The following is a 52569-nucleotide window of genomic DNA, read 5'->3' on the forward strand; positions in this document are numbered from 1 at the left end:
TAAAGTTGTCCCCTAAATAATTTGGCTTTCCCCCTAAATTATTTGGTTACCCTTTTTGTGGTCAGACTTTTTAATATATTTGACTATTATAGATTGATTTGTTTATACAAAATAATCTTCAGGTGGATTATCTGAATCGATCCATATAAATGAAATATGAATATCACTTGATTGAGAAGTTTTATATAGTCTTATACCATTAATACCAAGTTCATTTAATTTGGTAACTGTCAGTGGCTCATATTCTTCTAATTGGAATACATTTCTTAGGATCCATTCTCCTAAATATGTTTGTTTTTTAACTGATTCAATTGCTTTTCCTGCTTGTTGCGTAATATATGCTTTTATTGAGTCTCCAGATGGTTCAAATATTAAATTAAATTCTCTATTTGCTGGGTTTGTGATTATATTTTTCTTATTATCAAATTCAAGTGTATTGTCTCCAAAAAAATTAGGATAATTACTATGAAATTTAAAAGAATTAGGGATTGGAATGTATAATTCATTTTTTGGTCTAAATAATAATTTTAAAGTTTCGTTTGTTAATGTTTCATTTTTTTGTTGTAAAATGAAATCAATAAATTTTTTTCTTTCAGTTGCTTTACAAATCTTAGCATCTTTAGTTTTGGCTTCAGAAAAGAGATAGTGCTCAATATATGAAATAATTTTATTATATGTTATCGTATCGAGTTCTCTTATAAATTGTTTTTTAAATTTATCTAAGTTACGTTTTCTTTGTGAGATTGGCGATTTAGAACCAACACCATAAAATGAATTAAATCCACTGAATAATTCAACTTCGTTATTTTTGTTAGTAATTTTCCATGAATAGGATTCTATAATCTCATTTGTACCTATTTCCAAATTGAAGTTATCAGCATATTCAGCGATTTTTGCAAAAATGTCATAAGCATTTTGCGCATATTGTACGTTCCATGATTCTTTGACGATATTAGTATTATCAAAATCCATATATAATTGGCAATCTGCAGATGTATATTTATACTTATGTATCCCATCAGTGAATTCAAAGTTTGATGGATGACTTTTCCCTGTGCAGCCTATTATTTTTAAATTATTAATATCAATGAGAGTATAGGGAGTTTCACCAACATGAATTTGTGCAGTACCATTTGTATTGGAATTTAGATTTTTATTTGACGGCATTAGTACATGATAAATAGCTTCTACATTATCGTTTTCATGGATATTAAATCCTTTAATATTTGCTATTGATGATTGAATTCTTTGATTACGTAATTTAGCTATATTTTTAGCAAGAGTTAAATATATATTGTTGTTTATTTTATTTATTTGTTCTTTTGTTTTATTTAAAGAATTTTTATTAATAGTATTAATTAATGGTGACCATAAGTCATTTTGAGCTTTAAATTGGGCCACTTTTTGATAGTTTGAGCTAAATCCAAATGTTTTGATACCAATTAAGTATTTAGTCTCTTGATTTTTTTTGTTTTTTTCTTTTAGGGCAACATCGAAGGAAGTATTGGATATATCTTCTGCCGATGCCCCAAATACTTTTTGAAATATTGTTTCTTGAAATTTTGAATTAATTATTGGAGTTAAAAGAGTGTTATTGTTATTGTTTTTCTGAGAAAACATTTCAGTTAAGCTAGAAAAAGCCAAAATCATTCTTTTATACTCATCTTTTTTTTCTTTATTTAAATTTTTCCACATATTAAATACCTCTCATGATTAATTATACATTAATTATAAATAAAATAAACCATTATAATCCGATAATATTAAAATATATGAAAAATATTACAAATATATGAAAAATATATATACAATAATTTTATAATATGATATCTTTAAATTGTAAGATATATTCTAAATGAGGTGGAAATATGCATAATACTGAAACAAAAAGAGATAGATTTGTTAGATTGGCTGAAGCAAGAACAAATAAAATAATAGATATGATTCAATTGCTATCAAATTGTTCAAATACTAGTACGTATGAATATACATCAAAAGACGTAGATAAAATATTTAATGCAATTGAATTAGAATTAAAGGAAGCAAAAAAGAAGTTTAGTAAGGTTGATTGTAGAAAGAATACAAAATTCACTTTGGAGGACTAATAATATGAACGAACTTTCACAAATTCCACAAAACTACAAAAATAGTGTAAATTGGATAATAGGAGCCTATGAAGGTGCAGGAGTTTCTTTTCCAAATGGTTTTCAAAAAGATGCTATACAAAATGCGGTTGGAGCGCGTAAAACCAAAAAATGGAAAAATTGGAAGTGTGATATTTCGGTAGTTAAAAATGAAAAAGGTGTATATGTTATAGTAGAAGATTTTGGAACACAGGGGTTAACTGGGAAAAATATGTCTACTGATGATATAAATAAATATATGGAAAAAGATATTTCATTAGGAAGTAATGAGAGACTTGCTAGGTTTACATCTATGTTTAATTCAGGTGGTAATACAACTGGAGGAGGTCTTTTTGGTGCTGGGAAAAGTGTATATTCAGTAGCCTCTAATGATTATACGTATTATTTTGATTCCTTAAGAGAAGATGGTATTTATATAGCAAATCATAATAAAGCGGGTCAAGTTCATAAAAAGGCATTTGAAAATGAAGAAGCCAAAAGGTTTATTAAGTCAGAATTAGGACTAGAAAATAAAACCACTGTTGGGACAAGAGTGATTATTGTTAATCCAAAAAAAGAATTAATGGATTCAATTAATTCGGGTGAGATAATAAAATACATTCAAGAGTCTTGGTGGTTAATAATAGAAAGATTGCCTCAAGATTCATGTATTTCAGTTAATGGTGTACCTGTGGGTTTGCCTGATAATTATAAGAATGGTAACAAAGTGTTTGAATTAGAATCACCTGAGAAGTATTCTGATACTAGTTATCGTGTAAAACATTTTGGACTATATGTTTTTGAAGATGGTAAAAACATTTGGCAAGGTATATCTTATTATAGGAAAGGTATGAAAATTGGAGAGATTGATTTAAAAGATATTCCATCCAAAATTAATAAGAAATTTTGGGGTTATATTGAGGTTGATGAATCATGGGAAGAAGAGCTTGCAGAAATAGAAGATACTGTTCATTTTGGCGTTAATAAATATAAAAAAACAAGGAGACAATTTCAGAATTTAAGAAACTACACAAATAAAAAATTCAAAGACTTGCTTATAGGATGGGGATATATTAAAGATCGTGAGTCTGAGGATAGAAAATTAAAACAAGAATTACAAGAAATTGCAGAGGATATACAAGGATTATTTGATAGCTTAGGATTTGAGGATTTAGGAAAAGGTCCTCAAAAATCAAATTTTGATGTGAGATTAAAGAATATATCTTATCCTCAAGCTGGGACAGAGAAAGTAACATCTAATGACATGATTTCATTTTGTATAAGAATATCAAATTCTTATTTAACTAAAAAGAAATTTGATATTAGTATTAATATAATTGACGCAAAAACACACGAAAGTATTTCAAATATTTACAATAACGAAATATCTATAAATCCTTCCAATATTCATGACGAGGTAATAAGACACAAAGTAACATCAATAAACTCGAGACAATATTCAGAAAATAGAATAGTAATTAAAGTAAAAGTAATTGGAAGTAATAAGGAAAAAAATAAGGAATTACCATTCTTTTATGATGTTGATAAACCAGATAATTCAAGAGAAATAGTAAAAATGACAGTTCATTCATGTGAGTTTCCAAATGAACAGAGCAGGAGAGTTAATTATGGTGAATCCTTAAAAAATATTACATATAGGCTGGAAAATAAAAGAAATCAACCCCTTAGCTATAAATTAAGTATTAGAGTCCATAATGCAACTGATCCGATGAATCAAATGATTGAACATGTAGCATCATTTGAAGGTTTAATGATGCCGTTTGAAGAAGTAATAACAGAACCTATAAAGGAAATTAAATTCTCTAAAGAGGTATATGAAAAATATATACAAAAGGGTGTTTTGGAATTACGTGCAACTTTAATTGCTAATGACGATGATGATATGTATGAAAAAGGGGATAAAATTACTTTTTACTATTTGAAATTTTACTTAAATTCTGATGAAAAGAATGGAAAAAATGATGCATTTGATATAAAAAGTCAAGATTTACCAGATAATCCAAAAAGATCGTGGTGTGAAGCAGGTGATAATAGAGTAATAATTTTAAATGTTGGACATATAGCATATACAAGATTATCAGATTATCCAGAGCTACAGCATGAATATCTACGAGAACAAATGTTAAAACAATATGTTTTGCTATACTTAGATGAAGGTAAATTTGATATGTTTGATGTGGATAATAAAAAATTTACAGATATGGATCCACAAGATGCAGCGAATAATATAATTAACAAAATTGAAGATATATACTATAAAAGTATAAGTTAGGAGTGCTATGAGTAAATTAGTAACAATTGATAGTAAAGGAAGAATATTTTATGATGGTATGCTTTCTTCAAAAGAAAAGGCATCTGTTGATGATATACTTAACGCATTAAAAAAAGAAATTCCCGAAATTGAGACAGATATCGAGGAACGATTTGGAAAAGGAGTTATGTCTAAATATAACTTAGGATTAATTTTAGGAGAATTTTTAGAAAAATATGATATACCAGTTTATGAAAGAAGAAGGTTTTGGGATGAAATAAAAATTTTAGCTTCAAATATAGATAGAAAACGTGATGAAGGAAAAAATTCCTCAAGAAGAAGCTTTTATGAGCAATGTTTTGTGCTTTCAACAATTGATGTAGATGTAGTTGAAAAACTATCGTGGAGACAGTGGCAAAGTTTGCTAGACAGAACCATTATAGATAATGATCCTAGAATTCTTGATTGGATTGGTATTCAAAATGAGAAAATTAAAGAGGATGAATGGAGAGAATTTTTAAAAGCCCTTAATGAATATTTAAAAAATAAAGATACACAAGTATTTAATAATGAAGAACTGTTTGATATTTATTCCTCAATATTAAATATGAATAAATATTGGTTAAAAGAGTTCAAAAAATTTTGCGAAGAACATCCTAAATCTGCTAAAATTAAGAATAAAACAACTTGGTCAAAAAAATATATTAAAGCATGTTTTAAGTTAAAACGTAAGATGAAATCAAGAATTATAACAGATGAAATATGTTCAATTTCTTTTAAAGAATTAATGAGCTAGGGCAAATAAGGGTTCCCTTTTTAGTGATAAAATTAAGGTATATACAATGAAAAGATAGATATTTTATTTATCTTTTTATTATACTAGAAATTAGTACATTCATTGCATTTATTATGAAAAATATAACAAAATTAGCCATAGTCTCAACCTATACCAACATATATAAAAAACATATTACTCATCTATTTATTCCATTGATAAAATAATGATGAATACGAAAGGAATGAATATAATGAGTCAATTAAATAGATATGAATTTGTAGGTAGTTTTTTAAGACCAGATAGATTAAAACAAGCAAGAAAAGATTTTGAAGCAGGAAATATAACTAAAGAAGCACTCACTCAAGTAGAAGATGAATGTATTGTTGAATTAGTTAATAAATTAAAAGAATTAGGATATCATACAATTACTGATGGTGAATTTAGACGTTCAACTTGGCATTTAGACTTTATGTGGGGATTTAATGGGGTAGAACATAAAAAGACAATTGATGGTAATCAAACATTTGATGGTGAAGCAGCCATGATTGATGATACATATATGACAGGTAAAATTTCTGTTAAAAACCATCCATTTGTAGAACACTTTAAATTTGTTAAAACATTAGAAGATGAAAATACTGTTGCTAAACAAACTATTCCTTCACCAGGACAATTCTATGCTTTCTTTACAGGTGCTGATTTATTAGATAAAACATTAGAAATCTATGGTAGTGAAGAAGCTTTTGCTAGTGATGTAGTCAAAGGATATGTAGAATTTGTTAATGAAATCTACGCAGCAGGATGTCATCAATTACAATTTGATGATTGTGTATGGGGTGGTATGGTTAACCCTAAACTAGCAGTTGGCTTAACTGGTAGAACTGGAGAAGCATTAGAAAAATATAAAGAATTATTATTAGATTTAAATAATCAAGTTGTAGCTCAGGCACCAAAAGATTTAATGATTAATACACATGTATGTAGAGGTAATTATCATTCTACTTACTTTAGTTCAGGTGCTTATGATGGTGTTGCTGATCTATTATTTGGTAAAGAAAATGTAGATGCTTATTTCTTAGAATATGATGATGAACGTTCTGGTGGCTTTGCTCCACTTAGACAAGTAACAGGAGATAAAAAAGTGGTCTTAGGTTTAATTACAACAAAAAGACCAGATTTAGAAGATAAAGAATTAGTAATCAGAAGAATTCATGAAGCTTCTAAATATGTTCCTTTAGATAGATTATATTTAAGTCCACAATGTGGTTTTGCTTCTTGTGAAATTGGTAATAAATTAACAGAAGAACAACAATGGGCTAAATTAAAATTAGTTAAAGAAATAGCAGAAGAAGTGTGGGGATAACCCATACTTCTTTTATAATTTTTATTTTTTATACCAGTGATAATGACAATCTCTACATGCCCATTCACTAGATACTTTCTTTTTAATCCCTTTAGTAAAAGGAATAGACATACCACCAGTTAAAAGAGCAGCTGTGACTTTACTTTTAGAAGTCACTTTCTTTTTTCTTTTTATTTTAAAAGATTGAGCATTATACATTGGATCCATGAAATCATCTTTAAAATGCTGTACACTTGTAAAATATTTGACATCTTTATAATGATTAGGATTCATACATCCAGGTTCAATATAATCATATCCTCCTGGAGCATCATCATATAAATAAATGTTGGTACTGCCACACTTTGGACAATGATTAGCACCATACTTTTTCTTTTGATTTATATTTGATTGTTTACTAACTGTAGGTTGATAGGTTATCTTTCCTGTAAGCATATCCCAAAAGCCCCATAAAAAGATAGTAATGATAAAGAATAAAAAACCCATTGTGATACCTAATCCTATTATTCTAAATAGCGATTTATAATGATAGTTTTGTGTTACAAAATAGATACCAATGATGATTTCAATGACAAGTACTAATAAATAATGATGATGAGGTGTTAAAGAATTCTTAGTCATTTCATCAATTATTTGTTGATTTTGTTTTGTAAAATCATCAATGATAACAGTGGCTTCAATTATTGTAAGATGATTCTTTTTAGCGAAATCTTTAATACATCCACCCCTATAATAATTACCATTATGTATATATTTTTTAATAAATTCTTTTGTAACAACTGGTGTCTTTTCCATTTGCATCCCTTACTTTTTTATATTATAATTCAAAACCATCTTTAAAGGCTTTACCAACAACATCTCCTAATACACGATAAGTATTAGAAATCATATCAAAAGCAATAATTTCCATCTTATCTACATCTATTTTTCCTTGATCATCTAAATAATCTTCATCTACTGATACATTAACTACATTACCAATTAAAATACCATCATCAAATGATTCAACAGTACATTCTAATGTTAAAGGATATTCTTCAATAATAGGTGCATCTACTTTACTACCATGAATAACATGAACACCTGATTTAGCTATTTTATCTTCTTTATTACCTGAAACAACACCAAAGTAGTCAGAAATTTTTTCTGTTTTCTTTGTTGCGAAAGCAACAGTAAAAGCTTTCTTTAATTCTAGATTATCTGTTGTTTTATGTTTAGAAAGTGAAATCATAATTTGATTGTAATCATAAACACCACCCCAGGCAGCATTCATTACATTTGCTTTTCCATTTTCATCATAAGTACCAATCATTAATACTGGTAAAGGCATAAACTGCATTTTATCTCCTAAGTCTTTTCTCATTTTATATTTCCTCCTTACTATAAGTATAACATTCATACTTATTTATGAAAGTGAAATAATATGAAGGTAAGTAAGATATTGATTAAATGTAGAAAATAAAGTTGATATTTTCGACTGTCTACTAAGAATTGATTACTTATTTAATTTTCTTTATAATAATTGTAGACAGGAATGTTCCTTCGCCCATATTGGCGGGGGTGACATTCCTGTTTTTATGTTCAAATATTGTAATTAGGCATGATACTTGATAATTAAGAATAAAAGTTTGTATCAACTTTTTTGATAAAACTATACATCATTTTAGATATGATCCTTATCAAGGCTTGTTTTAATATGTAATTTGGTTTTATAATGACTATAATAAAAAGAGGTGATTAAGATTATGGAAAGAAAATTTAAGCGTTATAATCGAGAAGATATCTTATTATCAGATGAAGAAATGATTGAATTTGAAGAATGGTCTAAAGCCTTAGAAAGAGGTCTTGAAAGAAAAAATGCCAAAAAGGAAATGGTTTTGAAATATTTTCATAAATCTTATCCTGGATATAATGATGATTTTTTACAAGATCTTACATTAGATGAATATGATTTAGTATTTGATATGTTATTAGATTCTAAAGACATAGAAAGCATAAAAAAAGAAATTCTGTAAGGAATTTCTTTTTTTACTTCTTGAAATGACATATTCAATTAAAGTTAATTACGATATAATAAAGATAATAGACAACAAGGAGAAAACAAAAATGAGTAAGATAGTGTTTTTAGATGTAGATGGAACATTAATTGATTATGAAACAAAATTACCAGCATCGGCTAGGCAAGCAGTAGATATTGCTAGAGCCAATGGTCATCAGGTCTATATTTGTACAGGATGTTCTAAAGATGAAATTCTACAAAGAAATCTATGTGATTTAGATGGCATGATTTTAGGTAATGGAACATATGTAGAAGATCATGATCAAGTCATTATGCATCGTGCTATGCCTTTAGAAGAAGTAAAAAAAGTAGTGCAGTGGTGTCGAGATAGAAACCTCGCCTTTTATCTAGAAACAAACAGTGGAGTTTACTGTAATGATCAAATGATACAAGATGGACCTGATGTTATGGTTAAATATGGTCAAGGTAAAGGGGCTGATTTATCGCAAGCTAAAGAAAAAGCAAATGAATTTATTGGTTCATTTACTTTAATTCATGGTGATGAATTTTATCGAGAAGATGTAAATAAAATAGATTTTATTATTAGAGATTATCAAGATCATTTAGATGCGATAAAAGATTTCCCTCATTTAGCACATAATACTTGGGGCGGTAAAGGGGAATTGGCTTTATTTAGCGATTTAGGACCAACAGGTATCAATAAAAAATATGCTATCGAAGTCCTATTAGATTATTTACATGCAGATAAAAAAGATACGATTTCTTTTGGTGATGCAAAAGTGGATTTATCAATGTTTGAATGTTGCGCTTATAATGTAGCTATGGGTAATGGTGGACCAGAGATTAAAGCGGCAGCTGATTATGTAACCAGTGATGTTAATGATGATGGTTTATATCATGCTTTTAAATATTTAAAATTAATATAGGAGAAAGAAATATGGGTAAAATTGTATTTTTAGATGTAGATGGAACATTAATTGATTATGAAGCAAAAATGCCAGCATCAGCTGGAAAAGCAGTAGATATGGCTAGGGCGAATGGACATAAAGTCTATATTTGTACAGGTTGTTCTAAAGCTGAAATTCTACAAAGAGATTTATGTGATTTAGATGGGATGATTGGTGGTAATGGAGCGTATGTAGAAGATCAAGGACATGTGGTCATGCACCAAGGTTTATCAAAAGAGGATGTAAAGAATATTGTTGATTGGTGTAATGAAAGACATATTGGTTTTTATTTAGAAGCCAATAGTGGGATGTATTGTAATGACTATATGTTAGAACAAGGACCAGAAACAATGGTGAAATATGCTCGAGGTAAAGGGGCTAATCTAGAAGATGCCAAAACTTCGGCTCAACACTTTATTGATGGTTTTATTCACTTACAAGGTCAAGATTTATACCGTGATGATGTCAATAAAATAAGTTTTATTTTAAGAACATATCAAGATCATTTAGATTCTAAAAAAGACTTTCCTCATTTAGTAGCGAATACTTGGGGAGGTAAAGGAGAAGTGGCATTATTTGGTGACTTAGGACCTACAGGTATTACTAAAAGACACGCTATTGAAGTCTTATTAGATTACTTACACGCAGATAAAAAAGATACGATTTCTTTTGGTGACGCTAAAATTGACTTATCAATGTTTGAATGTTGTAACTATAATGTAGCAATGGGTAATGGTGGACCTGAAATTAAAGCAGCAGCTGATTACATTACTGATGATGTCAATGAAGATGGTTTATATCATGCTTTTAAATATTTAAAATTAATCTAATCAAAGGATTGTTTGAAATAATAGATTTTGATAGAATAAATTTATAAAAGGGAGTAGCTTGCCGATTAACCGGTTCACTTCTTCGTCAGTACAGTTATAAAATTTATAGCTCGGAAAGTGATTGAATAGCGAGACTTTTACTGCAACGCAGTAGGAGTCCGCTTTTTTCATACCTACTGCAAAATAAAAAGAAGGGGGTCATTGTTATGATTAAACAAATTATTATTTTATTAGTAGGTTTTATTTTTCTGGTAAAAGGAGCTGATTGGTTTGTAGAGGGAGCAGCCAACATAGCAAGAAAATTGGGTATTCCCCAATTAATTATAGGACTTACTATTGTTGCTATGGGAACAAGTATGCCTGAAGCAGCAGTTAGTATTACAGCGGCCTTACAACAAAATGCCGGTATTACTATTGGAAATGTTGTAGGAAGTAATATCTTAAATATTTTTATTATATTAGGTATTACCTCGCTTATAACGAATGTGAAAATACATAAATCAACCATTCATTATGAAATTCCTTTTATGATTTTTATTACAATCATGCTTATTATCTTTGGTATTACTGATATGAAAATTACCTTTATTGAAGGTATATTCTTGTGGATACTTTTCTTAGCTTATCTTGTTTACTTATTTATCATGGCAAAAAATGGTGAAAATCAAGATGAAGAAAAGAATGTTCCTATCTGGAAATGTCTTGGTTTTATTCTTATTGGAGGAATTTTTGTTATTAAGGGTAGTGACTTTGCGGTAAGTGGAGCAAGTGCAATTGCAAGATATTTTGGAATGAGTGAAAGATTTATAGGTCTTACTATTGTTGCTTTTGGGACATCGCTCCCTGAACTTGTGACTTCGGTAACTGCCGCAAAAAGAGGAAATGCTGGAATTGCAATTGGAAATATTGTAGGAAGTAATATTTTTAATATTCTTTTTGTTATTGGAACAACGGCTCTTATTTGTAGTGTTCCTTTTGAAAGTAAATTTATTATTGACGGAATGATTGCTGTTGGAGCTGGCTTAGTTTTATGGTTTGGTACAATGAAACATCAAGAATTAAGAAAGCCTTGTGGTATTATCATGCTTCTTTGTTATATGTTTTATTTTATTTATTTGTGTTTGATGTAAATGTTATTTACAAATTGATAATAAAATCATTTAAGAAATGAGAATGGTCATTCATTCTCATTTTTTTATATTTATGAAATTTTTAAAATCATTAAACTACAGGTGAGGTGAGAAAATGAATAGAGAAAAACAAGTGATGATGTTACATAAAAAAGGGTATAACTGTGCTCAAGCCTTTTTAAGTTGTTATCAAGATGTCTTAGATATAGATGAAAAGAAATTATTTAAAATGGTAGAAGGACTAGGCAGAGGAATTGCCGGATTAGAAGAAATATGTTGTATACCGGTATTAATGGCTATGTTGACCTCTTATTTAGAAACCAGTGACGGAAGTCTTGATCATCCTCAATCTAAACTTAAAAGTTATGCTTGTGGTAAATGTTTAGCCATGGATTTTAAAGAACAAATAGGGGCGATACATTGCCATCGTATATTAGAAATCAATCAAGAAAGAAAAAGAGATTGTAGTGAAGTATTAAGACAAGGGGTCGCTATTTTAGACGAATGTCTAAAATAAAAAGAAGAACTAGTCTTCTTTCAATTTTTCTTCAATAATTTTATTATCAATCTCACGGTTCAATTCTACTCGTTTAGCGACATTGATTTTATAGTCAATGTTAGCTTGATAGTTTAATGAAAATAAACATGAATAAAGAATATCTAAAATCAGATGAATAGATTGTAAAGAAGTAAATCCAGCAATCTTAGAAAATGATTTTTCACGAGTAGAGATATGAAGCGAAACATCAGCCAAATCAGATAAACTATTTTGTCCTAAACTGGTAATCGCAATTATAGGAACCTGATTTTCTTTTAAAAAGTGGGCTGTTTTTAATAAAGTAGGGGTTTCCCCAGAATAAGATAAACAAATAGCACATTCATCTTTGGTCGTCATAATAGCATCTTGAAACTGGTTATCCTGAACGGAGTGAATATATGCTGTTTTATGAATACGATTTAATTTGAAGACAAATTCTTCACCCGCATAGTTAAGATTTGCGATAGCAAAGACTTTAATAACTTTAGCTTTTCTTAAAATTTGAATGGCTTTTTGCAAAGAATCATGATGTAACAGGGATGCAGTATCTTTAGCACTTTCAATATGTAATTGAACAATCTTATGAGCTATATCCATCATTGTATCTTGATTTGTAAAAGGGTAGTTAGGATCAATATTTTGAAAGTGATTTTTAAGATAAATCACTTCATCTAAATAAGCTTCTTTCATCTCTAACCAACCATCAAAACCTAATTTATGGGCAATTCTTATTAAAGTAGAAGGGGCAGTATAAGTTTCATCACCAATCATTTTAGCCGAATAATCTTTAATATTTTCTTGTTGTTTTAAAATGAAATCAATGACGAGTTGTTCATTATGAGAAAACTTATATTCTTTCAGCTTTTCTTGTAAAAGCATATCATCACCTCTTTTTCTATTATATAAAAAATGAAGGAGTAGATAAAATGAATTTTTTAAAACGTTATCAAAATAGTTATCTCAGTTATTTCCTTATGTATTTCTTCTTTTTCTTTTGTGTTGCTTTCTTTTCTGGTTTTATTTCAGTTTATTTAATGGATAAAGGATTTAAAGCAACTCAAGTAAGTTTTGTCGTATCTTGTTCTTTTATATTATCGGTTGTTTTACAACCGATAATAGGGAAGATGAATGATTTATATGAATCAAGATATGTTAATAGTTTACTTTTATTAATAGCCGGTATGTTGAGTATCATTTTTATCTTTTTAGATAATCTTTATCTTATTGCTTTAGTTTATAGTTTGGTTTTATCGATGACGAATGGAACTAATCCCATTATTGAAAGAATGGCTATTCTTTCAAGATTCCCTTATGGCGCTATTAGAGTATGGGCAACGATAGGTTATGCTGTAGCGACAATGATTTCTGGTTTTCTTTACCAAAATATAGGAGCAGGAAGTTTATATGTCTTATTTACTATTGGTGAAATATTATGTGTAATTGGAATTTTAGGAACGAGAAGTATGCTTCCTGAAGTTACGGAAACTAAAAAGGTTTCAATGAAAGAAGTTTTTAAGATTAAACATATTCCTTATTATCTCATCATTGTATGTTTATTTTATGGTGTGACTAATGTTCATCATTTATATTTACCAGCGATGCTTAAATATAGTGGTTTAAAGATGGATGATGTTTCGATTGTCATTTTCTTTTCCACTTTATCAGAAGTACCGGTTATTTTATTATCGAAGTTTTATATGAATCGTTTTACAAATAAACAATTACTCATGAGTGTCTTTGTTTTATTAATTATTCAATTCTTTACTTTTAGTTTTATCACTTCTTTATGGATTCAAATTATCGTTGTCTTTTTAACTAAAACCGTTGCTACAATGGCTTTTGTGATGATCAATCTAAAAATCATAACCACCATTGTAATACCCACACTACAAAATACAGCACTATCTTTAGTATCTGCCTGTAAGAGTTTTGCTTCTATTGTTTTTCAATTATTAGCGGGATATATGATAGATTATTTATCTTATCAGAAGTTTTATCTTGTTTTATTTGTTTTTTCAATGATTGGTATGATTCTTATTTGTTTCTTTAAAGTACCAACCAATCAAAAACTCAAATTATTTCACTAGGAGGAACATATGTTAAAGAAATATAAAAATAGTTATTTAAGTTATTTTTTAATGTATAACTTTTATTATTTATCATGGGCTGTCTTTTCTGCGTTAATTTCAGTTTATTTATTAGATAAAGGTTTTAAAGCAAGTGAAGTCTCGCTGGTTGTTTCAACATCATTTTTAACCTCGATGTTAGCCCAACCTGTAATCGGGGTGTTAAGTGATCGTTATGATGTTAAAATTGTTAATCTGGTCTTGTTTATCCTTGCAGGGGTAGGTGGACTTTATTTTATGTATGCAAGTCATCTTATTTCCATTATTATTGGTTATAGTTTTGTGCTTACACTCATTAATGGAACTAATCCAGTTATGGAAAAGATTGCATCATCTTCACCTTATCAATATGGAAAAATTAGAATATGGGGAACGATAGGTTACGCTATTGGTTCATGGTTAGCAGGAACAATTTATGATTTCATTGCCCCTCAAGCTATTTTTGTATGTTTTATCATCACGATGATATTATGTATTATAGGTTTATTAGGAACACAAACGCCTCATGACTTAGTTAAAAAAGAAGTTACAAATGAAAAAGATCATCATTTAATTCATAATCATCAATATTTATATTATCTTGTTATCGCTTGTTTATTTCAAGGTCTAACAAATATGGCTAATACTTATATTCCTTCTATGTTTCATCATGAAGGATTAGCTGTAGGTGTAGTTTCAACAATCTTATCATTTGCTGTTTTATGTGAAGCACCTATTGTTTTATTTTCTCATAAATTCATGGATAAATTAGCTAATAAAAAATTACTGATTATTGCTTATATGATGATTATTGTTCAATTTTTATGTTATGCCTTTAACGTAGCCATGCCCTTTCAAGTTATTATCACGCTTCTTACAAAACATCCTTCAGGTATGTTGTTTATTATGATTAACTTAAAAGTAGTCAGTACATTAGTTGATGAAAAACATCAAATTACAGCATTAGCGATAGTTCAAACATTAAGAAACTTAAGTTCAATCGTTTTTCAAAATATAGCCGGTATGATTTTAGATGTTTCTACATATCAAATCTTATTTATGATATCGGTGATTATTTTAATCGTTGGTTTAGTATTGGTCTTATTCTTTAAAATACCTGATGGTAACAATCAAAAACTATTTAATTAAAAATATGATAGAATAATATCCAAGGAGGAATCCTCATGGATGAACAAATCATATATCAAGTATTAGAAACAGTAAGTGAAATACCAAAAGGTAAAGTAGCGACTTATGGTCAGATTGCTAGATTAATAGGTAGAGAAAAAAATAGTCGTTTAGTTGGTAAAATTCTTTCGATGTCATCGTATTATGGTAAGTATCCTTGTCATCGAGTGGTTAATCATGCAGGAAGACTTGTTCCTGGATGGGATGAACAAGCACAGTTATTAGAAAATGAGGGTGTCGTATTAAAAGATGAATATCATGTTGATTTAAAGAAATATCAGTGGAAATGTTAAAAAGACAAGAAATCTCATGAAAAGATAACTTGTCTTTTTTTATTTGACATTACTGTATTGCTTTAAGAAGTTCTTCAGGTACCACACCAAATAGTTTTCCTAATGCAATTAAGTTGGTTGTACTTGGTGCACAAGCACTACTTTCCCATTTAGAAACCGCTTGTCGACTTACGCCTAAAGATTCAGCTACAAACTCTTGGGTCATTTTACAAGTTGTGCGATGTTGTTTTAAAACTTCGCCAAGACTTTTAGCGTTCTTCTCTTTTTCTTTTCTTACTGGGGCAGCTTTAGTGTATTTTCTTAGTGCCTTAATAATAAGATAAAGAAGATAAACTCCAATAGCGATAAGAATAAGCTAGATCATAAATACCAGATAAAATACAGGATATACATTCATTTTTGAAATTCTCCTTTCATTTTTACATGTTTATCATATTATTTTAGAGTAGGTTGCTCTACCAACTATGGCGCAACTTTTTGTTGCTTAGGACAATTTATATTTGTTAGAAGTATTATACTTCAATTTGATTAAGGTAATATGAAGAAAATGATATGTTAGACAATTTTAGAAACAGTATTTATAATAAAAATAAAGAGGTGAATAACATGGATGAAAAAGAAAAGATGAAGGCTGGATTATGGTATGACGCTAATAATGATCAAGAATTGGTTCAACAAAGATTAGTATGTCAGGATCTATGTTTTAAATTAAATCAATTAAAACCAAGTGACGTAAAAAGAGATGAAGTGATTAAAGAAATATTAGGGTATGAACCTAATGGTTTAGTATTACTTAGTCCTTTTACAGCTGATTATGGTAAAAATATAAAACTAGGTAATGATGTTTTTATTAATATTAATAATTATTTTATGGACGGAGCGACAATTGATATTGGCGATCATGTTTTCATTGGTCCATCATGTGGCTTTTATACAGCCAATCATCCTTTAGATTATCATCGTCGTAATCAAGGATTGGAAAAAGCATTACCTATTCAAGTAGGAGATAATTGTTGGTTTGGTGCCAATGTCTCAGTTATGCCAGGTGTAACCATTGGTGAAGGCTGTGTGATTGCGGCTGGAAGTGTCGTCACTAAAGATATGCCAGATAATAGTTTAATTGCTGGAGTACCGGCTAAAGTCATAAAATCAATAGAACAAAAATAAGTGTCATTCTTAGTGAATGGCACTTTTTAAATACTTTGTTTTATTGATTCACCTAAATAAGTTAAACTGCATTCAATACGAGCAGGAATTCAATGAAGTATATTAAAAAAATATTAAGAATTATACTAAGATATTCTTAATATTTTTTATGTAAAATGATTTTAGAAAATAGATAAGGTAAAAAAGGGGGATATTATATTGAATCTTGTTTTAAGTAGTCAATTAGGTGTTACTGTTCAACTTGGTATGTTTGATGCCATTAAAGATATGTTTTTTGTTAATCCTGTTTTTTTATTTGGAATCATTGTTATATGTATGATGGTTATGATCATTTATAAGAAAAATGGAATAATGCCCAAAGTGAAAACAGTGATTTTGTTATTGTTATTTTATTACTACTTATGTGTTATGCTAACAAATATAGTAGGTATTCCTTGTATTAGTGAATATATAAGAATGGCAAGATTAAAAGTGGGTATTTTTAATCCTCATATAAATTTGATGCCATTTATTGATGGATTGAGTCTAGGATTTTTAATGAATATCATTTTATTTATTCCTTTGGTTTTTTATGTCCACTTATCGCTGAAAAAAATCAACATATAAAAAATATACTACTCATTGGTTGTGGACTTTCTTTTTCAATAGAAATGGTTCAGTTATTTACTTTATATAGAGTAACAGACATAAATGATTTGCTTGCCAATGTGATGGGAACAGTTATAGGTTATTTTTGTTATAGGATTATACATAAGATAACAAAAAGTCATATCAAGACTCAGGATAATATGTGGTATGTGCCTGTTGTTATCATCATAACTACATTTATTTTAGGCTTTTTTAGATAAGTTATATCTGGTTTGGAAATCATATCAAATATATTATTTTTTGATGCTATAATAAACGATGAGGTGAATTTTATGGGATGGTTTGATTTCATTCAACTCATTATACTCTTATTGATGGGTTATGATTTATTTATACGTTTGATAAAAAATAAAAAATACTTATTGATTATACTTGTTATTCTTGCTGGGTTGTTTATTGTTCATAGAATCACTTTTGCTATCATGATGAATATTATCTTTATACTTGCATTATATGATTTAGTGACACTAATCATGAAAAAGACGAAGTATCATCATTATTTCAAGATGAATCTTAAAAAGATGGTAATTATTATTTGTTGTGGTCTTTTAATAAGTGGGTATGGTATTTATAATGCTCATCATATTGTCACAACACATTATGATATCACGATTGATAAAAAAGTAGATAATACAAGGTTATTAGTGGCTTCGGATATTCATTTATCAACGGCTTTAAAACCACAAGATTTAAATAAACTGATTGAACAAACAAAAAAATCTAAACCTGATGGCGTTGTTTTATTAGGTGATATCTATGACGAAAAAACGACAAAAGATGATTTTAAACAATCATTAAAGATATGGGAGAAACTATCTCATTTATGCCCTGTCTATTATGTCGAAGGAAATCATGAAATTGGTTTTCAAGGTGTCCAGCCTTTAAAACAATTACATGTTATTTCTCATTTAAAAAAGGTCGGGGTTCATGTATTAACAGATGAAGTAACTCAACTCAATTCATTATATCTTATTGGCAGACAAGATTATTCAATTAAAAATAGAAAGCCTTTAAAAAACATCATATCATCACTTGATAATCAACATGCTTTTATCTTATTAGATCATCAACCAAGAGATTATAAACTCAATAAGAAGTTAGGCATTGATCTTGAATTATCTGGACATACACATGCAGGACAATTATTTCCTTTAAAACAAGTTTATGATTTATTGGGTATTAATGATTTAAATTATGGTTATAAAGATATGCAATCATTTCAGGCTATTGTGACTTCAGGAATGGGTTCATGGGGGTTTGCGATGAAAACATCAGGATATAGTGAAATGGTGATTGTAGATATTCAGGGAAAATAAAAGTTTTGCGATTGAAAATGAATAATTTTGTATAAAAAAACAACGATGACTCGTTGTTTAGCGAATATGTGATTTACCAATCATATAATCTATTTCTAATTCTAAAATGGTTGTCCCTTTTACCATTTGATCTTGATAAGGATGCTTTGGGGCTAAAGATGAAACAAGCTTCAATAAAGCATTCTTTTTTGTTTCAAAATCAGTAACTTCTTTTAAAGTACCATAAATAGCGACAGATTCATGATTATGAGTTCCGACTTCTTTGTTAATGCCTAAATCACGAATAACAAGATAACTGGCTCTGGAATTGATGCCCTTTAATTTAAAACCACTTTTTGCACAATGGAAATAAAGATGACCATCTAAAACAATATGATTTAAAGCAACGCTATAAGGTAAGTCGTTAACAGAAAAAGCAAGGACCCCATAAGTGATTTCATTAATTAATTGTTCACATTGTTTTAATGAAATAAGTTGTTTAGTTTTACGATTTTTTGTTGGTAAAGAAAACTTAAGTAATGATTCAAAGTCTTCTTGATAGTGCATAATATGACATCCTTCTACTGGAATAATATCTGTACCATCTTTAACGATAACCAAATAACGATAAGTAGGGTTAATAAGTTGATCTTGTCTAAAAATATAAATAAGATTGTCCTGATATGTATTGATAATTTCTTTCATAATTTTCTCCTTAAATATATGATAAAGAAAATCAACAAGATAAATCAAGTTTTTTATATTTTATTGTTTGATATATATTCACAAAGATCCAACCGGCACCACATGCAAGGGCAACACCTGCTAATCCATAACGACCAATAAGAAGATAAGATAAAATGATGCGGATAGTGACATGCATTGATGTTCCTTTAAAAGGGACATCAACACGACCAATCCCTCGATAAAAACTAACATAAGCATTACCGATAAAACAAAAGATATATAATAAACAAATAGTGACCATATAATGATAAGTTTCTTGAATAATCAGATGTTGACTTGCATCTACAAACAATAAGGTCATCGGTTGAGTAAGACATATCATAATAATGGAAAAGATCACAACAAACCCCATCATCAGTTTTAATCCTTTATAAAAACATTCTTTCGTTCTTTCAAGGTGATGACCTCCATAGTTTTGTCCTACCATAATTGAAATAGCGACACAACCACTATCACCAAATGAATTAATAAAACCTTCAATTCTTGAAGTAATCGCATAAGCAGTAATAATATGCATACCGGCACTATTGATTGCACCTTGAATAAGTAACTTACCTAAATACAAACTAGATTGATGTAAAGCAGAAATAAATCCATAATGAATGGTTGTTTTTAATAAAGGTTTAATATTCGTGATTTCATTAAAATGAAAACAAATAAAAGAATAACGATGCACTAAATAATAAGTACAAAATAAAGATGAAATAAATTGAGAAATAATAGTTGCAAAGGCTAGTGATTGAATACCTAAATGTAAGCCAATGACAAAAATACTATCTAAAATAATATTCATACCAATCGACAATCCTAAAATATAAAGAGCCATCTTAGAATCACCAAAAGCCCTTAATACCGAAGAACTCCAATTATAAATAAAAGTAACAAATAAAAAACAAATAATAATCATTAAATATTTCTTTACGAGATAGAAAATATCTAAAGGAGTAGCCAGTAATCTTAAAAACAAGTCTAAGTTAAAAATACCAATTAAAGATAAACTACCAACAAAGATGAAACCTACTAATAAAGAAATAAAGATTTCTTTTTTAATCCCTAATTCATTTCTTTCACCATAATACTGACAAAAAATAATTGTCACGCCATTACAACAACCATTAATCATAAAGATAAACAGATTCATTATGCTTCCTGCTGTACCAATGGCACTAAAAGCATTTTGACTAATCCATTGACCAGCAATAAAACTATCAATTGTATTATAAAACTGTTGTAATATATTTCCTAAAATAAGCGGTATAGCTAAAAAGATAAGTTGTTTATAAATATTTCCTTTTGTTAGATCGTTCATATATTTCACTCCCAAAAAGAAGTATAAATAATGTAAATATGATTTTAAAATGCATAATTCAAATATAAAATATAAACTGTATTTTATATTTAAGGGAAAATAAGATGACGGAATTAGAATTAAAAGCATTTTTATGTATTATTAAAAATGGTTCTTTATCTAAGGCAGCAGAACAATTGTTTGTAACTCAACCGGCACTGAGTAGAAGAATCAAAAACTTAGAAAATGAACTTGGATATGCATTATTTATTAGAGGAAAAGGAAAAAGAGAAATTGAATTAACACAAGAAGGGGAAGCTTTTATCTCAGTTGCCCATAAATATTTAGAGTTATTTAAAGAAGCTAAACAGATAAAAAGTAAAACGCATAAAAAAGTATTTAATTTAGCTTCTATAGGTAGTGTCAGTACCTATTTACTGACAAACTTATTTCAAAGATTTATCAATGAAAATGATCACATTAAACTATGTTTTCGTTATTGTCATTCTATTGAAGCCTATCAATATGTAGCCGATAGACAGGTAGAACTCGCATTAGTTTCCGACGACATGTATTATAAAAATATTGAAACAATCCCTTTATTTAAAGACCCTATGGTTTTAGTATCAAAAAAAGAATATGCAACACCCATTCATCCTCGTATGCTAGATGTCAGTTATGAAATTAGAACGCCATGGACACCAGAATTTAATGCCTGGCATGATTACTGGTTTAAATCAACTGCCGATTATAAAGTGAGTATTGATCAAATGTCATTACTAGAATATTTTTTATCATTAGATCAGACTTGGGCTATTGTTCCTATCTCTATGGCAAAACAGTTAAAAGATGTACATATCTATCCTATAGAAGAAGGTCCCCATGATCGTATTATCTATTATATAAAAAGAGTTGATTATCATCATGAAATCATAGATTTATTTTTAAAGGAACTCAAAGAGGAATTAAAGCAAATAGAAGAAATAGAATTATATTAAAAAATCATGGGTTAACCATGATTTTCTTTAATAATCTGAATAATATCTTTCACTTTTTGTGTATGTAAAAAATGATAATTGTATTACCTGTAGAAATAATAGCTTTGCTGTTTGAAAATATAGATATAGGATGTTGTTTATGTGATTAGATATGTTTTATAGGTGATATTTACTAAAAAAATGACAAAATAAGGTATATTTTATATAGAAGGGACGCTTTAAAAAAGATGAGAAAGGAAGATGCAAAATGAAGAAAATTATAATGAGTATTATTTGTTGTTTTTTATTTATATTTGGTTTTGGAAATATTAAAAAAGTTGAAGCTACAGTAAAACCACAATCAGTAGATGGAAAAACTGAATATTATGGTGCGATGGCGCTTGATGGCAATTGTTCAGCACATTTAGTAGCCTATGTTGAAATTACTTTTTATCAAAATACCTATTCTGGAGCCTATATGCAAGTCTCAAGAATAAGGACAAATTTTGAATCAAAGTGTGGAGGACAAAAGGGTAAAGTGACATCTACTGCTTCAGTAGGTACAAAAGTAAAACACGGATCAGATGTATATGTAACACAGTATTTTAAATGTCCAAAACATGGGAATAAAAGTGTAACAGCAAAAGTTGGAGGATGGTAATATGATTAAAAAGTTATCTCGAATTCTTGTTATTGTTTTTTGTCTTATGATTTCTTTTGGTTGTGCCTCAAATAAAGTGTCAGATAATGAAAAAGAAGTAAGAGAAACAGGTGTAGATAAAAGAGGAATAGTATATAAGAATAAGGATATATGGCTATATTGTGTGCATTTTACTGATGAAAAAGTGAATTCTTATTTATTAAAATATAATAGTCAAACCTTTGATAAAACATATGGCTTTACTTTATCTGATGGAGATACTGTTAATGTAAAAATAATAAAATCCAAAAAAGAAATAGTAAACCAAGCTGTTCGTGTTATTGTTGATGAGAAAAAAGACTATAATTTCCAAAATTTAAAAGCGTCTGATAAAGTAGATAAAGATTTAAAAGAAAATTATCGTTTTGTGATTACGCATAATGATAAAACTGCTGATTTTAAATTAAAGAAGCAGGAAAAGTAAAACAGGTTGATTAATGGTAGTAGGATAATAATGAAAAAGGATTCAACTTATAAATAGGTTTGAATTCTTTTTTATATGAAAAAAACGACACTTGTATTACAATAATAGTAATAAGGGGGATTCATGATGGATATAACACCAATAATGATAAAAATGATAAAAGAAGCTCATGGTCATCACCATGATATTAATCATTTTATGAAAGTGCATAGTTTTGCTAGAACAATAGGATTAAAAGAAAACTTACCTCAAGAATTACAAGATACATTAGAGTTAGCAGCGATTGTTCATGATATTGCTTGTCCATTATGTAGAGAAAAATATGGAAATACTTTAGGTAAGTATCAAGAACAAGAAGGAATGATTTTAACCCGTACATTTTTAGAAGAATTTGCTTTACCTGAAGAAATGGTAGAAAGAATTGTTTATCTGGTAGGACATCATCATACGCTTAATCAAATTGATGGTATAGATTATCAAATCTTGATAGAAGCAGATTATCTTGTTAATGCTGATGAAAGTCAATATCCAATACAAGCCATTCAAAATATGTATGATCAAGTTTTTAAAACAGCAACAGGAAAGCAACTATTAGAATACATATATTTAAAAAAAGATATCTAAGATATCTTTTTTAGTATTATAAATCTACACCGTAATCACTAACAATCACTTGCCCAGTTAATGGAGCAGCATCATCACTTGCTAAAAATAAAGCAACTTTAGCGACGTCTAAAGGACTACAAGGTTGTAATGATAAATCGCTATGAGCAGACATAGCACCCATCATTTTCATATCCATAGTATCAGGTGTTAAACCTGCTGCCATGCTTGTTGTAATACTACCAGGACAAATCACATTACATCTAATTTTTTCTTTAGCAAAACGCATAGCTGTATGTTTGGTTACCCCGATAATAGCGGCTTTAGTAGAAACATAAACAGCACCACCAGCACCATATTGTCCAGCGACACTTGAAATATTAACGATTGAAGCGCCACTTGTCATCACCTTTAAAGCTTCTGACATACAATACATGGTTCCTTTTTGATTGATATCAATTACTTTATTTAAATCATCATAATCAATACGATCAATGGCATTTAATCCTTGATCTAAGACTCCAGCATTATTAATTAAAATATCTAATTGACCATATGTGTCTATAGTTGTTTTAATTAAGTTTTTAACATCATCAATTTTAGAAATATCAGTAGGAACCCCTAATACTTTTCCTCCTGCTTCCTCAATTTCTTTGGCTACTTCATCTAATGCTTGTTGACGTCTTGCAGAAATAACGACTGTTGCGCCTTCACTTGCAAATAACTTCGCAATTTCTTTACCGACCCCGGCATTTCCTCCTGTAATGATGGCTACTTTGTTTTCTAATTTTTTCATATGTATTTTCCTCCAATAATGCCATTTTACCATATGTAAGCGCTTTTATAAAGAGGGTAAAACATTTGTTTTATTTTAAGATATTATACCTTTACTTTAACAAAATGCTCACAACATAATGTGTTATATGATGGGTAAAATGTTGTTTGTAAGGAGGAAGTGAATATGAAAAAAAGAATATCACTCATAATAAGTATTATTTGTATGATTGCATCAATTTCTACTATTGGTGGAACTGTTTATTACGCAAGTCAGCATCAAAATGTAAGTGTAGGTGAAAATACAAATGGAACACCTCCACAAATGCCAGGAAATAGTCAAAATGGTAGTCAAGATAGTTAATCAAATCAAAATGGTCAAAATCAAGACAATCAAACTAATCAAAACAGTCCTTCTAGTATGCCAGGACAAAGTCAACAAAATGGTATGCAACCAAGTAATGGACAGGCTGCAAGTCAAAGTGCATCATTATCTGTGCTACAAATTGTATTAATTAGTGTAAGCAGTGCTGTCTTTATGTTAGCTTTAACTTATTTGATTATGTCTAAAGCAGGAACAAAAACATTAGGACAAACTTTTTCAGGGGCAAAACCAACTGCTCTTTATGCAATTATTAATGTAATTGGGACAATTGGTTTAGTTCTAGCAATTGTGCTTACAAGTAATTCCATGATAATGAATAATGGAGATCAAGGACAAAGTCAAATAACGCAGATAGATAGCGATGGTGTTGTTGATGTAACGAATGAAAAGAATTTAACTCATAAGACGATTACATCTTCATCAAGTGACCAATCAACAATTACGGTAAGTGATGGAGGCTCCTTAACAGCCTCCTCTTTAAAATTAAAGAAAACCGGTGATACTTCTAACACTGAAAATAGTGAGTTTTATGGTCTTAATGCTGGTGTTTTAGTACAAAAAGGAAGCAGTGCTACAATTAAAGATACAACTATAGAAACAAGTGCCAGTGGTGCTAATGCCCTTTTTGCTACAGGTGAAAATGCCAAAATTACTGTCAGCAATACCACAATTAAAACAACCGGAGATTCTTCTAGAGGATTAGATGCAACTTATGGAGGAACGATTAACGCCAATAAGGTCTCTATTTCAACTCAAGGGAGTCATTGTGCTGCATTAGCGACAGATCGTGGTGAAGGAACGATTACGGCTAAAAACTCTACTTTAAATACTGCCGGTAAAGGATCACCTTGTATTTATTCAACTGGTAAGATTACAGTGACAAATAGTCAAGGTTTAGCAACCAATTCTTCTTGTGCTGTCATTGAAGGGAAAAACAGTATTACTTTAAATAAAACAAAACTCACAAGTTATGGTATGGGAAGAACAGATGATGGTATTGATAATTGTGGGGTTATGATATATCAAAGTATGTCGGGTGATGCAAGTAGTGGTACCGGTACATTTAGTGCTAAAGATACAACTCTTTCAATATCTAAAAAATCAAGTGTTTATCAATCTTCCCCGATGTTTTTTGTAACCAATACGAATGCAGTTATTAATTTAGAAAATACGAAGTTAAATTATGGTAGTGGTACTTTATTAAAAGTAAGTGGCAATGATGGTGAATGGGGACAACAAGGAAGTAATGGTGGAACGGTTACTTTTAATGCAACTAATCAAACATTAACTGGTAATATTGAAGTTGATGCGATTTCTAGTGTAGATTTAGTATTAAAAAGCAGTACGTTAAAAGGAACGGTCAATAGTCAAAACACAGCTAAAGATGTGAATATATCATTAGATAGTACATCTTCATGGAATGTAACAGGTGATAGTTATATAACAACCCTTACTTTAGAAAATAATGACTTGTCATTAATTCAAGATAATGGGCATACAATCTATTATGATAGCAGTGCTAATAGTTGGTTAAATGGTCAAACAATCACATTATCAAATGGAGGTATTTTAACTCCAGCAAAATAAAGGCTTTCATGCCTTTTTTTGTTGCTTTTTGAAGTGGACAAAGTTACCATTATAGCGGAAGGTGTGAAAAGATGAAATTAGGAAATTTGGCAATAGGGAAAAGTGCGACTATTGTTTCTGTAGGGGGAACTGGCGCATTAAGGCAACATTTCTTAGATATGGGATTAATTCAAGGAACCAAAGTGACGGTAGTGAAATATGCCCCTATGGGGGATCCTATTGAAATTAAAATCCATGGTTATGAATTAACTATTCGTAAGGATGATGCTCAAAAAATAGAAGTTCAAGAAATAACGGATGAAAATCAAATTGAAGATGTGATTAATGAAAATAAATTAATCAAACAACATCCAGGATATGGAGAAAGTAATGAATCATTAAAAAAGAATCAAAAACCTGTTTATGGTGAAAATGAAAAACTAACATTTGCGTTAGTAGGAAATCAAAACTGTGGAAAAACAACATTATTCAACCAATTAACAGGATCTAACCAACACGTAGGGAACTTTCCTGGGGTTACTGTAGATCGAAAAGATGGGATAATTAAAGGTTATCCCCAAACTTTAATTACCGATTTACCGGGTATTTATTCTATGTCTCCTTATAGTAGTGAAGAAATTGTAACGAGAAACTTTTTATTAAAAGAAAAACCAAAAGCCATTATTGATATTGTTGACGCTACAAATATTGAAAGAAACTTATATCTTACCATGCAGTTAATTGAATTAGATATGCCGATGGTTGTAGCTTTAAATATGATGGATGAAATGCTAGGTAATGGAGGAACAGTGCTTATTAATGAACTAGAAGCCTTGTTAGGTGTTCCGGTTATTCCTATTTCAGCCGCTAAAGGAGAAGGAATAGAAGAATTAATTAGTCATGTTTTACATGTAGCCCGTTATCAAGAAAGACCACAAATCTTCAAACATGATCAAAATAAACGTGATCAAGCAGTAGAAAGATGTGTTCATGCGATAGAACATTTAATAGAAGATCATGCCCGTGATTCAGGGATTCCTTTACGCTTTGTAGCGACTAAATTAGCAGAAGGGGATCAACTCTTACTTGATCAATTAAACTTAAGTCAAAATGAAAAAGAAACTTTAGAACATATTAATATTCAATTAGAGGAAGAAAGTGGTTTAGACCGTTCAGCTGCCATAGCCAGTATGCGTTTTGGTTTTATTGGTGAAATATGCAAAGAAACTGTCAAAAAACCACATGAAAGTAAAGAACGTTTAAGAAGTCAAAGGATAGATAAAATTTTAACCGGAAAATACACCGGAATACCAGCCTTTATTGGCATTATGGCGATTGTGTTCTGTTTAACTTTTAACGTTATTGGAGCCTTTTTACAAAATGTATTAGAGATGGGTGTGAACTATGTTACAGTATGCGCTGATCAGTTTCTAACAAGTATGAAAATTAATGAAGCTTTACATTCATTAATTATTGATGGTGTTTTTAATGGGGTAGGAACCGTTTTGAGTTTCTTACCGATTATTGTGACTTTATTCTTTTTCTTATCTATTTTAGAAGATAGTGGTTATATGGCGCGTGTTGCTTTTATTATGGATAAGTTACTTAGAAAGATTGGTTTATCAGGAAGAAGCATTGTACCAATGTTAATTGGTTTTGGTTGTACTGTACCAGGAGTGATGGCAAGTCGTACATTATCATCAAGACGAGATCGAAGAATGACCATTATTTTAACTCCATTTATGTCATGTTCAGCGAAGTTACCGATCTATGCTTTCTTTGCATCTATCTTTTTTCCGGGGAAAGGTGCATTATTGATGATCATGCTTTATGTTTTTGGTATTGTAATGGGAATTATTTTTGCATTGATTTTAAAAGGAACATACTTTAAAGGAGAACCTGTTCCGTTTGTCATGGAGTTACCTAATTATCGTATGCCTGGTATTAAAAATGTAAGTCAATTATTATGGGAAAAGGCAAAAGATTTCTTACAAAGAGCATTTACGGTTATTTTTGTAGCGACAGTGGTTATTTGGTTCTTACAAACATTTGATGTGCGTTTTAATATTGTAACGCAATCTAAAGATAGTATTTTAGCACTGATTGCTGGTTATATTGCGCCATTATTTAAACCTCTAGGATTTGGTGATTGGCGTATTTCTACAGCATTAATATCAGGATTTATGGCTAAAGAAAGTGTCGTATCGACATTATCTATTTTATATGGATCAACACAAGTCTTACTTGCATCTTTAACTTTACCTGCTGTTATTTCATTATTAATCTTTTGTTTACTTTATACACCATGTGTGGCAGCCATTGCCGCCATTAAAAGAGAACTAGGTGGTAAATGGGCATTGATTGTTGTCTTTGGGCAATGTGCGATTGCCTGGTTGGCTTCTTTTGTGGTTTATCATATGATATTATTTATATTTTAAATAAAAAAACAGCTTCAAGGTGGTGCTTGAAACTGTTTTTTTCAACTATTTATATATATTTAAGGGAAGGGAAAATTTATGAATAGTTTTTATATTGCTTGGTTCATCTCCTTTCACCTATGATAATAAAGAATAAATGTGAATTGAATTTAACTTTTTGATGTAATTATTTCGTTTAAATATCGCAAAATATGTTATGATACGCATAATAAAGGAGGAAGTAAAATAGAATATCAGTTATATCAAGACTTACCTCAAGAAGCCAAAAGAATTAGAGAATTAGTCTTTATGCAAGAACAAGGATTTCAAAATGAATTTGATGATCTAGATCATCATTGTTTTCATCTTGTATTGTTTATAGATCATCAACATGTCGCTACATGTCGCTTTTATAAAGAAAATGAAGCTTACATTATTGGCAGAGTTGCAGTAATAAAAGAACTAAGAAAACAACATCTTGGGGGAAAAGTGTTACAATATGCTCAAGATGAAATAAAAAGATTAGGGGGACATGTCATCAAATTACATGCTCAAGTTCAAGCGATGCCTTTTTATCAAAAGTATGGATATGTAGGTTATGGAGAAATTGAAGATGATGAGGGATGCCCTCATATGTGGATGAAAAAAGAGGTTTAATATGCAATTAAAATATGTCAATCGTCAAGTTAGAAAAGAAATACAAGCTATTTATGAAGCTTCTTTTCCTGAAAATGAACGGGTTTCCTTTTCTCATTTATTAAAACAGGCTCGTCATCGCAACGCTTATTTTTATTATGCTTTGCATCATCATAAAAAAGTAGGCTTAATTTATTTAATCGAATATCAAGATATTGTTTTTATTTTTTACTTAGCGATAAAAGAAGAATATCGAGGACGTGGTCTAGGCAGTCAAATATTAAAGACAGTTTTAAACCATTATCCATATCATCGTATTATTTTAAATATTGAAGCCGGTGATGATGAAGAACAAGTAAAAAGAAGAGATTTCTATTTAAAGAATGGATTTGAATTAGCTGATTATCAAACAATTGAAAATAAAGTGATTTATCAAATGTTATATTTTCAAGGCTATGTAAGTAAAAAAGAATACTTTGAGATGGTCATAGATTATTTTGGTCAAGACGTCTTTAATCAATATTATGTAACAGGGGAGGATGAAGATGAATAAAGAACAAGACTTTACCCATGGTGTAATATGGAAACAATTATTATTTTTCTTTTTTCCTATCTTAATAGGAACTTTTTTTCAACAACTTTATAATACAGTTGATACGATTATTGTTGGTCAAGCATGTGGAACGAATGCTCTTGCGGCAGTAGGGTCCACAGGAAACTTAACCAATCTAATTGTTCAGTTCTATGTCGGTTTATCAACGGGAGCCTCAGTTGTCATTGCGCAGTTTTATGGGGCTCATGATGATCAAAAAGTATCACAGGCAGTGCATACATCTTATATGATGGCTTTTATTAGTGGGATTTTCATGATGTTATTTGGACTATTTTGTTCAAAAGCATGCTTATCCATGATTGGCGTACCTCAAGATATTTTAGGGGATTCTGCAATGTATATGTCACTTTATTTTTTAGGCATGATTCCCGGTGCTGTTTATAATATTGGTTCAGGTATTTTAAGAGCTGTAGGGGATTCTAAAAGACCACTATATTATTTAATTGTTTGTAGTATTGTCAATGTTGTTTTTGACTATATTTTTGTTGTGGTTTTACATATGGGTATTAAAGGAGCAGCCATTGCGACGATTATTGCCCAAACTGTATGTGCTATCTGTGTCACTGTACAATTATTAAGAAGTCAAACAAGTTTTCAATTAAAGACAAAACTCTTAAAAATTAATTTTCCTATTTTAAAGAAAATTATTAAAATTGGTGCTCCAGCAGGCATTCAATCTACGATGTATAGTATTGCTAATATATTATTACAAACAAAAATTAATGCTTTTGGAACGATGATTATCGCAACTTGGGCTGTTTATATTAAAATAGATGCTTTATTCTGGATGGTGATGGCAGCCATCGGGGCTTCGATTACAACCTTTGTTGGACAAAACTATGGAGCTAAAATATATTCTCGTATTAAACAGGGAGCCAGAACAGCATTAGTCATTGCTTTAACGATGGCAGTATCTTTAAGTTTAATTTTATGTTTTTCAGGTCCTTATATTACAAGATTATTCTCTAGTGATATGAAGATTGTGAGTGAATGTCAAAGTATCATGTTATTTTTAATGCCATTTTATTTTACATATTGTTGTGTAGAAATCTTTTCAGGAACAATGAGAGGAAGTGGGGAATCGTTTAAACCAATGGTATTAGTTTGTTTAGGTATTTGTGTACTAAGGGTTATTTGGATTACTTTTGTTTCACCATATTTTCCATCATTAAAAGGGGTTCTTGTTTCTTATCCAATTACTTGGACCTTTACATCTATTCTTTTTATTTTCTATTATCGTCATTTTAAAAAGACACATTTAAAGGAGTAAAATATGACCCAATTACCTGTTATCTTACATCAAAAACCTTTTACTATTTATAATCAAGATCAACATCTTTATCCTATTGTTGTATCTATGCCCCATAGTGGCACATGGCTTACCCAAAAGATGAAAGATCAACTTATTCAAGATGTTATCTTGCCTAATAATGATTGGTATATTCCGCAGGTGTATCATTTTTTAAAAGCAATGAAGATAACAGTCATTGAAAATCATATATCACGCTATGTCATTGATCCCAATCGTTCACTTCAAGATTGTTTGAATGACAGTTATAAAACGAATCTTATTTATACGCATACAACTTTAGATGATCCCATGTATTTACATCCTTTATCTCAAGATGAAATTGAACAAAGAATAAACTTATACTATCAGCCTTATCATCAAGCCATCAAAGATGCTTTAAGTGAAAAGAAAAAGTATTTTGATCATGTTTATCTCATTGATTTACATAGTTTTGGAGCAGATTTAGGATGTGATATTATCTTAGGTAATCGTAGACAAACAACAATGAATAAAACATTATTTAATTTTGTTCATCAAGAATTAGAAAAACAAGGTTTGAAAGTCACTGATAATGAGCCATTTCAAGGAGGCTATATAACACAAAGTCATGCTAGTCAAAGTGTCGAAACATTACAAATAGAAATGAGATATAAGAGTTATATTGCTGATAGATATTTTGGAAAGGAAGAATTTCCTGAGATTGATCAAGAACTGATGCAACAAACCAGTCTTAAACTTCAACAGTTTTTTCATTCTTTTATTCAATATATTCAATAAGGAGGGCTTATGGAAACACGTTTATTATACTATTTTTTAACGGTCGCTAAAGAAAAGAATATTACTAAAAGTGCTGAATTATTACATATTACCCAGCCCACGCTTTCTAGACAATTAACACAATTAGAAGAAAGTATTGGACAACAGCTTTTAATTAGAGGAAAAAAGGGAATTCAGTTAACTGAAGCTGGTAAACTATTTGAAAGAAGAGCGCAAGATATTTTAGATCTCATTGATAAAACAACTGCGGAACTGAATTATGAAGAAGAATTAGTAGGGACGATTTCTATTGGTACGGCTGATTGTCAGGCGTCAAATGAACTATTATCGCAATTAGTAAGTCATTGTCAAAAACAATATCCTCATATCTTATTTGATTTTTATTGTGCTGAAGCTAAATTAGTGATTGAAAAACTCAATCAAGGTTTAATAGATATCGGTTTATTATTAGAACCTGTTGATTTAGATGGCTTTGATTATATTCGTTTACCTTTTAAAGAAAAATGGGGTATTATGATTAATGCAGATCATCCACTTTCTAAAAAGGATGTATTACATCCTCAAGATCTTATTGATATTCCCTTATTCTTTAATATGAAAAGAGTATTAATTCAAGATGAAATAAGACATTGGGCTCAAGATTATTATAAAGATTATCATTTTATTGGTTCGTTCAATTTGAGTACCAACATGACATCCTTTATTGAAAAGAATTTAGGGGCTGCATTATGTGTAGAAGGAACATCAGCAAATCAATATTATCCACAAATTAAATTCGTTCCTATTGAACCGCCTATTTATTCCAATACAGTTATTGCCTGGAAAAAGAATCGTCCCCAAACAGCTATTATGAAAAAAATAATTGAATTATTTAATGAAATGAATAAGTAACAAGGTTACTTATTTTTTTGTATACATTCAATAATAATTTATTAAAACAATATAAAGTTTTGACAAATAACAAAAACAAGTGTAAATTATGGGTATAGATGGAAAGGAGAATCAACGTGGCAGTATTTTTTGAAAATATTGGTAAATACATTTCAAGATTTAATGATGCTTTTGTCGTTACAATTGAATTATCAATTATCTCTTTAATTCTTGCGACAATTATTGGGATCGTTGTAGGTTTGATTAATACTTCAAAAAGTAAATCAATCATCATGAAAATCTTAAAATTTATCAGTAACATTTATATCGTAATCATTCGTGGAACACCGATGTTAGTTCAAATCTTAATTATTTACTTCGGTATTGCACAGGTCTTAAGACCAACTGGTTTTTCTTGGCTTCGATTAGGGGGAACATTTGGAGCTGGGGTTGTAGCATTATCATTAAATGCCGGTGCTTATATGGCAGAAATCGTTAGAGCGGGGATTGAAGCTGTTGATATTGGACAAATTGAAGCAGCAAGATCGCTTGGTTTACCATATAGTAAAACAATGACAAAAGTTGTCTTACCACAGGCATTAAGAACAATGTTACCATCCATTATTAATCAATTTATTATTTCAATTAAAGATACTTCTTTATTATCAGCAATTGGGCTTGCTGAACTTACAAATGTTGGGAAAACAGTTGCCTCCACATGGACAAGCCAAACAATGTCATTATTTTGTTTGATGGCTCTCTATTATTTAGTGATGTGTACAGTGCTAGCTAAAGTCGCAAAAATTGTAGAAAAGAGGTTGTCATATGGAAGATAATGTAAAAGTATCAGTTCAACATCTTAATAAGAAGTTTGGTCAATTAGAGGTCTTAAAAGATATTTCAGTAGAAATAAAAGAAGGGGAAGTCATTTGTTTAATTGGTCCATCAGGATCAGGAAAATCAACATTTTTAAGATGCTTAAATCGCTTGGAAGAAATCACAGGCGGTAAGGTCATTATTGATGGGCATGACCTTACTGATGAAAAATTAGATATCAATAAAGTAAGAGAAAACATTGGAATGGTATTTCAACATTTTAACTTATTTCCACGTATGACAGTGAAAGAAAACATTATGTTAGCACCAGTTCAATTAAAGAAAATGACTAAAGAAGAAGCTGAACAAAAAGCTTTAGCTTTATTAGATAGAGTCGGTTTAAAAGATAAAGCCGAAACTTATCCAAGTCAATTATCAGGTGGTCAAAAACAAAGAGTGGCTATCGCTAGATCACTAGCAATGAATCCTGATATCATGTTGTTTGATGAACCAACAAGTGCCTTAGATCCAGAAATGGTAGGGGAAGTATTAGCCGTTATGAAAGATCTAGCAAGTCAAGGAATGACAATGGTTGTGGTGACTCATGAAATGGGCTTTGCTAGAGAAGTAGGATCTAAAGTCATCTTTATGGATGGGGGATATATTGTAGAACAAGGTGATCCTCATGAAGTGATTAATCATCCAAAACAACAAAGAACGATAGATTTCTTAAATAAAGTATTATAGGTTATCACACAAATGTGTTGATATATATTGAAAGGGGAAGAGAAATATGAAAATGAAAAGATTAGGAGCGTTAATGTTAGCTGGATTAATGGCTATTTCATTAACAGGTTGTGGAAGTAGTTCATCAAGTGGAAGTAGCGAAAAAACATATATCATTGCTACGGATAAAACATATCCTCCATTTGAAATGGAAAATGATCAAGGTAAATTAATAGGGGTAGATATGGATTTAATTCGTGCTATCGCTAAAGATCAAAAATTTAAAATTAAGATTAATTCATTAGGATTTGATGCCGCATGTACTGCCTTAGAAGCAGGGGAAGCAGATGGTGTTATTGCTGGTATGACAATTACTGATGAAAGAAAACAAAAATATGATTTTTCAAAACAATACTATGAAACAGGTGTTTCAATGGGTGTTAAAAAAGACTCGGGTATTAAAAGTTATGATGATTTAAAAGGTAAAACAGTTGTAGCTAAAACAAGTACTGCTGGTTTAGCTTATGCACAAAAGATTAAAGATAAATATGGATTTAACTTAGAAGTTGTTGAAGAATCAACATTCATGTTTGAAAAAGTAAAATCTGGTGAAGCTGTAGCATGTTTTGAAGATACACCAGTATTAAAATATATGATTAAAACAGGTGAATTAGATTTTGATACTCCTTGTGGTAATGAAAATCCTGCTTATTATGGATTTGCAGTATTAAAAGGTGAAAATGCTGATTTATTAAAGAAATTTAATAAAGGTTTAGCTAACTTAAAGAAAAATGGTCAATACGATAAAATCTTAGCTAAATACGAATAATGTAAAAAAGCGGTATCTTGAGATACCGTTTTTTCTTTTACCAATTTTTTCCATATTCGTACCGTATTGTTGATTGAATTGGTTGGTATATTGATGATGGAGGTAAAAATATATGATAAAAAATGCTTTATTAAGTTTAAAGAAGAATATAGGAAGAACGATTCTCTTATTCTTTATCATTGTACTTATTACAAATCTTGTGATTGCTGGACTGTCAATTCAATCAGCGTCTAATAAAGAAATGCAACAGCTACAAAGTCAACTAGGTAATGATGTGACATTAACAGTTAACTTTAAAAATATGATGCAAGATAGACAACCTGGAGAAGCAGTAAATGAACAAAGTAATCAAATAACACTAGAGATGGCAGATAGTGTGAAGAATTTAAAATATGTAAAAAACTATAACTATACCATTTCTACTTCTGCTAATAGTGATAGTGTAAGTGCCATTAAAAGTGAATCTTCTAATAATATGCCAGGACGTAAAGAAGACGAAGGAGATTTAACGATTAGTGCGAATACGACAATGAAATACTTAGATTCTTTTACTAATGAAAGATACAAGTTAACATCAGGTAGATTACTCACTGCAAAGGATAGTAGTAGTCAAAACTGTGTAATTGAAAAGAATCTGGCAAGTGATAATAACTTAAGTGTGGGTGATACTTTTACAGTATATACAACAGTGAATGATCAAAAGATAAGTCAAGAATTAACAGTTATAGGTATTTATGAAATACAATCATCAGACAATATGCAAATAGGAGATGCTCATTTTAATAATCCTGTTAATACCATTTATACCGGTTTATCTGTAGGACAAACCTTATCTAATAGTAGTGAGAATTTAACATCAGCCACTTATTATTTAGATGATCCTAAAAATGCAGATAGTTTTGTTAAATTAGCTAAAAAGAAAACAAGTATTGATTTTAATACTTATTCTTTAGAAACAAATGATCAAATGTATAAACAAAATGCTTCTTCATTAGAAAATATGAAATCTTATGCTCAGTTATTTGTATGGATTATTGTTATTGGAGGAAGTGCTATTTTATGTTTAATTTTAGCTTTAACGATTAGAAATCGTTATTATGAATTTGGTGTTTTATTATCACTTGGACAAACTAAGGTTAAAATTATCTTACAACAATTATTAGAAATATTAGTGATTGCAGTGATAGCCATTGTTATTTCGTTGGGTACTGGTAAAGTAGCAGCCAATTCTATTTATCAAGTCATGGAAAGTAGTCAAACTGTTCAACAAAATGGTGGTCCTCAACATATGGATAATAATAAACAAGATCAACAAAAAGAACTGGATGTATCCATTACATCAGATAATGTCATTGAATTATTTGCGATTACTGGAGCAGTATGTGTTGTTTCAATCATTGTTCCAGCAACCTACATATTAAGACTCTCACCAAGAGAAATACTAACGAGAAAGGAAGGATAGTATGGAATCTTTATTAGAATTCAAAAATGTAAGTTATTCATATCCTGATGGACAAGATGATCATCCTGTTTTAAAAGATACTTCTTATTCATTTGAAAAAGGGAAGGTCTATGCTATAGTGGGATCTAGTGGGAGTGGGAAAACAACAACTCTGGCATTAGCCTCAGGTTTAGATAGTCCTCAAGAAGGAAAAATCTTATATAAACAAGAAGATATAAGTCAAATAGGTTTAACTAAGTATCGTAAAGAAAAAATGACGATCGTATTTCAGTCTTATAATCTTATTTATTATATGAATGCTTTGGATAATGTGATGTTAGCTTTAGATATCGCTCATAAAAAAATAAAAAATAAAAAAGAGTATTGCTTACAAATACTTGATCAATTAGGAATCTCTAAAGATATGGCTTTAAGAGATGTGAGAAAATTATCAGGTGGACAACAACAAAGAGTCGCTATTGCTAGAGCGATTGTCAAGGATACTGATTTGATATTAGCTGATGAACCTACTGGTAATCTAGATGAAGATAATGCATTAGAAGTCATGAAATTATTTATTGAATTAGCACATCAAGAAAATAAATGTGTGATTATTGTTAGTCACTCACTCACATTAGCTTCAATGTGTGATCAACAATTAAAAATAAAAAATGAAAAGCTTATTGATTATTTTCAATAAGCTTAATTTGTTATAGGATTTTTCATTTTTTTCTTTTTCTTACGTTCATACATTAAAGCATCCGCATCATTAATCATTTGGGTTAAATCTAATTGGGAATGATTAACATCAATGACTGAAATACCATAAGAAACAGTTGTTTTAAAAGGTAAATGATGATGATGATTTTCACTTAAGGTGACATCTTCAATTGTCTGTTTAAAGTGATTGATAAATGATGTTCCTGCACATTTAAAGATAACTACAAATTCATCACCACCAATACGACCAATAACACTATTATCTTTAAAAATACGATTAATAATATGTGTTGCTACTTTAATGGCTTCATCACCATATTTATGTCCAAAATTATCATTAATATATTTAAGTCGATCAATATCAGCTAAAAAGAAATAAGCATTTTCTTTTTCGTTTAATGAATTTAAAAGACGATGTGCAGATTCTATAAGACCTCTACGATTTAATAAACCAGTAAGCGTATCAGTAGTAGAGAATTGTTTTAATTTATTTACTGCAGCAGAGAAATGCAAAGAAGAACCTATTTGACTTGAAATATAATCAATCAATTCAGATTGATCTAAAGATAAATCTGAAATAAAGAAACCAATTTGATAGTCGTTAGAATAAATAGCAGAAATTAACTGATAAGGTTTAATATCATTAAATATATTATGAAGATAATAAGCTTGTTGAGAACAAGGTATCACTTGTTGATTTTCTATTTTAAGTTTTAAATATACCTTATCAGGTAGCTCAAATGGTTTATTATGATAGTAAGGAATCATTTCTTGATAAAGATATAACTTCGCATTCTTTACACCAAAATGTTGTAAGTTATTAGCGAGTACATCAAAAATATGATTGTATTTATTCACCAGTGCGCTTTCACGATTTACTTTATTTAAATTAGTAAATTCTTCATGATAATGTAATTCTCTTTTAGAAATAATCATATGATAAGAAGTAATGATTTTTGAATAGATTTTTCGATAAAAGAGATGAACATTTTTTTGATGTGAATGATAACAATCTAAAACAAAAGAAGTTGCACTTAAAAACCTTTCAATATCAATATAATTAAGTAAATCATAAGTAAAAATACCTTCAATTATTTGACTCATATCTCTTTTTGTTGAAGTATCAACTAACTGATCTTCATGAACAGTGAGTAATAAAGTAAATAATTGATTGACATTATCTTTAATTGGCAAATGATAAACTAAACGATTATCAAATACATAATTAGTAATACCACTAGCGACATAATCTACTGGTAAGTGAGATTCTTTACAATCAAGTAAAAAACGATATAAATAATCTTCAGTTTGCGCATTATAACCAACAGATTCTCGAGGAATAAAGAACGTATCAATTGTTTTATGAAAGTGTTTATCTTTTTTTAAAGTGGATAATCCCTCAATCGCTCCCATATAACCTAAATAAGAAGGATCAGTGTGGCATGAAGATAATAAAGGGATACAATGAGCAGCAATAGGTTCATCATCAAAGCCACAAATAAAGATATCTCGACCAATCTTTTTATTTGTCACAGCATTAACCTGTTGATACAAACAAAGTGCCAGTTCATCAGATGCACACATAATCCCATCTATATAGGGATGTAAAATAAGCCAGTCACGGATAAGTTCATTATGATTTTTCGTATAATCGGATGCATAAAGAATATCATCATCTTGAATAGCCAAAGTGTGGTTTTTTAAAGAGGTTTTAAAGGCTTCAACCCTTTCAATAGAACCATGTGAGTCTTTTTTACCACTGATCATCCCAAGATGAAGACATCCACAATTTTCAATCATATAATCAACAGCTTCTTTGGTTCCGGAAAAATTATTATATGATACAGAACTATATAGTGGTGAAGGTTGATTTAAAATAATAATAGGTACTTCAAATGATTTTAAAAATGCTTTAGCTATATCATTATTTTCTGGACATATTGATGAATAGGGAATTAATAAAAAATCAAGATCCATAACATTAGCGTATTGATAAACAATAGATTTTTGATAATGATCAAGTTCTTGGTTTTCTTTTATCTTTCCACCATTTAAAATGATAAAATCAGCATCCATTTCAAGACAGGCAGCATGGGCTCCACGTGTTATCTTAGATAAATAATGAGAATCTGAGCAAATAAGGAGACCAACACGAGGACGTTTCTTCATTTTAAATCACCTCCGAATACCACTATTATACCACTGATTAAGCGCTTACACAATAAGACTTACACGAGTAAGTCTTATTGAAAAGCAAGTTGATTTTTAGATGTTAAAGAAGGAATTTGAAGACCTATTTTAGCTCTTTGATGATAAGGGATTAGTTGAAATAAAGGACAAAGATACATAAAAGGAGAATAACGTAATTCATGCTTTAAAATAGATAGAACATGTTCTAATTTTAAAGTCGTATCAATTTCTAAAATGAGATCATAATCTAATTGATAACTGTTTTTAATTTTAATACGGGAATCTTGATGATTTTGAATCATCAATGAAAAAACATGATAATTACCAGATGTTAAACAAAGTTTCATTCTCTCACCTCCTCTTTTATTTTTTACAAACTAAAAGAATTTATGCTTATCATGACTCAATTATTTACATAAATTTACAATTTAGTTATAATGTAATAAAAAATTATTAGTGGGGTGGAAATCATGATTTTAAATACAATGTGTAAATTGTTTTTTGCGATTATTATTGGTTTTGTATTAAATAAAAAAGATATTTTAAATACGAAAGTAAATAAAAGTATTTCTTCTTTAATTATTCAAATTGCCAATCCATGTTTAATTGTTGGATCAGTTGCTTCAATGAAAAGTGGAAATAATCATTTAGCGATAGAATTATTAACAGTAGGTTTAGTTATCTATATTGCGATGCCCATTATTAGTTTTATTTTAGTTAAAGTATTACCATTAAAAGCTGATTATCAAAAAACATATATTTGTATGCTTATGTTTTCTAATTGTGGTTTTATGGCTTTGCCTATTTTACAATCAATGTTTGGCAATCAAGCTGTATTCTATAATACATTACTCCATATGCCTTATAATCTTTTATTCTTTACACTGGGAGCTTATTTACTGGCTAAAGATGGTGAAGGAGATTTTAAATTTGAAATTAAACAATTGGTTACCCCAGGTGTCATTTCATCTATTTTAGCGATAGTATTATATTTTACAGCCTATTCATTACCAACCCCTATAAGTGAATCTCTTAACTTTGTTGGTTCACTTGTTACCCCACTATCTATGATTTCTATTGGTGCATCTATTGGTGATTATCCAATACTTGAGGTACTAAAAGATAAAAGTTTATATTTTATTACAGTGTTAAGATTAGTCGCAGCACCCCTATTTGTTTTCTTTCTCGCAAGTTTTTTAACGCAAGATATGATGATTATTAAAATTGCGACTATTTCAATCGGTATGCCAGTAGGTTCAATGGTAGCCATGGGAGCAAATGAATATAATGGTAATGTTCAAGTAGCTTCTTCAGGTGTTGCTCTTTCTACATTATTATCATTGATAACAATTCCTATCATGTTATTTATCTTGGGTGCCTAGACAAAATAAGGGAAAGCCCCTATAATAAGAGTACAATATAAATAAACAGGGGAGCTTGTAGACAGGCTGAGAGTAAGTTGTAAACTTAGACCCATAACCTGATTTGGATAATGCCAACGTAGGAACGATACATAGGACAGAGATTCTTTTCAGGTTCTCTGTTTTTTTATAAATAAAAGGAGAACACAATGAAAGAACAATTAGAAAACGTAAAGAAAAAAAGACCACTTATTCATAACATTACAAATTATGTAACTGTTAATGATGTGGCCAATATGATTTTAGCTGTAGGGGCAAGCCCTATTATGGCTGATGATGAAGGGGAAGTCGAAGAAATTACTTCCATTTGTAATGGTTTAAATATTAATATTGGAACTTTAAATCATAGAACAATTCAATCTATGATCAAGGCAGGAAAAAAAGCAAATGAATTAAATCATCTTGTCTTATTAGACCCAGTAGGAGTAGGAGCCAGTACTTTAAGAACTCAAACTGCACTAAAATTAATCGAAGAAGTTCAATTTTCAGTTATTAGAGGAAATATTTCAGAAATTAAAACACTTGCTTTAAACCAAGGAAATACCCATGGTGTAGATGCGAGTGAAATGGATGCCGTTACTCAAGATAACCTAGAACAAAACGTTGCTTTCGTAAAAGAATATGCTCAAAAAATGAATGCCATTATCGCTGTCACAGGAGCAATTGACTTAGTAAGTGATGGAAAAGAATGTTATGTTATTTATAACGGGGAAAAAGAAATGAGTGCGATTACAGGTACTGGATGTCAATTATCAGGGTTAATGACAGCTTATATTACAGCTAATCCTAAAACACCATTAAAAGCATGTGTCGCAGCAGTATGCCAAATGGGATTAGCAGGTGAAATCGCTAAAACACATCTACAGTCATTTGAAGGAAATGCCACTTATCGTAATCGTATTATTGATGCAGTGAATCATATGGATGGATATATTTTACAAGCAGGAGCTAAATATGAAATTAAATAAGAATGATTTATTATTATATGCGGTAACTGATCGTAGATGGTTAAAAAATCAAACTTTGTATCAACAGGTAGAACAAACCCTTAAAGGGGGAACAACAATGGTACAAATTCGTGAAAAAGATTTAGATCATGAATCTTTTTTACAAGAAGCAAAACAAATTCAAGTATTGTGTAAACAATATCAAGTGCCACTTATTATTAATGATGATGTTCAATTAGCTAAGGAAATTGATGCTGATGGTGTACATATTGGTCAAGATGATTTAGATTTAAAGAAGGCAAGAGATATCTTAGGACCTGATAAGATTATTGGTGTATCGGCTCATGATTTAAATGAAGCTAAGATGGCTTATGATGGGGGAGCAGATTATTTAGGTGTTGGTGCTATTTTTACAACCGCAACTAAAGATGATGCTGATGCGGTTTCTTTAAAAACATTAAAAGAGATTTGTCAACAAATTGATATTCCTGTTGTAGCCATTGGGGGTATTAATGAACACAATATTTTATCATTAACCGGTAGTGGTATTGATGGTGTCGCTATTGTCAGTGCTATTTTTGCGAGTGATGATATTCAAGGTAGTAGTGAAATTTTAAAACAAAAAACACAAAGAATTGTTCATCCCCAAATTCATAGTGCTTTAACAATAGCTGGAAGTGATAGTAGTGGTGGTGCAGGCATTCAGGCAGACTTAAAAACCATGTTAGCACATCATGTTTATGGTATGAGTGCGATTACGGCTTTAACTGCTCAAAATACAGCAGGAGTAGCCGGTATTTTAGATGTGACACCTGATTTTCTTGCTTTACAGTTAGATAGTATTTTTCAAGATATCTATCCTGAAGCAGTAAAAATAGGTATGGTGTCCAAAGGATCACTCATTAAGGTTATTGCTGATAAATTACACCAATATCCCGTTTATAATATTGTGATTGATCCCGTCATGGTAGCAACCAGTGGGGCAAAATTACTTAATGATGATGCAATTAACGTACTTAAAGATTACTTATTTTCTTTAGCAACAGTTCTCACTCCTAATATTCCCGAAGCAATGATTTTGTCTGATATAGAAATTAAAAATGAAGAAGATATGAAAAAAGCAGCTCAAATTATGAGTGAAAAATATCAATGTGCCATTTTAGTTAAAGGTGGACATCAAATTAATGACGCTAATGATTTATTATACGACGGTCATCACTTTACATGGTTTAAAGGGAAAAAAATTGATAACCAAAATACCCATGGGACAGGATGTACTTTATCAAGTGCCATTGCTTCTAACTTAGCCAAAGGTGATAACTTACATGATGCAATCAAAAAAGCTAAAGATTATATTTCTGGATGTTTACAAGAAAATTTAGATTTGGGTAGTGGTCAAGGACCTATGGACCATGGATATAAATTAAAATAAACAAGATATTTTTATCTTGTTTTTTTAATTTAGAAAATATAAAGAGATAAAAAAACATTATGATATACTTTTTTTGAGGTGAAAGTATGAAACAAAAAGTATTATTTTTTGATATTGATGGAACATTAATATGGTCGCAAGCAGGAATTATGGACATTCCTCAAGGAGTAAAAGAACAATTATTGAAACTTAAAGCACAAGGACATAAATTATTTATCTGTAGTGGCAGACCTAAAGCTATGTTAGAAGATAAATGGTGTGATGGAACATTTGATGGTTATATTCTTACTAATGGTGCATATGTAGAAATTGATGGACAATCAATCTATGAAAATAGAATGGATTATGATTTATCTATGCAAACAGTAAAGATGTTAGAAGAGTTAAAATGTGATTATATGATTGCAACAGCCCATCATCTTTATATTGATCCTCGTCATCAAGAACTTTATCAATTTTTTGTTAATTTAAGACATAATGATGATTTATTTACAACAAAGTTTAATCGTGATGAAGTGTTAAAAAAAGTATTGAAAATAGAAGCAAATGTAACAAATCAAGATAAAGACAAAATAGAAGAATATATCAAAAAACATTTTGGATATGTGATTAACTATGATGAACATGGTAGTGATAATGCATTTGAGTTTTATTCACCTACTATTTCCAAAGCAACAGGAATTCAAAAAGTATTAGATTATTATCATCTAGATCAAGAAGCGACTTATGCCTTTGGTGATGGCGAAAATGATTTAGAAATGGTTGAATATTGTCATGTAGGAGTTGCAATGGGCAATGCCTGTTCTCTATTAAAAGAAAAAGCCAACATTATTTGTAAATCTATTAGAGAAAATGGTTTAGAAGAGATATTAAAAATATTGTTTTGTGAATAATACATATGTCAAGACTGTTATTTAAAAATCTAATTGGTATAATGATATTCATGAGGTGAATTTTTTATGGAATGTGCATTATATTTTAAGGACATGGATAATAAAGATCATAATAATTATCCAAAGAAAGTCTATCGAGTAGAAGAATCAAAAATGTTTATTGAAATACTCGATGAAAATCATATTCAAGGATGTTCTAAATACTTTAGCAGTATTCGTGCAAGAGATAATTATATTAACGATAGAAAAGAACATATCTTGAGAATTAATGATAATGAAGTGAAAAACATTCAAAACTATTGGCAAAACACAAGCAAATAAAAAAGCATCGTCAGATGCTTTTTTATTTTTTATAAGAAACAACACGACGATAGCCGGTATTAAAGTCAACTTCGTTTTCTAATACCTCACTATTTTTTAAATGATGAAGATTACGCATAACTAATTGACAATATGCATTTCTCACACTATCCCAAACAAAGCCACCCGAACTATGAGGGGTAATCATGACTCTGTCTATGTTCCATAATGGCGAAGAACAATCTAATGGTTCATTTTCAACAACGTCAAGTCCTACGCCATAAAGATGCCCTTCATTTAAAATTTGAACTAAATCATCACTAACGATTGCACTTCCTCTACCTACATTAATAATAATAGCATCAGGTTTCATTTTAGATAATTTTTTATAATCAAATAAATGAATTGTTTGTTTATTTTGAGGTAAAGCAAGAATAACAAAGTCACATTGTGGCAAGAGTTCATCTAATTGATCTAATGTATAAATATCATCTACATAAGGAAGATGATCTTGTTTTCTTCTTTTTACAGCAGATATATGACAATCAAATGCCTTTAATCTTCTTGCTGTTTCATAACCAATATCACCATAACCTACAATACAAACATGACTGTGATAGATTTCTTTTCCTTGTTTTAACGGATGCCATTGTTGTTTTGTCATTTGCAAAGAATAGAATTTAAAGTTTTTACATAATGCAATCATCATGCCGATAATATGTTCACTTATGGCTTTACCATAACTTCCACTTGCATTTGCTAACTGGGTGTTTTTGTGAAGGATACCTTCTTTAATATAAGCATCACTTCCAGCACTATTTAAAAAGATAGCTTGAAGATGTTCTTGATTTAATTGGAGTGATAAAGAAGGATTACCGATAATCACATCTGCGTTATCAATATCTTTTTGTGTAGGCTTTTTATTGATGATAAAGGTATCATCAATAAAAGCATTTTGAATTTCTTTTATTTCTTGATCTTGTAAAGGTGCACATACTAATATTTTCATCATGATACCTCCGTTGTTATTATACATAAAAAAAGCCCAAGTTGGGCTTAATCGGACATAATATTTTTGATACAACCTGTTATTGTTAAATAATGTTGATAAAGTTGTTCTAAATATTGTTTTCCTTCTGGAGTGATTTTATAGTAAACACGTGTTTGTCTTTTGTTAATAAGACGGCGTTCACTTGTAATGTAACCTTGATCTGTTAATTTATAAAGAATTGGATACATTGTTCCTTCTGCAATATTAATATGACCATCAGATTGTTTTTTTAAAGTTTGTACAATTTGATATCCATAACATTCTTCTCCAGAGTCGATAATTTTTAATAAAACCATTTCTATTCTAAAAAAATTCTTTGCAGTACGTGTCATATTATCTCCTTTTTTATTCTATAGATTAATATTATTACTATCGTCATAATTGTCAAGTTTTTTGCATTTTTTGGTAATAAAAAATAATAATTTACTAGAAAATATAATAAAATCTTTACATTTTTGACACATTTTTACCAAAATTTGGCAGTAAAATAGAATTAGAAATAAATAAGGGGTGATATCATGAAAAAATATGTTTTATCAATGATAACAATGATAGGGGTTATCTTGACATCAGTTCAATCATGTTTCGCATTAACAAATCAAGCAGTCAATGAAAGTAGTCATCCGCCATATTGGCTTATTATTTTAATTATTGGAACATTTATATGGATGGTTATTCTTTACTGTATGGAAAATCATCACAATTAAAAAAGCAGGGGAACCTGCTTTTTTAATGTGTTTGTGGATACATTGCAAAACTATTGGCGATAAATAAGAATAACAAACCAGTATGTAACCAAAAGATAGTATAATCTAAAGTACCATGTAATAAAATGACAACAATACAACTGATAACAAGGGCCAAGTAGCTACGATTAAGATTTTGTTTAACAACGATAAATAATCTTTTGAAGTTATCAATAACATAAGGCACTAACAAACCAATTCCTACAATACCAAATGATAAGATAGGATCTAAATAAACACTATGAGCATGTTGAGTAGCATGACCACCATATTGTTTAAAAATCATCATATAAGTCATTGGACCTTGTCCAAATAAAGGATGCGCTTTTATTCCTTGAATAGCTGCTTTCCAAATCTTTATACGTACTGCATAGTTAGAAAGAAGATATTCTATACGAGGAAACTTATCTGGATGAATGAAGAAAAAGGCAACAATGGCTAAAAAGCCAATCCCTATTAAAGTACATAATTTATAATTTTTATTAATAATCAAAAAGATAATCATCGCACCGGCAATCGCAATTAAAGCAGTACGGCATCCTGTCATATAAAGCATAAAGACATTAAGTAAACCTACACATACATAATAAATAGATTTTTTAATATTGTGCTTTGTTGTAAAAAATTTATAGGTAATCATCATGATTAAAAATTCAATCATCATAGCATAGTAGTTAGCGTTAAAGAAAACGCTGTTTAACCTATTTTCTCTTCGTGAAAAGATTTTTAAAGTAAAGTGTGAATAACCTAAACGATGTAAAATAACAGTTTGTTCATACAACCCATAAATAGCCCAAAAAATAGATAAAAAAATCAATAAGTCTACAATAAGTTCAAATAATTCAGGTGTAATATGTTCACGGTAATAAAGCATTAACATTATGAAAATAGCGATAGCGACAACGCAACCTACACCAATCAAGTTTTTAGATATCACAGAAACAATCAAAGATAACCCTAAAAATAAATACAAATATTTAATTTTAGGAGTATTTTTAAAAGCGTCTATTCCTTTTTTTGTGTACAATAAGTATAATGCTTCTATGACATAGATAGGTCCACTAATATAGAAGGGAAATGTCAAAACAAAGCAAGAAAACAAAACCAATAGTTGATCTTGATTAAATTTATCTTTTAAAATTTGTAAATATTTCATATTTTACCTCCATGGTAAGATAACTATAACATAAAAAGGAGTTATTATGAAAAAGTATCTATATATTTTTAATTATCCCCCAGAAGATCATGATTTATGTGCTTTAGAGTTTAAGTATCTCTTTCACGAAGAATATCAAGGACAGTATTATTTAACAAATCAAGATATTTGTCAGGATGATAGTGTCTTTATTAAGGCGAAGATTGATATTTTTGCGATGAGTGAAAATTTTGATGAACTATTAAAAGAAGTCAAAGCATTGAATTATGAATACCCTGATTTTAAAGTGATTTACGTGAAAAATAAAATGAATCATGTCGAATATCGTGATAGTTTGAAAAAATGTAAAGATTTATCATGGATGATTGAAGGAACGGTTAAACTCAATCAGCCTTTACATACTATTGCTTTAACTTATTTAAATAATATGTGGATATGTGGTTATTATCATCATGGTATCCCGACATGGAAAAAACATGACGATAAACCGTGGACTTTTTCTAATTCTTTAGATATTCGTCTAGCAAGAACATTAGTAAATATTGCAAGTGGAGGAAATAAAGATTTAACTATCATCGATCCCTGTTGCGGGATGGGTACAGTCGTATTAGAAGGATTAGCTTTGGGATTGAATATAGAAGGCTATGATATTTCCAGGGAAATATCATGGCATGCTAGAAAGAATCTAGAGTATTATGGCTATGATGGACAACTGATTCAAAGAAAAGATATTCATGACCATACCAAGGTTTATGATGTGGCTATTATGGATATCCCTTATAACCTCTATACACCTATCACTTATGAAGAACAATGTTCTATGATTCAAGCTTCTAGAAAAATCTGCAAGAAAATGGTCATGGTCACTTTTGAGGATATGACTAAAGAAATAGAACAAGCTGGATATAAAATTATTGATTGTTGTCTTAGAAAAAAGACGGAGTATGTTAAATTTGGACGATATATTTATGTTTGTAACTAAAAAAAGAAATTCATTATAGGATTTCAATTTTGTACAATCAATTTGTACATTGTAGTGAAAAATATTTTTATTATTTGCGGAAGATGATAAAATGATATATTAAGAGGTGCTTATAAATGTATATATTAGATAAAGTTGGGTTAAGTATAGAAATATTGGATTCCTTATCATATAAAACTGGATTGTCAGTAAGCATGAAAAGAACTTTGCGACATTTTGATAAAAATGAAGTATTAAATGATATAAGAAATGCGCGACAATGGTATAATATGCAAGATATATTATATAGGTTACCCGTTGATTTAAGAATTAAAAGTATTGGATCAGCGGCTATGAAGTTTGACAGATATCCTACAGCAATTTTTTCTCGTGTCTTTAATGATATTCTGGGGTTTAGATCAATTTGTTCAAACTATGAGGAAGTTTTATCACTTAAAACTGAAGAAAAGATAAGAATTGTTGATATGTCTAAGGGAAAAAACAATGACGATGGATATCGAGGTGTTCATGTATATTATCAAAAAGATAATTTCCACTATCCAATAGAAATACAGTTTAATACATATTATGATAGACAGTTTAATGATTGGATGCATGATAAATTTTATAAAAGAGGTTATGATAATCAAATTGGTATAATCTTGCGTAAACTATATGAGGGTGGTAAAATAAAATCAGTTAAAGAGTTTGAGGAGGTGTTAGCAAATGTGCTATTTAATTGCAAAAAAATTTAAAAAATCCGGGTGTATTGCATTACAAACTGAACCAGGAGAAAAAATGGCAAAATTCGCTGATGCTTTACAGGAAAAACTTGGATACGATACACAAATTATAACTATTAGTAGACCAATGGCATATGGTGAATACGAGCCATATCATTTTGTTGATAGTTATGATGAGTTTAGTAAACAGGCGAGTTTGTTATAAAAATTAAAGTGAAAATTATTTGGAATCTTTTTATATAGGATTCCTTTTTAATAAATGCTGGATATAAAATTATTGATTGTTGTCTTAGAAAAAAGACGGAGTATGTTAAATTTGGACGATATATTTATGTTTGTAACTAAAAAAAGAAATTCGTTTACAGAATTTCTTTTTTGATGTTTTCTATATCCTGACGATCAATAATCATATCTAAAACTAAATCATACTCATTTGATGTGAGTTCTTGTAAAAAGTCATCATTATATCCAGAATAAAATTTATGAAAATATTTCAAAACTAATTCCTTTTGTTTTTCCTTCATTGCAAGACCTCTTTCTAAGGCTTTAGACCATTCTTCAAATTCAATCATTTCTTCATCTGATAATAAGATATCTTCTCGATTATAACGCTTAAATTTTCTTTCCATAATCTTAATCACCTCTTTTTCTATCCTCATTATATCATCTGATAATCCGTTTTTAAATATGTATAAAAGTAATTCTAATTCCGTTAAGTTTTCAATTCCTTTTGTTTCACTTATCACATTAATATAAGGGAGTTGAACATAGACACGATGAATTAAATTATATCTTTCTTGATGATTTTCATCATTTTTAGAAGTATACCAGTCATATAACTTAGGATGACGTGAATCCATATCATCAATGAGAATCATTTGAAAAATCGGATTCATTGTATCAATATAACTTTGCCCCTGTTTAATTTGATTGGCTAATAATTTAGCACCATAACCTTGAAAACGATAATAATGATATTGATTAAACATCGAATTTTGCATTTCGATATTAATGATTTGACCTTTATCATCAACAATTGTAAGATCAAGTTTCATGTTTTTATCTTTGTTGTTTTGGGGATAAAGTTCAGGATTCATGACTTGAATATGATGAGGATGAATGTGTAAAATACCTTCAATCAAAAGACGAAGCAAATATAAACAGTCAGGATCTTGATCATCATGTAACAGATATTTAAAGAATAGATCATTTTTAAAATCGATACCTGGTTTCAATAATAAAACACCTCCACTATTTATATATAAAAAATATAAGAGAATTTCTTTTTTTAACTTACAAGAAAAATATTTTTTTGTTATAATGTCGAGGAAAATCGTGTTAACCGATTAGATGTAAGTCCAGCAATCAAGCGCGCAATCTATTGTGAAATATTCACAAGGTTGGGCGTTTTTGTTATAGAGGAGGACTTATATGGAAAGTACAAATAAAATGGCAGATGAGCCTGTAAAAAAACTATTATTATCAATGGGAATACCTATTATTTTTTCGATGCTGTTACAAGCACTTTATAATATTGTAGATAGTGCTTTTGTATCTAATATGAAGGGTTGTGGTGAAGTAGCCTTAAATGCATTAACACTTGCTTTTCCAGTGCAAATGCTTATGGTAGCGATAGGGATAGGAACGGGAGTAGGCGTGAATGCACTGATTGCTCAATGTTTAGGACAAAATGATCGTCAAAGAGCGAGTCATAGTGCTGGCAATGCACTCTTTTTAGGTTTTATTATCTATTTTGTTTTTTTTGATATTTGGTTTATTTGGAACGGATTTTTATGTCAGAAGCCAAAGTCATAATCCCCAAATTGTCACAATGGCAAGTCAGTATTTAAAAATATGTTGTATTGCTTCATTTGGTATCGTGTTCTATTCTTTGTATGAAAAAATAATTCAAGCTACTGGACGGTCTATGTATACGACAATTGCGCAAGTAAGTGGGGCAGTGTTAAATATGATTTTAGATCCAGTTTTGATATATGGCTTATGTGGATTACCAGCTTTAGGAGTAAACGGTGCAGCTATAGCAACAGTTCTAGGTCAAATATGTTCTTTTGCTTTAGATTTTTATTTTCATTATCAATATGATCATGAAATCAGCAATGATTTAGGATACCTAAAACCCAATATACGAATCATTAAACAAATTTACGCTATTGGTTTTCCGGCTATTATTGCTCAAGCATTGATGTCAATTATGACTTATGCTTTAAATGTTATTTTTGGTATGGTTGATGAAAGAATTGTAACGGCATATGGGCTTTATTATAAAATACAACAATTTGTTTTATTTGCTGCATTTGGTTTGAGAGATGCCATTACGCCTATTGTGTCATTTAATTATGGTTTACAAAATAACAATCGAATTAAAGATGGTATTCGATATGGTTTGATTTATACCTTGATTATTATGCTCATTGGTTTTGGTACACTAGAATTAAGTGCCCATGTATTTACTACAATATTTGGTTTATCTGGTCAAACTGCATCATTGTGTGAAAGTGCCATGAAAATCATATCAGTAAGTTTTATGTTTGCTGGCGCTAATATTGCTATGCAGGGATGTTTTCAAGCGTTAGAAAATGGTCTTTCATCATTGATTATTTCATTACTACGTCAATTTGTACTTGTTATACCGGTGGCTTACATACTGGCTAAACTTGTCATGGTATATAATATGCCATATTGGATATTATGGTTTACTTTTATCTTTGCAGAAGGAGTATCGACTTTAGTATCAATAATTCTATTAAAGAAGACAATGAATCATATATTTTAAAGATGATTCAATTTTAATAAAAGGAAGATTCGCTATTTATGGTAAAGACGCATCATGGTTAAATTGTTATGATGAAGGCAATTTAAAGGAGGATGTTTTATGGATACTAAAAAGATAGGATCTTTTTTAAAACAATTGAGAATAGAAAATCATTTAACTCAAGAACAATTAGGACAACAAATAGGAGTAACCAATAAAACCATATCAAGATGGGAAACAGGAAATTATCTGCCACCTATTGAATGTCTTATCTTATTAAGCGATTTTTACAAAATCAGTATTAATGAAATTTTATCAGGGAAACGAGTTCTAGATGAAAATATAAAAGAAGTTGCTGAAGAAAACATGACACAAGTATTAAAAGAAATACAAATAGAAAATAAAAAATATAAAAAGAGATTAATAGTCATATTGTTAATGACAGGAATTATAGCCGTGGCTATATTAGCGATGCTACCATTAAATACGCTTCATGATTTAATCATCTTTGTTTTGGTTATCTTACTTGCATTTATAACAAATATTCTTAATGTTATGGCACTTGATGCAAAGATAGGAAAAAAATAAAAAATTAGCACTCACCTCTTGACAGTGCTAAAAGAGAGAACTATAATGTATTTAGAAATTAGGAAAGAGAT

Annotated in this window: 59 protein-coding genes and 1 riboswitch; of the genes, 45 read left to right on the forward strand and 14 right to left on the reverse strand. The window is 29.7% G+C overall.

The window, feature by feature from the left end; all coding sequences use genetic code 11:
* Positions 1-102: 102 nt before the first annotated feature.
* The gene (locus DW911_RS06960) at positions 103-1695 is read right to left on the reverse strand and encodes a hypothetical protein (protein WP_118607633.1); all 1593 of its coding nucleotides are present in this window, start codon (positions 1693-1695) and stop codon (positions 103-105) included.
* 173 nt (positions 1696-1868) lie between these two features.
* On the opposite strand from DW911_RS06960, the gene DW911_RS06965 reads away from it, so the two are divergent.
* The 4 genes from DW911_RS06965 to DW911_RS06980 all read left to right on the forward strand — a co-directional run bounded on the left by DW911_RS06965 (position 1869) and on the right by DW911_RS06980 (position 6536).
* Entirely contained in the window at positions 1869-2105 is a 237-nt protein-coding gene (locus DW911_RS06965) for a hypothetical protein (protein WP_118431352.1), read from the forward strand.
* 4 nt (positions 2106-2109) lie between these two features.
* Positions 2110-4416 carry a hypothetical protein gene (locus tag DW911_RS06970; protein WP_118431350.1) on the forward strand — a complete coding sequence of 769 codons (2307 nt, stop codon included), beginning with the start codon at positions 2110-2112 and terminating at the stop codon, positions 4414-4416.
* A 7-nt stretch (positions 4417-4423) separates the two neighbouring features.
* The gene (locus tag DW911_RS06975; RefSeq protein WP_118431348.1) at positions 4424-5191 is read left to right on the forward strand and encodes an ATP-dependent helicase; all 768 of its coding nucleotides are present in this window, start codon (positions 4424-4426) and stop codon (positions 5189-5191) included.
* Between the two features lie 232 nt (positions 5192-5423).
* Positions 5424-6536 carry a 5-methyltetrahydropteroyltriglutamate--homocysteine S-methyltransferase gene (locus DW911_RS06980; RefSeq protein WP_118607634.1) on the forward strand — a complete coding sequence of 371 codons (1113 nt, stop codon included), beginning with the start codon at positions 5424-5426 and terminating at the stop codon, positions 6534-6536.
* 21 nt (positions 6537-6557) lie between these two features.
* Here DW911_RS06980 and DW911_RS06985 read toward each other — a convergent pair whose 3' ends face one another.
* Positions 6558-7331 (reverse strand): hypothetical protein, encoded by a 774-nt coding sequence (locus DW911_RS06985; RefSeq protein WP_118431344.1) that lies wholly within the window; start codon positions 7329-7331, stop codon positions 6558-6560.
* 22 nt (positions 7332-7353) lie between these two features.
* Positions 7354-7899, reverse strand: coding sequence for a flavin reductase family protein (locus DW911_RS06990; RefSeq protein ID WP_118431342.1), 546 nt, complete (start codon positions 7897-7899; stop codon positions 7354-7356).
* A gap of 382 nt (positions 7900-8281) precedes the next feature.
* On the opposite strand from DW911_RS06990, the gene DW911_RS06995 reads away from it, so the two are divergent.
* The 5 genes from DW911_RS06995 to DW911_RS07015 all read left to right on the forward strand — a co-directional run bounded on the left by DW911_RS06995 (position 8282) and on the right by DW911_RS07015 (position 11980).
* Entirely contained in the window at positions 8282-8551 is a 270-nt protein-coding gene (locus DW911_RS06995) for a hypothetical protein (protein ID WP_118431340.1), read from the forward strand.
* A gap of 91 nt (positions 8552-8642) precedes the next feature.
* Positions 8643-9482 carry an HAD family hydrolase gene (locus DW911_RS07000; protein WP_118431338.1) on the forward strand — a complete coding sequence of 280 codons (840 nt, stop codon included), beginning with the start codon at positions 8643-8645 and terminating at the stop codon, positions 9480-9482.
* An 11-nt stretch (positions 9483-9493) separates the two neighbouring features.
* Positions 9494-10333: an HAD family hydrolase gene (locus DW911_RS07005; protein ID WP_118431336.1), complete on the forward strand. Its 840-nt coding sequence runs from the start codon at positions 9494-9496 to the stop codon at positions 10331-10333.
* 206 nt (positions 10334-10539) lie between these two features.
* Positions 10540-11463: a calcium/sodium antiporter gene (locus tag DW911_RS07010; protein ID WP_118431334.1), complete on the forward strand. Its 924-nt coding sequence runs from the start codon at positions 10540-10542 to the stop codon at positions 11461-11463.
* A 115-nt stretch (positions 11464-11578) separates the two neighbouring features.
* Complete coding sequence (locus DW911_RS07015; RefSeq protein ID WP_118607635.1) at positions 11579-11980, forward strand: C-GCAxxG-C-C family protein; 402 nt, start codon at positions 11579-11581, stop codon at positions 11978-11980.
* 9 nt (positions 11981-11989) lie between these two features.
* Here the strand turns inward: DW911_RS07015 and DW911_RS07020 are convergent, their stop codons facing one another.
* Positions 11990-12880 carry a MurR/RpiR family transcriptional regulator gene (locus DW911_RS07020; protein WP_118607636.1) on the reverse strand — a complete coding sequence of 297 codons (891 nt, stop codon included), beginning with the start codon at positions 12878-12880 and terminating at the stop codon, positions 11990-11992.
* Positions 12881-12927: 47 nt separating this feature from the next.
* Here DW911_RS07020 and DW911_RS07025 point away from each other — a divergent pair, with 47 nt between their 5' ends.
* The 3 genes from DW911_RS07025 to DW911_RS07035 are packed head-to-tail and all read left to right on the forward strand — an operon-like array spanning position 12928 to position 15587.
* Positions 12928-14088: an MFS transporter gene (locus DW911_RS07025; protein WP_118431328.1), complete on the forward strand. Its 1161-nt coding sequence runs from the start codon at positions 12928-12930 to the stop codon at positions 14086-14088.
* A gap of 9 nt (positions 14089-14097) precedes the next feature.
* A complete protein-coding gene (locus DW911_RS07030) occupies positions 14098-15255 on the forward strand; it encodes an MFS transporter (protein WP_118431326.1) in 1158 nt (385 codons plus the stop codon).
* A gap of 35 nt (positions 15256-15290) precedes the next feature.
* A complete protein-coding gene (locus tag DW911_RS07035; protein ID WP_118431324.1) occupies positions 15291-15587 on the forward strand; it encodes an MGMT family protein in 297 nt (98 codons plus the stop codon).
* A 49-nt stretch (positions 15588-15636) separates the two neighbouring features.
* On the opposite strand, the gene DW911_RS11245 is transcribed toward DW911_RS07035, so the two are convergent.
* Positions 15637-15939, reverse strand: a complete 303-nt coding sequence (locus DW911_RS11245) for a helix-turn-helix domain-containing protein (protein ID WP_335673708.1) — start codon at positions 15937-15939, stop codon at positions 15637-15639.
* Between the two features lie 254 nt (positions 15940-16193).
* Between DW911_RS11245 and DW911_RS07045 the strand changes: the two genes are divergently transcribed.
* From DW911_RS07045 to DW911_RS07055, 4 genes are all read left to right on the forward strand, one after another.
* Positions 16194-16754 carry a sugar O-acetyltransferase gene (locus DW911_RS07045; RefSeq protein WP_118431320.1) on the forward strand — a complete coding sequence of 187 codons (561 nt, stop codon included), beginning with the start codon at positions 16194-16196 and terminating at the stop codon, positions 16752-16754.
* 198 nt (positions 16755-16952) lie between these two features.
* Positions 16953-17360, forward strand: a complete 408-nt coding sequence (locus DW911_RS11000) for a hypothetical protein (protein WP_199669464.1) — start codon at positions 16953-16955, stop codon at positions 17358-17360.
* Positions 17336-17602: a VanZ family protein gene (locus DW911_RS11345; RefSeq protein WP_442896711.1), complete on the forward strand. Its 267-nt coding sequence runs from the start codon at positions 17336-17338 to the stop codon at positions 17600-17602. The genes DW911_RS11000 and DW911_RS11345 overlap by 25 nt, the downstream gene beginning before the upstream one ends.
* A 72-nt stretch (positions 17603-17674) precedes the next feature.
* Positions 17675-18718 carry a metallophosphoesterase gene (locus DW911_RS07055; RefSeq protein WP_118607637.1) on the forward strand — a complete coding sequence of 348 codons (1044 nt, stop codon included), beginning with the start codon at positions 17675-17677 and terminating at the stop codon, positions 18716-18718.
* A 57-nt stretch (positions 18719-18775) separates the two neighbouring features.
* Here DW911_RS07055 and DW911_RS07060 read toward each other — a convergent pair whose 3' ends face one another.
* A complete protein-coding gene (locus DW911_RS07060; protein WP_118607638.1) occupies positions 18776-19402 on the reverse strand; it encodes a pyridoxamine 5'-phosphate oxidase family protein in 627 nt (208 codons plus the stop codon).
* A gap of 31 nt (positions 19403-19433) precedes the next feature.
* A complete protein-coding gene (locus tag DW911_RS07065; protein WP_158575440.1) occupies positions 19434-20753 on the reverse strand; it encodes an MATE family efflux transporter in 1320 nt (439 codons plus the stop codon).
* A 104-nt stretch (positions 20754-20857) separates the two neighbouring features.
* On the opposite strand from DW911_RS07065, the gene DW911_RS07070 reads away from it, so the two are divergent.
* The 4 genes from DW911_RS07070 to DW911_RS07085 all read left to right on the forward strand — a co-directional run bounded on the left by DW911_RS07070 (position 20858) and on the right by DW911_RS07085 (position 23457).
* On the forward strand, positions 20858-21730 hold the full coding sequence (locus DW911_RS07070; protein ID WP_118607640.1) for a LysR family transcriptional regulator: 873 nt from the start codon (positions 20858-20860) through the stop codon (positions 21728-21730).
* A 247-nt stretch (positions 21731-21977) separates the two neighbouring features.
* A complete protein-coding gene (locus tag DW911_RS07075) occupies positions 21978-22370 on the forward strand; it encodes a hypothetical protein (RefSeq protein ID WP_118431308.1) in 393 nt (130 codons plus the stop codon).
* 1 nt (position 22371) lies between these two features.
* Complete coding sequence (locus DW911_RS07080) at positions 22372-22833, forward strand: hypothetical protein (protein WP_118431306.1); 462 nt, start codon at positions 22372-22374, stop codon at positions 22831-22833.
* Between the two features lie 123 nt (positions 22834-22956).
* Positions 22957-23457 (forward strand): HD domain-containing protein, encoded by a 501-nt coding sequence (locus DW911_RS07085; RefSeq protein WP_199589017.1) that lies wholly within the window; start codon positions 22957-22959, stop codon positions 23455-23457.
* 16 nt (positions 23458-23473) lie between these two features.
* On the opposite strand, the gene DW911_RS07090 is transcribed toward DW911_RS07085, so the two are convergent.
* A complete protein-coding gene (locus tag DW911_RS07090) occupies positions 23474-24232 on the reverse strand; it encodes an SDR family NAD(P)-dependent oxidoreductase (protein WP_118431302.1) in 759 nt (252 codons plus the stop codon).
* A gap of 165 nt (positions 24233-24397) precedes the next feature.
* Between DW911_RS07090 and DW911_RS10925 the strand changes: the two genes are divergently transcribed.
* From DW911_RS10925 to DW911_RS07150, 13 genes are all read left to right on the forward strand, one after another.
* The gene (locus tag DW911_RS10925) at positions 24398-24574 is read left to right on the forward strand and encodes a hypothetical protein (RefSeq protein ID WP_158575441.1); all 177 of its coding nucleotides are present in this window, start codon (positions 24398-24400) and stop codon (positions 24572-24574) included.
* A gap of 57 nt (positions 24575-24631) precedes the next feature.
* Complete coding sequence (locus DW911_RS07095) at positions 24632-26182, forward strand: hypothetical protein (RefSeq protein WP_118607641.1); 1551 nt, start codon at positions 24632-24634, stop codon at positions 26180-26182.
* A gap of 71 nt (positions 26183-26253) precedes the next feature.
* Positions 26254-28599, forward strand: a complete 2346-nt coding sequence (gene feoB, locus DW911_RS07100) for a ferrous iron transport protein B (protein WP_118607642.1) — start codon at positions 26254-26256, stop codon at positions 28597-28599.
* Between the two features lie 288 nt (positions 28600-28887).
* A complete protein-coding gene (locus DW911_RS07105) occupies positions 28888-29235 on the forward strand; it encodes a GNAT family N-acetyltransferase (RefSeq protein ID WP_118607643.1) in 348 nt (115 codons plus the stop codon).
* A 1-nt stretch (position 29236) separates the two neighbouring features.
* The gene (locus DW911_RS07110) at positions 29237-29767 is read left to right on the forward strand and encodes a GNAT family N-acetyltransferase (RefSeq protein WP_118431294.1); all 531 of its coding nucleotides are present in this window, start codon (positions 29237-29239) and stop codon (positions 29765-29767) included.
* Positions 29760-31097 carry an MATE family efflux transporter gene (locus DW911_RS07115; protein ID WP_118431292.1) on the forward strand — a complete coding sequence of 446 codons (1338 nt, stop codon included), beginning with the start codon at positions 29760-29762 and terminating at the stop codon, positions 31095-31097. Before DW911_RS07110 ends, DW911_RS07115 begins: the two co-directional genes overlap by 8 nt.
* Positions 31098-31100: 3 nt before the next feature.
* Positions 31101-31895 carry an N-formylglutamate amidohydrolase gene (locus DW911_RS07120; protein ID WP_118607644.1) on the forward strand — a complete coding sequence of 265 codons (795 nt, stop codon included), beginning with the start codon at positions 31101-31103 and terminating at the stop codon, positions 31893-31895.
* A gap of 9 nt (positions 31896-31904) precedes the next feature.
* Positions 31905-32786: a LysR family transcriptional regulator gene (locus tag DW911_RS07125; protein WP_118431288.1), complete on the forward strand. Its 882-nt coding sequence runs from the start codon at positions 31905-31907 to the stop codon at positions 32784-32786.
* Positions 32787-32902: 116 nt separating this feature from the next.
* A complete protein-coding gene (locus DW911_RS07130; protein WP_199589015.1) occupies positions 32903-33601 on the forward strand; it encodes an amino acid ABC transporter permease in 699 nt (232 codons plus the stop codon).
* Entirely contained in the window at positions 33591-34328 is a 738-nt protein-coding gene (locus DW911_RS07135; protein WP_118607645.1) for an amino acid ABC transporter ATP-binding protein, read from the forward strand. Before DW911_RS07130 ends, DW911_RS07135 begins: the two co-directional genes overlap by 11 nt.
* A 46-nt stretch (positions 34329-34374) precedes the next feature.
* A complete protein-coding gene (locus DW911_RS07140) occupies positions 34375-35136 on the forward strand; it encodes a transporter substrate-binding domain-containing protein (protein WP_118431282.1) in 762 nt (253 codons plus the stop codon).
* Positions 35137-35248: 112 nt separating this feature from the next.
* Entirely contained in the window at positions 35249-36598 is a 1350-nt protein-coding gene (locus DW911_RS07145; protein WP_118431280.1) for an ABC transporter permease, read from the forward strand.
* 1 nt (position 36599) lies between these two features.
* Positions 36600-37277, forward strand: a complete 678-nt coding sequence (locus tag DW911_RS07150; protein WP_118431278.1) for an ABC transporter ATP-binding protein — start codon at positions 36600-36602, stop codon at positions 37275-37277.
* 2 nt (positions 37278-37279) lie between these two features.
* Here DW911_RS07150 and DW911_RS07155 read toward each other — a convergent pair whose 3' ends face one another.
* Entirely contained in the window at positions 37280-39466 is a 2187-nt protein-coding gene (locus tag DW911_RS07155; RefSeq protein WP_118607646.1) for a GGDEF domain-containing protein, read from the reverse strand.
* A 74-nt stretch (positions 39467-39540) separates the two neighbouring features.
* A complete protein-coding gene (locus tag DW911_RS07160) occupies positions 39541-39834 on the reverse strand; it encodes a hypothetical protein (protein WP_118431274.1) in 294 nt (97 codons plus the stop codon).
* 123 nt (positions 39835-39957) lie between these two features.
* On the opposite strand from DW911_RS07160, the gene DW911_RS07165 reads away from it, so the two are divergent.
* From DW911_RS07165 to DW911_RS07185, 5 genes are all read left to right on the forward strand, one after another.
* Positions 39958-40869 carry an AEC family transporter gene (locus DW911_RS07165; RefSeq protein WP_118431272.1) on the forward strand — a complete coding sequence of 304 codons (912 nt, stop codon included), beginning with the start codon at positions 39958-39960 and terminating at the stop codon, positions 40867-40869.
* A 37-nt stretch (positions 40870-40906) separates the two neighbouring features.
* A riboswitch (TPP riboswitch) is annotated at positions 40907-41012 on the forward strand.
* A gap of 45 nt (positions 41013-41057) precedes the next feature.
* Complete coding sequence (gene thiM / locus DW911_RS07170) at positions 41058-41876, forward strand: hydroxyethylthiazole kinase (protein WP_118431270.1); 819 nt, start codon at positions 41058-41060, stop codon at positions 41874-41876.
* A complete protein-coding gene (gene thiD, locus DW911_RS11350; RefSeq protein ID WP_118431268.1) occupies positions 41863-43287 on the forward strand; it encodes a bifunctional hydroxymethylpyrimidine kinase/phosphomethylpyrimidine kinase in 1425 nt (474 codons plus the stop codon). Before thiM ends, thiD begins: the two co-directional genes overlap by 14 nt.
* Before the next feature lie 86 nt (positions 43288-43373).
* Complete coding sequence (locus tag DW911_RS07180; RefSeq protein ID WP_118607647.1) at positions 43374-44180, forward strand: HAD family hydrolase; 807 nt, start codon at positions 43374-43376, stop codon at positions 44178-44180.
* 66 nt (positions 44181-44246) lie between these two features.
* Positions 44247-44501: a hypothetical protein gene (locus DW911_RS07185; protein ID WP_118431264.1), complete on the forward strand. Its 255-nt coding sequence runs from the start codon at positions 44247-44249 to the stop codon at positions 44499-44501.
* A 22-nt stretch (positions 44502-44523) separates the two neighbouring features.
* Here DW911_RS07185 and DW911_RS07190 read toward each other — a convergent pair whose 3' ends face one another.
* Both DW911_RS07190 and DW911_RS07195 read right to left on the reverse strand, forming a co-directional pair.
* On the reverse strand, positions 44524-45489 hold the full coding sequence (locus DW911_RS07190) for a D-2-hydroxyacid dehydrogenase (protein WP_118431262.1): 966 nt from the start codon (positions 45487-45489) through the stop codon (positions 44524-44526).
* Positions 45490-45536: 47 nt separating this feature from the next.
* The gene (locus DW911_RS07195; RefSeq protein ID WP_118431260.1) at positions 45537-45863 is read right to left on the reverse strand and encodes a PadR family transcriptional regulator; all 327 of its coding nucleotides are present in this window, start codon (positions 45861-45863) and stop codon (positions 45537-45539) included.
* A 186-nt stretch (positions 45864-46049) separates the two neighbouring features.
* Between DW911_RS07195 and DW911_RS07200 the strand changes: the two genes are divergently transcribed.
* Positions 46050-46238: a hypothetical protein gene (locus DW911_RS07200; protein ID WP_118431259.1), complete on the forward strand. Its 189-nt coding sequence runs from the start codon at positions 46050-46052 to the stop codon at positions 46236-46238.
* Between the two features lie 22 nt (positions 46239-46260).
* Here the strand turns inward: DW911_RS07200 and DW911_RS07205 are convergent, their stop codons facing one another.
* Complete coding sequence (locus tag DW911_RS07205) at positions 46261-47433, reverse strand: O-antigen ligase family protein (protein WP_118607648.1); 1173 nt, start codon at positions 47431-47433, stop codon at positions 46261-46263.
* A 46-nt stretch (positions 47434-47479) separates the two neighbouring features.
* Between DW911_RS07205 and DW911_RS07210 the strand changes: the two genes are divergently transcribed.
* From DW911_RS07210 to DW911_RS07220, 3 genes are all read left to right on the forward strand, one after another.
* Positions 47480-48415, forward strand: a complete 936-nt coding sequence (locus tag DW911_RS07210; protein ID WP_118431255.1) for a TRM11 family SAM-dependent methyltransferase — start codon at positions 47480-47482, stop codon at positions 48413-48415.
* Positions 48416-48531: 116 nt separating this feature from the next.
* Positions 48532-49149 carry a hypothetical protein gene (locus DW911_RS07215; protein ID WP_118431253.1) on the forward strand — a complete coding sequence of 206 codons (618 nt, stop codon included), beginning with the start codon at positions 48532-48534 and terminating at the stop codon, positions 49147-49149.
* On the forward strand, positions 49121-49342 hold the full coding sequence (locus DW911_RS07220; protein WP_118431252.1) for a DUF6718 family protein: 222 nt from the start codon (positions 49121-49123) through the stop codon (positions 49340-49342). The genes DW911_RS07215 and DW911_RS07220 overlap by 29 nt, the downstream gene beginning before the upstream one ends.
* A 154-nt stretch (positions 49343-49496) precedes the next feature.
* Here DW911_RS07220 and DW911_RS07225 read toward each other — a convergent pair whose 3' ends face one another.
* Entirely contained in the window at positions 49497-50372 is an 876-nt protein-coding gene (locus DW911_RS07225; protein ID WP_158568146.1) for a PD-(D/E)XK nuclease family transposase, read from the reverse strand.
* A gap of 196 nt (positions 50373-50568) precedes the next feature.
* Here DW911_RS07225 and DW911_RS11250 point away from each other — a divergent pair, with 196 nt between their 5' ends.
* The 3 genes from DW911_RS11250 (at position 50569) to DW911_RS07235 (ending at position 52498) form a co-directional block, all read left to right on the forward strand.
* Positions 50569-50952: an MATE family efflux transporter gene (locus DW911_RS11250; RefSeq protein ID WP_233541803.1), complete on the forward strand. Its 384-nt coding sequence runs from the start codon at positions 50569-50571 to the stop codon at positions 50950-50952.
* Positions 50891-51931, forward strand: coding sequence for an MATE family efflux transporter (locus DW911_RS11255; RefSeq protein ID WP_233541802.1), 1041 nt, complete (start codon positions 50891-50893; stop codon positions 51929-51931). Before DW911_RS11250 ends, DW911_RS11255 begins: the two co-directional genes overlap by 62 nt.
* Before the next feature lie 99 nt (positions 51932-52030).
* A complete protein-coding gene (locus DW911_RS07235) occupies positions 52031-52498 on the forward strand; it encodes a helix-turn-helix transcriptional regulator (protein ID WP_118607649.1) in 468 nt (155 codons plus the stop codon).
* The last annotated feature ends 71 nt before the right edge of the window (positions 52499-52569 follow it).

It is taken from the genome of Erysipelatoclostridium sp. AM42-17 (genome assembly GCF_003480255.1).
GTDB lineage: Bacteria > Bacillota_I > Bacilli_A > Erysipelotrichales > Coprobacillaceae > Faecalibacillus.

What these genes read in the sequence shown, in the direction of transcription:
- DW911_RS06960 (WP_118607633.1), bottom strand. Translation starts at nt 1,695, where the DNA reads ATGTGGAAAAATTTAAATAAAGAAAAAAAAGATGAGTATAAAAGAATG.
- DW911_RS06965 (WP_118431352.1), top strand. Translation starts at nt 1,869, where the DNA reads ATGCATAATACTGAAACAAAAAGAGATAGATTTGTTAGATTGGCTGAA.
- DW911_RS06970 (WP_118431350.1), top strand. Translation starts at nt 2,110, where the DNA reads ATGAACGAACTTTCACAAATTCCACAAAACTACAAAAATAGTGTAAAT.
- DW911_RS06975 (WP_118431348.1), top strand. Translation starts at nt 4,424, where the DNA reads ATGAGTAAATTAGTAACAATTGATAGTAAAGGAAGAATATTTTATGAT.
- DW911_RS06980 (WP_118607634.1), top strand. Translation starts at nt 5,424, where the DNA reads ATGAGTCAATTAAATAGATATGAATTTGTAGGTAGTTTTTTAAGACCA.
- DW911_RS06985 (WP_118431344.1), bottom strand. Translation starts at nt 7,331, where the DNA reads ATGGAAAAGACACCAGTTGTTACAAAAGAATTTATTAAAAAATATATA.
- DW911_RS06990 (WP_118431342.1), bottom strand. Translation starts at nt 7,899, where the DNA reads ATGAGAAAAGACTTAGGAGATAAAATGCAGTTTATGCCTTTACCAGTA.
- DW911_RS06995 (WP_118431340.1), top strand. Translation starts at nt 8,282, where the DNA reads ATGGAAAGAAAATTTAAGCGTTATAATCGAGAAGATATCTTATTATCA.
- DW911_RS07000 (WP_118431338.1), top strand. Translation starts at nt 8,643, where the DNA reads ATGAGTAAGATAGTGTTTTTAGATGTAGATGGAACATTAATTGATTAT.
- DW911_RS07005 (WP_118431336.1), top strand. Translation starts at nt 9,494, where the DNA reads ATGGGTAAAATTGTATTTTTAGATGTAGATGGAACATTAATTGATTAT.
- DW911_RS07010 (WP_118431334.1), top strand. Translation starts at nt 10,540, where the DNA reads ATGATTAAACAAATTATTATTTTATTAGTAGGTTTTATTTTTCTGGTA.
- DW911_RS07015 (WP_118607635.1), top strand. Translation starts at nt 11,579, where the DNA reads ATGAATAGAGAAAAACAAGTGATGATGTTACATAAAAAAGGGTATAAC.
- DW911_RS07020 (WP_118607636.1), bottom strand. Translation starts at nt 12,880, where the DNA reads ATGCTTTTACAAGAAAAGCTGAAAGAATATAAGTTTTCTCATAATGAA.
- DW911_RS07025 (WP_118431328.1), top strand. Translation starts at nt 12,928, where the DNA reads ATGAATTTTTTAAAACGTTATCAAAATAGTTATCTCAGTTATTTCCTT.
- DW911_RS07030 (WP_118431326.1), top strand. Translation starts at nt 14,098, where the DNA reads ATGTTAAAGAAATATAAAAATAGTTATTTAAGTTATTTTTTAATGTAT.
- DW911_RS07035 (WP_118431324.1), top strand. Translation starts at nt 15,291, where the DNA reads ATGGATGAACAAATCATATATCAAGTATTAGAAACAGTAAGTGAAATA.
- DW911_RS07045 (WP_118431320.1), top strand. Translation starts at nt 16,194, where the DNA reads ATGGATGAAAAAGAAAAGATGAAGGCTGGATTATGGTATGACGCTAAT.
- DW911_RS07055 (WP_118607637.1), top strand. Translation starts at nt 17,675, where the DNA reads ATGGGATGGTTTGATTTCATTCAACTCATTATACTCTTATTGATGGGT.
- DW911_RS07060 (WP_118607638.1), bottom strand. Translation starts at nt 19,402, where the DNA reads ATGAAAGAAATTATCAATACATATCAGGACAATCTTATTTATATTTTT.
- DW911_RS07065 (WP_158575440.1), bottom strand. Translation starts at nt 20,753, where the DNA reads ATGAACGATCTAACAAAAGGAAATATTTATAAACAACTTATCTTTTTA.
- DW911_RS07070 (WP_118607640.1), top strand. Translation starts at nt 20,858, where the DNA reads ATGACGGAATTAGAATTAAAAGCATTTTTATGTATTATTAAAAATGGT.
- DW911_RS07075 (WP_118431308.1), top strand. Translation starts at nt 21,978, where the DNA reads ATGAAGAAAATTATAATGAGTATTATTTGTTGTTTTTTATTTATATTT.
- DW911_RS07080 (WP_118431306.1), top strand. Translation starts at nt 22,372, where the DNA reads ATGATTAAAAAGTTATCTCGAATTCTTGTTATTGTTTTTTGTCTTATG.
- DW911_RS07085 (WP_199589017.1), top strand. Translation starts at nt 22,957, where the DNA reads ATGATGGATATAACACCAATAATGATAAAAATGATAAAAGAAGCTCAT.
- DW911_RS07090 (WP_118431302.1), bottom strand. Translation starts at nt 24,232, where the DNA reads ATGAAAAAATTAGAAAACAAAGTAGCCATCATTACAGGAGGAAATGCC.
- DW911_RS10925 (WP_158575441.1), top strand. Translation starts at nt 24,398, where the DNA reads ATGAAAAAAAGAATATCACTCATAATAAGTATTATTTGTATGATTGCA.
- DW911_RS07095 (WP_118607641.1), top strand. Translation starts at nt 24,632, where the DNA reads ATGCCAGGACAAAGTCAACAAAATGGTATGCAACCAAGTAATGGACAG.
- feoB (WP_118607642.1), top strand. Translation starts at nt 26,254, where the DNA reads ATGAAATTAGGAAATTTGGCAATAGGGAAAAGTGCGACTATTGTTTCT.
- DW911_RS07105 (WP_118607643.1), top strand. Translation starts at nt 28,888, where the DNA reads ATGCAAGAACAAGGATTTCAAAATGAATTTGATGATCTAGATCATCAT.
- DW911_RS07110 (WP_118431294.1), top strand. Translation starts at nt 29,237, where the DNA reads ATGCAATTAAAATATGTCAATCGTCAAGTTAGAAAAGAAATACAAGCT.
- DW911_RS07115 (WP_118431292.1), top strand. Translation starts at nt 29,760, where the DNA reads ATGAATAAAGAACAAGACTTTACCCATGGTGTAATATGGAAACAATTA.
- DW911_RS07120 (WP_118607644.1), top strand. Translation starts at nt 31,101, where the DNA reads ATGACCCAATTACCTGTTATCTTACATCAAAAACCTTTTACTATTTAT.
- DW911_RS07125 (WP_118431288.1), top strand. Translation starts at nt 31,905, where the DNA reads ATGGAAACACGTTTATTATACTATTTTTTAACGGTCGCTAAAGAAAAG.
- DW911_RS07135 (WP_118607645.1), top strand. Translation starts at nt 33,591, where the DNA reads ATGGAAGATAATGTAAAAGTATCAGTTCAACATCTTAATAAGAAGTTT.
- DW911_RS07140 (WP_118431282.1), top strand. Translation starts at nt 34,375, where the DNA reads ATGAAAATGAAAAGATTAGGAGCGTTAATGTTAGCTGGATTAATGGCT.
- DW911_RS07145 (WP_118431280.1), top strand. Translation starts at nt 35,249, where the DNA reads ATGATAAAAAATGCTTTATTAAGTTTAAAGAAGAATATAGGAAGAACG.
- DW911_RS07150 (WP_118431278.1), top strand. Translation starts at nt 36,600, where the DNA reads ATGGAATCTTTATTAGAATTCAAAAATGTAAGTTATTCATATCCTGAT.
- DW911_RS07155 (WP_118607646.1), bottom strand. Translation starts at nt 39,466, where the DNA reads ATGAAGAAACGTCCTCGTGTTGGTCTCCTTATTTGCTCAGATTCTCAT.
- DW911_RS07160 (WP_118431274.1), bottom strand. Translation starts at nt 39,834, where the DNA reads ATGAAACTTTGTTTAACATCTGGTAATTATCATGTTTTTTCATTGATG.
- DW911_RS07165 (WP_118431272.1), top strand. Translation starts at nt 39,958, where the DNA reads ATGATTTTAAATACAATGTGTAAATTGTTTTTTGCGATTATTATTGGT.
- thiM (WP_118431270.1), top strand. Translation starts at nt 41,058, where the DNA reads ATGAAAGAACAATTAGAAAACGTAAAGAAAAAAAGACCACTTATTCAT.
- thiD (WP_118431268.1), top strand. Translation starts at nt 41,863, where the DNA reads ATGAAATTAAATAAGAATGATTTATTATTATATGCGGTAACTGATCGT.
- DW911_RS07180 (WP_118607647.1), top strand. Translation starts at nt 43,374, where the DNA reads ATGAAACAAAAAGTATTATTTTTTGATATTGATGGAACATTAATATGG.
- DW911_RS07185 (WP_118431264.1), top strand. Translation starts at nt 44,247, where the DNA reads ATGGAATGTGCATTATATTTTAAGGACATGGATAATAAAGATCATAAT.
- DW911_RS07190 (WP_118431262.1), bottom strand. Translation starts at nt 45,489, where the DNA reads ATGAAAATATTAGTATGTGCACCTTTACAAGATCAAGAAATAAAAGAA.
- DW911_RS07195 (WP_118431260.1), bottom strand. Translation starts at nt 45,863, where the DNA reads ATGACACGTACTGCAAAGAATTTTTTTAGAATAGAAATGGTTTTATTA.
- DW911_RS07200 (WP_118431259.1), top strand. Translation starts at nt 46,050, where the DNA reads ATGAAAAAATATGTTTTATCAATGATAACAATGATAGGGGTTATCTTG.
- DW911_RS07205 (WP_118607648.1), bottom strand. Translation starts at nt 47,433, where the DNA reads ATGAAATATTTACAAATTTTAAAAGATAAATTTAATCAAGATCAACTA.
- DW911_RS07210 (WP_118431255.1), top strand. Translation starts at nt 47,480, where the DNA reads ATGAAAAAGTATCTATATATTTTTAATTATCCCCCAGAAGATCATGAT.
- DW911_RS07215 (WP_118431253.1), top strand. Translation starts at nt 48,532, where the DNA reads ATGTATATATTAGATAAAGTTGGGTTAAGTATAGAAATATTGGATTCC.
- DW911_RS07220 (WP_118431252.1), top strand. Translation starts at nt 49,121, where the DNA reads ATGTGCTATTTAATTGCAAAAAAATTTAAAAAATCCGGGTGTATTGCA.
- DW911_RS11250 (WP_233541803.1), top strand. Translation starts at nt 50,569, where the DNA reads ATGGAAAGTACAAATAAAATGGCAGATGAGCCTGTAAAAAAACTATTA.
- DW911_RS07235 (WP_118607649.1), top strand. Translation starts at nt 52,031, where the DNA reads ATGGATACTAAAAAGATAGGATCTTTTTTAAAACAATTGAGAATAGAA.